Source organism: Streptomyces sp. NPDC018031, assembly GCF_044327625.1.
Taxonomy (GTDB): Bacteria; Actinomycetota; Actinomycetes; order Streptomycetales; family Streptomycetaceae; genus Streptomyces.
Map to the genome: position 1 here is coordinate 1 of NZ_JBIRFT010000027.1, position 56,190 is coordinate 56,190.

Annotated in this window: 48 protein-coding genes and 2 pseudogenes (1 of these 50 only partly in view); 33 read left to right on the top strand and 17 right to left on the bottom strand. The window is 75.3% G+C overall.

The features are described 5' to 3' along the window. Positions 1 to 291: 291 nt before the first annotated feature. From ACH4B3_RS32350 to ACH4B3_RS32360, 3 genes and pseudogenes are all read right to left on the bottom strand, one after another. A pseudogene (locus ACH4B3_RS32350) lies at positions 292 to 1,116 on the bottom strand (DNA-binding protein); the annotation flags it as partial. 225 nt (positions 1,117 to 1,341) lie between these two features. Then, the gene (locus ACH4B3_RS32355) at positions 1,342 to 2,649 is read right to left on the bottom strand and encodes an MFS transporter (RefSeq protein ID WP_398469013.1); all 1,308 of its coding nucleotides are present in this window, start codon (positions 2,647 to 2,649) and stop codon (positions 1,342 to 1,344) included. Positions 2,650 to 2,818: 169 nt separating this feature from the next. Continuing rightward, positions 2,819 to 3,466, bottom strand: coding sequence for a TetR/AcrR family transcriptional regulator (locus ACH4B3_RS32360; protein WP_398469015.1), 648 nt, complete (start codon positions 3,464 to 3,466; stop codon positions 2,819 to 2,821). 53 nt (positions 3,467 to 3,519) lie between these two features. Between ACH4B3_RS32360 and ACH4B3_RS32365 the strand changes: the two genes are divergently transcribed. Then, positions 3,520 to 4,497 carry a GNAT family N-acetyltransferase gene (locus ACH4B3_RS32365; RefSeq protein WP_398469106.1) on the top strand — a complete coding sequence of 326 codons (978 nt, stop codon included), beginning with the start codon at positions 3,520 to 3,522 and terminating at the stop codon, positions 4,495 to 4,497. A gap of 31 nt (positions 4,498 to 4,528) precedes the next feature. On the opposite strand, the gene ACH4B3_RS32370 is transcribed toward ACH4B3_RS32365, so the two are convergent. The 3 genes from ACH4B3_RS32370 to ACH4B3_RS32380 are packed head-to-tail and all read right to left on the bottom strand — an operon-like array spanning position 4,529 to position 5,616. Further along, positions 4,529 to 4,837, bottom strand: a complete 309-nt coding sequence (locus ACH4B3_RS32370) for a hypothetical protein (protein WP_398469017.1) — start codon at positions 4,835 to 4,837, stop codon at positions 4,529 to 4,531. Then, positions 4,834 to 5,412: an AzlC family ABC transporter permease gene (locus ACH4B3_RS32375; protein WP_398469019.1), complete on the bottom strand. Its 579-nt coding sequence runs from the start codon at positions 5,410 to 5,412 to the stop codon at positions 4,834 to 4,836. Before ACH4B3_RS32375 ends, ACH4B3_RS32370 begins: the two co-directional genes overlap by 4 nt. A gap of 9 nt (positions 5,413 to 5,421) precedes the next feature. Continuing rightward, the gene (locus tag ACH4B3_RS32380) at positions 5,422 to 5,616 is read right to left on the bottom strand and encodes a hypothetical protein (protein WP_398469021.1); all 195 of its coding nucleotides are present in this window, start codon (positions 5,614 to 5,616) and stop codon (positions 5,422 to 5,424) included. A gap of 68 nt (positions 5,617 to 5,684) precedes the next feature. On the opposite strand from ACH4B3_RS32380, the gene ACH4B3_RS32385 reads away from it, so the two are divergent. Continuing rightward, positions 5,685 to 6,329 (top strand): CGNR zinc finger domain-containing protein, encoded by a 645-nt coding sequence (locus ACH4B3_RS32385; RefSeq protein ID WP_398469023.1) that lies wholly within the window; start codon positions 5,685 to 5,687, stop codon positions 6,327 to 6,329. A 120-nt stretch (positions 6,330 to 6,449) separates the two neighbouring features. Here ACH4B3_RS32385 and ACH4B3_RS32390 read toward each other — a convergent pair whose 3' ends face one another. Then, positions 6,450 to 7,001, bottom strand: a complete 552-nt coding sequence (locus ACH4B3_RS32390) for a hypothetical protein (protein WP_398469024.1) — start codon at positions 6,999 to 7,001, stop codon at positions 6,450 to 6,452. 22 nt (positions 7,002 to 7,023) lie between these two features. After that, positions 7,024 to 8,103 carry a serine/threonine-protein kinase gene (locus ACH4B3_RS32395; RefSeq protein ID WP_398469026.1) on the bottom strand — a complete coding sequence of 360 codons (1,080 nt, stop codon included), beginning with the start codon at positions 8,101 to 8,103 and terminating at the stop codon, positions 7,024 to 7,026. Between the two features lie 287 nt (positions 8,104 to 8,390). On the opposite strand from ACH4B3_RS32395, the gene ACH4B3_RS32400 reads away from it, so the two are divergent. After that, on the top strand, positions 8,391 to 8,870 hold the full coding sequence (locus ACH4B3_RS32400) for a GNAT family N-acetyltransferase (protein WP_398469028.1): 480 nt from the start codon (positions 8,391 to 8,393) through the stop codon (positions 8,868 to 8,870). A gap of 61 nt (positions 8,871 to 8,931) precedes the next feature. Here ACH4B3_RS32400 and ACH4B3_RS32405 read toward each other — a convergent pair whose 3' ends face one another. After that, positions 8,932 to 10,305, bottom strand: coding sequence for an NAD(P)/FAD-dependent oxidoreductase (locus tag ACH4B3_RS32405; RefSeq protein ID WP_398469030.1), 1,374 nt, complete (start codon positions 10,303 to 10,305; stop codon positions 8,932 to 8,934). 338 nt (positions 10,306 to 10,643) lie between these two features. On the opposite strand from ACH4B3_RS32405, the gene ACH4B3_RS32410 reads away from it, so the two are divergent. The 3 genes from ACH4B3_RS32410 to ACH4B3_RS32420 all read left to right on the top strand — a co-directional run bounded on the left by ACH4B3_RS32410 (position 10,644) and on the right by ACH4B3_RS32420 (position 14,025). Further along, on the top strand, positions 10,644 to 10,940 hold the full coding sequence (locus tag ACH4B3_RS32410; protein ID WP_398469032.1) for a hypothetical protein: 297 nt from the start codon (positions 10,644 to 10,646) through the stop codon (positions 10,938 to 10,940). A 452-nt stretch (positions 10,941 to 11,392) separates the two neighbouring features. Next, positions 11,393 to 12,163, top strand: a complete 771-nt coding sequence (locus ACH4B3_RS32415; protein WP_398469034.1) for an SDR family oxidoreductase — start codon at positions 11,393 to 11,395, stop codon at positions 12,161 to 12,163. 65 nt (positions 12,164 to 12,228) lie between these two features. Continuing rightward, positions 12,229 to 14,025, top strand: a complete 1,797-nt coding sequence (locus ACH4B3_RS32420) for an acyl-CoA dehydrogenase (protein ID WP_398469036.1) — start codon at positions 12,229 to 12,231, stop codon at positions 14,023 to 14,025. A 208-nt stretch (positions 14,026 to 14,233) separates the two neighbouring features. Here ACH4B3_RS32420 and ACH4B3_RS32425 read toward each other — a convergent pair whose 3' ends face one another. Continuing rightward, positions 14,234 to 14,656 (bottom strand): DUF6223 family protein, encoded by a 423-nt coding sequence (locus tag ACH4B3_RS32425; protein ID WP_398469038.1) that lies wholly within the window; start codon positions 14,654 to 14,656, stop codon positions 14,234 to 14,236. 220 nt (positions 14,657 to 14,876) lie between these two features. Between ACH4B3_RS32425 and ACH4B3_RS32430 the strand changes: the two genes are divergently transcribed. From ACH4B3_RS32430 to ACH4B3_RS32445, 4 genes are all read left to right on the top strand, one after another. Beyond that, positions 14,877 to 16,004, top strand: a complete 1,128-nt coding sequence (locus ACH4B3_RS32430) for a sensor histidine kinase (RefSeq protein WP_398469040.1) — start codon at positions 14,877 to 14,879, stop codon at positions 16,002 to 16,004. Next, positions 16,001 to 16,663, top strand: a complete 663-nt coding sequence (locus ACH4B3_RS32435; protein WP_398469042.1) for a response regulator — start codon at positions 16,001 to 16,003, stop codon at positions 16,661 to 16,663. The genes ACH4B3_RS32430 and ACH4B3_RS32435 overlap by 4 nt, the downstream gene beginning before the upstream one ends. Positions 16,664 to 16,851: 188 nt before the next feature. Further along, positions 16,852 to 17,145: a hypothetical protein gene (locus ACH4B3_RS32440; RefSeq protein ID WP_398469043.1), complete on the top strand. Its 294-nt coding sequence runs from the start codon at positions 16,852 to 16,854 to the stop codon at positions 17,143 to 17,145. A gap of 270 nt (positions 17,146 to 17,415) precedes the next feature. Continuing rightward, the gene (locus ACH4B3_RS32445; protein ID WP_398469045.1) at positions 17,416 to 18,042 is read left to right on the top strand and encodes a histidine phosphatase family protein; all 627 of its coding nucleotides are present in this window, start codon (positions 17,416 to 17,418) and stop codon (positions 18,040 to 18,042) included. Between the two features lie 133 nt (positions 18,043 to 18,175). On the opposite strand, the gene ACH4B3_RS32450 is transcribed toward ACH4B3_RS32445, so the two are convergent. Continuing rightward, a complete protein-coding gene (locus ACH4B3_RS32450) occupies positions 18,176 to 19,165 on the bottom strand; it encodes a BtrH N-terminal domain-containing protein (protein ID WP_398469047.1) in 990 nt (329 codons plus the stop codon). A gap of 61 nt (positions 19,166 to 19,226) precedes the next feature. Next, on the bottom strand, positions 19,227 to 20,009 hold the full coding sequence (locus tag ACH4B3_RS32455) for a class I SAM-dependent methyltransferase (RefSeq protein ID WP_398469049.1): 783 nt from the start codon (positions 20,007 to 20,009) through the stop codon (positions 19,227 to 19,229). A gap of 268 nt (positions 20,010 to 20,277) precedes the next feature. Here ACH4B3_RS32455 and ACH4B3_RS32460 point away from each other — a divergent pair, with 268 nt between their 5' ends. Further along, a complete protein-coding gene (locus ACH4B3_RS32460) occupies positions 20,278 to 21,333 on the top strand; it encodes an ABC transporter substrate-binding protein (RefSeq protein WP_398469051.1) in 1,056 nt (351 codons plus the stop codon). A 336-nt stretch (positions 21,334 to 21,669) separates the two neighbouring features. Here the strand turns inward: ACH4B3_RS32460 and ACH4B3_RS32465 are convergent, their stop codons facing one another. After that, the gene (locus ACH4B3_RS32465) at positions 21,670 to 21,879 is read right to left on the bottom strand and encodes a hypothetical protein (protein WP_398469053.1); all 210 of its coding nucleotides are present in this window, start codon (positions 21,877 to 21,879) and stop codon (positions 21,670 to 21,672) included. Positions 21,880 to 22,288: 409 nt separating this feature from the next. Between ACH4B3_RS32465 and ACH4B3_RS32470 the strand changes: the two genes are divergently transcribed. From ACH4B3_RS32470 to ACH4B3_RS32480, 3 genes are read left to right on the top strand one after another with little or no spacing between them, the layout of a single operon-like run. Then, positions 22,289 to 23,944, top strand: coding sequence for a PP2C family protein-serine/threonine phosphatase (locus ACH4B3_RS32470; RefSeq protein WP_398469055.1), 1,656 nt, complete (start codon positions 22,289 to 22,291; stop codon positions 23,942 to 23,944). Beyond that, a complete protein-coding gene (locus tag ACH4B3_RS32475; RefSeq protein ID WP_398469057.1) occupies positions 23,941 to 25,038 on the top strand; it encodes a B12-binding domain-containing protein in 1,098 nt (365 codons plus the stop codon). The genes ACH4B3_RS32470 and ACH4B3_RS32475 overlap by 4 nt, the downstream gene beginning before the upstream one ends. Next, positions 25,035 to 25,460 carry an STAS domain-containing protein gene (locus ACH4B3_RS32480; RefSeq protein WP_398469059.1) on the top strand — a complete coding sequence of 142 codons (426 nt, stop codon included), beginning with the start codon at positions 25,035 to 25,037 and terminating at the stop codon, positions 25,458 to 25,460. Before ACH4B3_RS32475 ends, ACH4B3_RS32480 begins: the two co-directional genes overlap by 4 nt. 92 nt (positions 25,461 to 25,552) lie before the next feature. Here ACH4B3_RS32480 and ACH4B3_RS32485 read toward each other — a convergent pair whose 3' ends face one another. Further along, the gene (locus tag ACH4B3_RS32485; RefSeq protein WP_398469108.1) at positions 25,553 to 26,776 is read right to left on the bottom strand and encodes a hypothetical protein; all 1,224 of its coding nucleotides are present in this window, start codon (positions 26,774 to 26,776) and stop codon (positions 25,553 to 25,555) included. A gap of 153 nt (positions 26,777 to 26,929) precedes the next feature. Between ACH4B3_RS32485 and ACH4B3_RS32490 the strand changes: the two genes are divergently transcribed. From ACH4B3_RS32490 to ACH4B3_RS32550, 13 genes and pseudogenes are all read left to right on the top strand, one after another. Next, positions 26,930 to 27,895: an ABC transporter substrate-binding protein gene (locus ACH4B3_RS32490; protein ID WP_398469061.1), complete on the top strand. Its 966-nt coding sequence runs from the start codon at positions 26,930 to 26,932 to the stop codon at positions 27,893 to 27,895. Further along, on the top strand, positions 27,892 to 28,857 hold the full coding sequence (locus ACH4B3_RS32495; protein WP_398469063.1) for a FecCD family ABC transporter permease: 966 nt from the start codon (positions 27,892 to 27,894) through the stop codon (positions 28,855 to 28,857). Before ACH4B3_RS32490 ends, ACH4B3_RS32495 begins: the two co-directional genes overlap by 4 nt. Then, positions 28,854 to 29,867, top strand: coding sequence for a FecCD family ABC transporter permease (locus tag ACH4B3_RS32500; protein WP_398469065.1), 1,014 nt, complete (start codon positions 28,854 to 28,856; stop codon positions 29,865 to 29,867). Before ACH4B3_RS32495 ends, ACH4B3_RS32500 begins: the two co-directional genes overlap by 4 nt. A gap of 35 nt (positions 29,868 to 29,902) precedes the next feature. Then, positions 29,903 to 30,719 (top strand): annotated as a pseudogene (locus ACH4B3_RS32505) (ABC transporter ATP-binding protein). Between the two features lie 60 nt (positions 30,720 to 30,779). Continuing rightward, positions 30,780 to 30,917 (top strand): streptamidine family RiPP, encoded by a 138-nt coding sequence (gene amiA / locus ACH4B3_RS32510; protein ID WP_398469067.1) that lies wholly within the window; start codon positions 30,780 to 30,782, stop codon positions 30,915 to 30,917. Positions 30,918 to 31,010: 93 nt separating this feature from the next. Then, a complete protein-coding gene (locus ACH4B3_RS32515; protein ID WP_398469069.1) occupies positions 31,011 to 31,823 on the top strand; it encodes a hypothetical protein in 813 nt (270 codons plus the stop codon). After that, a complete protein-coding gene (locus tag ACH4B3_RS32520; RefSeq protein WP_398469071.1) occupies positions 31,820 to 33,232 on the top strand; it encodes a CocE/NonD family hydrolase in 1,413 nt (470 codons plus the stop codon). Before ACH4B3_RS32515 ends, ACH4B3_RS32520 begins: the two co-directional genes overlap by 4 nt. Further along, on the top strand, positions 33,229 to 34,584 hold the full coding sequence (locus ACH4B3_RS32525) for a YcaO-like family protein (protein ID WP_398469073.1): 1,356 nt from the start codon (positions 33,229 to 33,231) through the stop codon (positions 34,582 to 34,584). Before ACH4B3_RS32520 ends, ACH4B3_RS32525 begins: the two co-directional genes overlap by 4 nt. Before the next feature lie 5 nt (positions 34,585 to 34,589). After that, a complete protein-coding gene (locus ACH4B3_RS32530; RefSeq protein ID WP_398469075.1) occupies positions 34,590 to 35,768 on the top strand; it encodes a hypothetical protein in 1,179 nt (392 codons plus the stop codon). Further along, complete coding sequence (locus ACH4B3_RS32535; RefSeq protein WP_398469077.1) at positions 35,765 to 37,495, top strand: ABC transporter ATP-binding protein/permease; 1,731 nt, start codon at positions 35,765 to 35,767, stop codon at positions 37,493 to 37,495. Before ACH4B3_RS32530 ends, ACH4B3_RS32535 begins: the two co-directional genes overlap by 4 nt. Continuing rightward, positions 37,492 to 39,303 carry an ABC transporter ATP-binding protein gene (locus ACH4B3_RS32540; RefSeq protein WP_398469079.1) on the top strand — a complete coding sequence of 604 codons (1,812 nt, stop codon included), beginning with the start codon at positions 37,492 to 37,494 and terminating at the stop codon, positions 39,301 to 39,303. Before ACH4B3_RS32535 ends, ACH4B3_RS32540 begins: the two co-directional genes overlap by 4 nt. Before the next feature lie 507 nt (positions 39,304 to 39,810). Then, entirely contained in the window at positions 39,811 to 41,247 is a 1,437-nt protein-coding gene (gene rox / locus ACH4B3_RS32545; protein ID WP_398469081.1) for a rifampin monooxygenase, read from the top strand. Positions 41,248 to 41,633: 386 nt separating this feature from the next. Continuing rightward, the gene (locus ACH4B3_RS32550; protein WP_398469083.1) at positions 41,634 to 43,055 is read left to right on the top strand and encodes an FAD-dependent oxidoreductase; all 1,422 of its coding nucleotides are present in this window, start codon (positions 41,634 to 41,636) and stop codon (positions 43,053 to 43,055) included. Between the two features lie 246 nt (positions 43,056 to 43,301). Here the strand turns inward: ACH4B3_RS32550 and ACH4B3_RS32555 are convergent, their stop codons facing one another. After that, the gene (locus tag ACH4B3_RS32555) at positions 43,302 to 44,186 is read right to left on the bottom strand and encodes an NAD(P)-dependent oxidoreductase (protein ID WP_398469085.1); all 885 of its coding nucleotides are present in this window, start codon (positions 44,184 to 44,186) and stop codon (positions 43,302 to 43,304) included. A 48-nt stretch (positions 44,187 to 44,234) separates the two neighbouring features. Here ACH4B3_RS32555 and ACH4B3_RS32560 point away from each other — a divergent pair, with 48 nt between their 5' ends. The 6 genes from ACH4B3_RS32560 (at position 44,235) to ACH4B3_RS32585 (ending at position 52,475) form a co-directional block, all read left to right on the top strand. Then, entirely contained in the window at positions 44,235 to 44,642 is a 408-nt protein-coding gene (locus tag ACH4B3_RS32560; RefSeq protein WP_398469110.1) for a MerR family transcriptional regulator, read from the top strand. A gap of 245 nt (positions 44,643 to 44,887) precedes the next feature. Further along, positions 44,888 to 45,775 (top strand): Gfo/Idh/MocA family protein, encoded by an 888-nt coding sequence (locus ACH4B3_RS32565; RefSeq protein WP_398469087.1) that lies wholly within the window; start codon positions 44,888 to 44,890, stop codon positions 45,773 to 45,775. A 73-nt stretch (positions 45,776 to 45,848) separates the two neighbouring features. Continuing rightward, positions 45,849 to 47,315: a flavin-containing monooxygenase gene (locus ACH4B3_RS32570; protein WP_398469089.1), complete on the top strand. Its 1,467-nt coding sequence runs from the start codon at positions 45,849 to 45,851 to the stop codon at positions 47,313 to 47,315. A 559-nt stretch (positions 47,316 to 47,874) separates the two neighbouring features. Further along, positions 47,875 to 48,582: a L,D-transpeptidase gene (locus ACH4B3_RS32575; protein ID WP_398469091.1), complete on the top strand. Its 708-nt coding sequence runs from the start codon at positions 47,875 to 47,877 to the stop codon at positions 48,580 to 48,582. A 254-nt stretch (positions 48,583 to 48,836) separates the two neighbouring features. Then, complete coding sequence (locus tag ACH4B3_RS32580) at positions 48,837 to 50,903, top strand: DUF4139 domain-containing protein (RefSeq protein WP_398469093.1); 2,067 nt, start codon at positions 48,837 to 48,839, stop codon at positions 50,901 to 50,903. Between the two features lie 9 nt (positions 50,904 to 50,912). Next, on the top strand, positions 50,913 to 52,475 hold the full coding sequence (locus ACH4B3_RS32585) for a mucoidy inhibitor MuiA family protein (RefSeq protein ID WP_398469095.1): 1,563 nt from the start codon (positions 50,913 to 50,915) through the stop codon (positions 52,473 to 52,475). Between the two features lie 112 nt (positions 52,476 to 52,587). On the opposite strand, the gene ACH4B3_RS32590 is transcribed toward ACH4B3_RS32585, so the two are convergent. After that, entirely contained in the window at positions 52,588 to 55,530 is a 2,943-nt protein-coding gene (locus ACH4B3_RS32590) for an FG-GAP-like repeat-containing protein (RefSeq protein ID WP_398469097.1), read from the bottom strand. 602 nt (positions 55,531 to 56,132) lie between these two features. Continuing rightward, positions 56,133 to 56,190: the 3' end of a DUF885 family protein gene (locus ACH4B3_RS32595; RefSeq protein WP_398469099.1), read on the bottom strand. Its footprint extends 1,493 nt past the window's final position; only the last 58 of its 1,551 coding nucleotides appear in the window; its start codon lies beyond the right edge, outside the window; the stop codon is at positions 56,133 to 56,135.

Below are 56,190 nucleotides of genomic sequence, written 5' to 3' on the forward strand. Positions count from 1 at the left end.
GCGAGGTCGCGGACCGCCGCGTAGGAGCCCGCGAAGCCGATGGCGGCGATCACCACCGCACCGGCGACCACCACCCCGATGAGTATTCGGTGCGTGCGGGTGAGCGTCACGCCGGCTGTGCGCGCGGCCACTTGGTGTCCCCCTGTTGTCGTGCCTGCCGAGCCTGTCCGGAACAGTGTGACGTGGCGCCCGGCCGCGGCCGACGCCGGGTGGACCGGTGCCCGGGCACGTCATCCGGTGGGCCGCGGGGGCGGTACGCGAGGGCATGACCGGCCGGAAGGTGCCGTGCCGTCACGCCGGCCGGCTGCCCTGCCCGGTGTCCCGTCGTCCCCGGCCCGGCTCCCCCTTGCGTACCGAACCGGGCGCGCGGGCCGCCGGGCGGTCGGCCCTGGCGGAGGAGGACAGCCGCCAGGGCACGCTCGTCACCACGACGCCCGGTGTGAAGAGCAGCCGGGTCTTGAGCCACAGGGCGGACTGGTTGTGGAGCAGTTGCTCCCACCAGTGGCCCACGACGTACTCGGGGATGAACACACCCACCACGTCCCGGGGGCTCTCCCGCCGGATACGGCGGATGTAGTCCACGACCGGCCGGGTGATCTCCCGGTACGGCGACTCGACGACCGTCAGCGGCACGTCGATGCCGTACGCCTGCCACTGCCGCTCCAGCTCCGCGGTGCCCTCTTCCTCGACCGCGACGGTGAGCGCTTCCAGCCGGTCGGGGCGGAAGGCGCGGGCGCAGGCCACGGCGCGCAGGGTGGGCTTGTGGATCCGGGACACCAGCACGATCGAGATGGCCCGGGGCGGCGGGGCGAGCTCGGCTTCCGGATCGGTGACCGCCAGTTCCGCCGCGGTCGCGTCGTAATGGCTCCGGATGCCGCGCGTCATCACCCACAGGACGCACCCGGCGAGCACGGCCAGCCACGCGCCCTGGGTGAGCTTGGTCGCCAGGACGACCACCAGCACCAGCCCGGTCACACAGGCGCCCAGCCCGTTGACGGCGCGAGCGGTCCGGTGACGGCGGCGCACGGCCGGATCGCGCTCGGTGCGCAGTTCACGGTTCCGGTGCCGGACCATTCCGGCCTGGGAGAGCGTGAAGGACGTGAAGACGCCCAGAAGCCCCACAGCGGCCGGCACGCCCCCGGAGGGTTCGCAACGCCGAAGCTCGCGAGTGCCCCGCTTGGCGTACCTCCCGCGGGCGTGCCGGTCGCGCGCGGCGCGAACCCGCCGCGCCGCTCGCGGGCCGCGTCCGGGCAGGGGCCCTCGCGGTCTCGGTGGCTGTCACGTGAGCGCCCGGACGTCCCCGCCTCTCGGCAGTCGCCTCGGGCCGGCCGGAGCGGGATGTCAGCTCCGCCCTTCGACGGCGGCGGGTCTCGGCTCCGTCCTCGGTGCGTGCCGCGAGCGACCCAGGGCCACCGCAGCCGAGACGGCGAGGGGCAGCGCCGCCGCGGCGAAGCATGCGGACAGGGGCAGGTGGCCGGCCAGCAGCCCCACCGAGGCGGTGCCGGCCGAGGTGCCGACGGTGAAGGCGGTGTTCACCCAGGTGCCCGCCCGGACGCGGTTGTGCGGAGCCGCCGCCTCATCGGCTGCCAGATACGCGGTGGTCAGCGCCGGGGCCACGCAGATCCCGACGGTGCCGATGCCGACGGCCAGCAGGAGCAGGCCCGGTGCGAGGCCGGTGACGGCCAGGGCCAGCGCGAGGGCCAGTCCGAGGAGGGCCAGGCGCGGGCCGGTGGGCCCCTTGAGGACGCGGGTTCCGTAGGCCAGCCCGCCCGCGGCGCCGCCGGCGGACAGGCATGCCTGGAGCCAGGAGACGGCGGCGACCTGATGGTGTCGTTCCGCGCTGACGACGATCAGCAGCTCCGCCGCGCCCAGGGCGAGTCCCATGCCGCCGGTCACCAGGACCGGCCCCGACAGGGGATGTCGCCCGGGGCGCCGACGCCGCGGCCGGTCTCCGGGAGCCGGCGCCGCGTCACCACCGCGCGGGAGGTCCTCGGTGCCCGTCGAGGTGCTCTCGCCCGGGGTGCCCGGGTGGCGGCGCAGGGCGGGAGAGGAGGTCATCAGGAGCGTCCCGGCCAGCACGAGTACGGCACTGGCGGCCACCCCCGCGGCGGGCCTGCCGAGGGAGATCGCGACACCCGCGAGGACCGGCCCGATGACGTAGAGCAGCTCTTCGCAGACGGTGTCGAGGGAGAAGGCGCGCTGTCTGAGCGCCGCGTCGGGCAGGAGTTCGCTCCACACCGCCCGCATGACCGGGCCGAGTGGCGGGGCGGCGGCGCCGGCCAGGCAGGTGAGGGGCAGCAGGATCCACGCGGCGGCGCCGGGCGTCCAGGTGGCGGCGGCCAGCGCGGCCAGCAGAGCCGCGTGGACGGTGGCCAGGGGCCGCAGCACCCGTCGGGGTCCGTGCCGGTCGATCAGACCGGCGCGGACGGGAGCGAGCAGGGAGGTGCTCAGCCCGAACAGCGCGATGGCCACGCCGGCCCAGGCGTAGGAGTCCAGGGCCTGGGTGAGGGCTACGGTCAGCGCGAGGAAGACGATGCCGTACGAGATGCGGCCGAGCAGTGCCGCTCCGAACGTGCGCGGCACGTCCGGGGCGCGCAGAACCGCGGCATAGCTGGGTTTCGGCGCGGGGGAAAGCGCGGGGGAAAGCATGGAAAAGGAGTCCCTCGGAAGGCGATGCGGAGCATCGGTGCGTGTGCGGAGGCACGACGGGGAACCGCACCGGCTCGGCGGTGCGGTTCCTGCGGCCTCTAGGCACGAGGGACGGACATGGCGGCCAGTGTAGTGGCCGGCCGGTCTCCCGGCGGGACGGCCGCCGCGGTCAGTGGGACCGCACGCCGGTGCCGGGGGCCGGCCGGTGGCCGCCGCCGTCGGGCCGGGGCGGCGCGGTCGAGGTGAGGAAGTCGTCGAGCATGGTGATCTGTACGTCCTCGGGGAACCGGCCGGGGTCGAAGAGGGCCTGGACGACGAGTCCGTGGGTGAAGGCGACGGCAGCGGCCGCGAGGTGTTCCGGGTCGGCGTCCGCGGGGAGCTGACCCAGGTCGCGTGCGGCTTCCAGGTGCGGGCGGATCGTCGCGCGCAGCCGCGTGTACCGGTCGGCCTGTGCCGAGGTCAGCTCGTCGTCGGCGAGGGAGAGGTCCCAGGAGCTCACCCAGATCCGGTTGCGGGCGGTGTCGCCCGGGGTCAGCGGCAGGATGTCCAGGAGCATGGCGCGCACGGTGGGCAGGCCGGCGGCCGGACGCGCGCGGCGGGGCCGTTCCGCGGTCCGTTTCTCCAGCAGGTCCAGGGCGTGGGTGAGCAGGGCCCGTTTGGTCGGGAAGTAGTGCATGAGCATCCCCGTCGAGACCCCCATCGCGGCGGCGACGGCGCGCAGGGTCAGTCCGCCGAACCCCTTGTCGGCGAGTACCTGCCACACCGCCTCGGACACGTCCTTGCGGCGGGCTTCACGGTCTCCGGGTGCGGGCGGCATGCTGCTAGCTTACGTACCGAACGCTTGTTATGCACCCAGAGAGCGAGGCGCCCATGTTCACCCTGCCGCTCGGCGGCCAAGCCCGACTCCGTCCCCTGGAGCCGTGGCAGGCGCGGGAGTTCCTCACCCATGTCGACCGCGCCCGGGACACCGTCGACCCGTGGATCCCCTGGGCGACGCTCAGCACCGACCTGGCCTCGGCCACCGCCACCCTCCAGCGCTATGCCGACCGCCTGGCCGAGGACGCCGGCCGGATCTACGGGATCTGGCTCGACGGCACGCTGGTCGGCGGCGTCATGTTCACCCGCTTCGACAGCGAGTCCGGGGTGTGCGAGATCGGCTGCTGGCTGGAACCGGCCGGCGAGGGACGGGGGTTGGTCACCCGGGCCTGCCGGGCGCTGATCGACTGGGCCTTCCGGGAACGCGGGATGAGCCGCGTCGAGTGGTGGGCCGCGGCCGGCAACGCCCGGAGCATCGCCGTCGCGCGCCGGCTGGGCATGACCCGCGACGGCGTGCTGCGGCGGCGTTCCCCGTACCGGGGAGTGCGGCACGACAGCGAGGTCTGGTCGGTCCTCGCCGAGGAATGGCCGCCGGCCGGGGAGGGGCCGGGATCCGGCGTCCAGGCCGAGCTCGACCGGCTGATGGCCGCGTTCGTCGGCGCCTTCACCAACACCGGCGGCAGACAGCCCGACCTCGGGGTCATCCGCGATCTCTTCATTCCGCAGGGCAGGATCATCGCGAACGTCGGAGCGGAGCCGGTGATCTACGATCTCGACGGGTTCATAGCACCCCGGCAGCGGATGCTCACCGACGGGACGCTGACGGAGTTCTCCGAATGGGAGGTCACCGCGCGGACCGAGGTCTTCGGGTCGATCGCCCACCGGTTCAGCGGGTACCGCAAGTCCGGCTTCCACCACGGCGCCTGGTTCGAGGGCTCCGGCCACAAGACCACACAGTTCGTCCGGACTCCGGCAGGGTGGCGGATGTCCTCACTGGCCTGGGACGACGAACCGGCAACCGGCGCGGGATGACAGCGCGGACCACCGTCGCGCCGGAGCCCGGTCATCCGGCGAGGCGGCGGACCAGTGCCGTCACCGCCGCGGCGCCCACGAGGACGACCGGCATGGGCAGCCGGCAGAGCCGCAGCACCGGGACCGAGGCGAGCCCGGCCAGGACGGCGTGGTCCACGGCGCTCCACCTGGCCTCCGCCACGTCGACCACGACGAAGCCGGCCAGCAGCGCGGGGGCCATGAGGCCGATCACCGCACGGGCCCGCCCGGACAGCTCCCGTCCAGCCAGCGCCACCGGACCGGCCGCCTTGATGGCGAAACTCAGGGCGGCGACGGCCGCTATCGCAGGCCATGGGGTCATGACGCGGACTCCGTGGTCGAGGTGGTGGTGTCCGTGCCGCCGCGGCAGGCGCCCCGGTGCGCCCCGCCGCGGTGCGCCGATCCGGGCAGCGGGCGGACCAACGCCACCAGGGCGGCGCAGGCCGCGCCGACCAACGCCGGCCCGGGTGGCAGCAGAAACGACAGGCCCGCGGCGATGGCCGCCCCCAGCAGGGCGGGTGGCCGGTTGCCGCGGTCGGCGGCGAGGGAGTCCAGCAGCAGCAACAGGAACATGGCCGGCGCCACGACGTCCAGCCCGAGGTCGCCGAGCAGCTTCGGGTCGGGCGCCAGGACGACACCGAGCGCCGTCCCGGCGACCCACAGGACCCACTGGATCGCACTGGCGCCGAACAGGACATGCCGGTCGAAGCGGCCGCCGCCCCGGTGCGCCGCGACCCACGACCCGTCGACCACCGCCTGCGCCTGGAGCGCGCGGCGCGCCCGCCCGCCCCGCAGGTCCCCGGCCACGGCCACACCCATGGGCAGGAAGCGCATGTTGACCAGCGCCGCAGCGGTGACGGCGGCGAAGACCCCACCGCCCGCGCCCATCGTGGACACCAGGGCGAACTACGCCGAGCCGGAGAACACCGCCATGGAGCACAGGACGGAGCCCGCGACGGCCCAGCCCTGGGCGTGGGTGATCGCGCCGAAGCTCACGGCGAGCAGGAAGGACGCGGCCGCGAGCCCGGAACCGATACGGAGGCCGGCGCGGAAGCGTTCGAACGGCGACGCTTCCGGGCCGAGCGAGAGCACGGAAACCATGAGGGCAGACTAACAGTCAAAAAGACTTTCACCCATTAGATGTTCCACTCCGCGGCTAGGATGCGACGGTGAACAGGTCAGGAGACACGGCCGGCACCGGGCCGGCTCACGCGCCGCGGGCCGGCGCGGCGCTCATCGGCGGGCACCCCGTACTGGACTTCACCAACACCGTCGCCTGGCGCACCGACCCCTCGCGCCGGGTGGACCGCGTCGGTGGGATCGCGGACTGGACCCGGTGGGCGGACGCCGCCGGGGTGCTGGACGCCGAACGGGCCGAGGCGCTGCGCGACCGCGCGGCACGGCAGGACGCGGCCGAGATCCTTTCCCAGCTCCGGTCCCTGACGGCGCTGCGGACCACCGTGAGCGCGGTCCTGGACGCCCTGGTGGACGGCGCGCCGCCGCCTGCCGGACCGTGGCAGGACCTGAGGCGGGACCTGGTCGCGGCACGCCAGGAGGCCGACCTGCCGCCGTCCCTGCCGATCCGCTGGCAGGCCCGCACCGACCGGTTCGCCGACCTCACCCACGCCCTCGCGCTCCGGACCGACGAACTGCTCTCCAGCCCGCTGGTCGAGCGCGTCCGGCGCTGCCAGGGGCCGGGGTGCGGCTGGTTCTTCCTCGACCGCAGCCGCAACGCCACACGCCGTTGGTGCAGTTCCGGTGACTGCGGAAACCGCGAACGGGCCCGCCGCCACTACCGGCGCTCCCAGGGCTGACGTCTCTACGGGGTGACGGCAGGTGGACCGCCGCGGGCGGACTGTCGACCACGCATGGAACAGCCTGCCGGGTCCGCTCTCCGGCCGCCGCATCCCTCACCCGGCCCGTCCGTACGTACGCTACGGGTGCCTGAGGTGCTCGGGCAGGAGCGGCCATGCCCAGGACCCTCCCATGGATCCCCCCATACGAGTGCCCAGTGAAGCGCCCCGCACATAGCGAAGGATGAACTTCTCGGCGACGCCGCCTTTGCCGGCGCGGGTGTGGAACTTCTCGAATGTCCTGTGGCGGGATGTGCCGGGGTCCTCCGAGTCCTGACACGAACGGCCAAGAAACTTCCACTGTGCCCGCGTGCCGAAGATCCCCGCCTCGTCATATTTCACGTACCAGATGTTCGGCAGAGCCCGACTCTCCACCATGGCCCGATGCCGTGGTTCATCGCTCCGGTACGCGCTTCCGGCACGCGGCAGGGGGCCACGGGGCCAGATGGCGATCGAATAGCACGCCCCCGTCACCAGTCCGCGGCTTTCGAGTACTCCCGGTTCGGTCCTCGCTTGCAGCAGCAGGGGGGTCGGCGCGATGTCGTGCGAGCTCAGACGCCAGCCGTCCTCCGTCTCGTGGTCAAGAGCGGATACGTCCTGGATGAAGTCCGATTCGACTTCCCTGTCCTTCACGAGCGAGATTCTCCTAGCCGGCTCACCCGCCGGTCGGCCGGCGGTTTCGGAACCGATGCTTTCGTTGCCAGTCGAGATACGTGTCATGACTCAGCGTCGGCGAGGCCCATGCGGGTGGGTCGGAGTCGAGACGATCGGGAGCATAGGAGAACTCGGCACCGATCTCGACGGAACCCTTGGCGGGGACCCGCTCGGATCCGAGATCGTCGGCGATCCGGATCGGAGCAAGGGGCATGCTCTCGCCGGTCTCGGCTCGTCGGCAACTGCCGGCGACCGCTGCCAGGCCCTTGGCAGCCGAGGTGCCGTCGCGAAACGGTGGACGCCCCGATCCGACTCTCCTGAGCAGGGAGTCCAGCACTGCCCCCAGGCCCCATGGACCTCCGGTCAAGGACGGCGGGTGCGCGGTACAGACGGTTGCGAGGTAGCTTGCCCAGCCGTCCGGTACCCGGGGCGGCGCTTGATGCTGGAAGGGAAGCTCACCGGTGAGCAGTTCGAAGAGCATCACCCCGACCGAGTACAGGTCACTCAAACCGGTGAGCGGCATGTTTGACGCCTGCTCAGGAGACATGTAGGGCGGGGTGCCGATGAGGTGGCCAGTCGAAGAAGACCGGTCACCTTCGGTCCTGGCGATGCCGAAATCGATCAGCCATGCATGACCATCAGAGATCATGACATTGGACGGTTTCACATCACGGTGGATCACTCCCCGTTCGTGGGCGACGGCCAGTGCCTCGCAGACTTGAGCGCACCAGGCGAGCAGTGCACTGGCAGGCGGCGGCTCCGGGTCGTCCACCAGGTCGGCCAAGGAGCGACCGTCGATGAAGCCCATGACGAGGCACAGTCTGAGTCTGCCGTCCCACCAGACCTCATCTGCCGCGTGGACCGGCACTATCCCGCGCTCGGGCGGCAGTTTCGCCAGCATGCGCCCCTCCCGGCGGAACAGCTCGGCGTTGATGCCACCCTGCTCCGCACCCTGCAGGAGTTTGACGGCCACCTGCCGGTCGAGAGTGAGATCGCGGGCCTTCAGCACGATCCCCATCCCTCCCCTGCCGATCTCTCCTTCGATGACGTACTCGGATCCGCCGATCGCGATGCTGCGCAACTTCGCTCCTCGGGACGTGTCTCCACCACTCAGACACCCACCCCCCGCGGCCGGTTCCCGCCGACAGTGTGTTCGGTGGAGTACAGGCGTGCCGCGGCCTCCGCTGAGGACCCACCGGGCGGACGACCGGCCCCGGTGCGGTGGGCCCGTGGGCGGTCCGGGCGGTCCGGGCGGTCCGGGCGGTCCGGGCGGTCCGGGCGGTCCGGGCGGTCCGGGACCGGGTGCGCCACCGGGCCGCCGGTGATGCGCCCGCGGGGGACGAGGAGCCCTGTGAGAGACTCGCGATCATGCTGATCAGGGATGCGAGAGTCGAGGACTGGGCACGCGTCTGGCCTTTCTGGCACCAGATCGTGTCCGCCGGCGAGACGTACGCGTGGGACCCAGAGACCTCCGAGCCGGACGCCCGGGCCCTGTGGACGGGCCCGGGGAAGCGGGTGTTCGTCGCCGAGGACGCGGGTGAGATCGTGGGGTCCGCCTCCGTGCGGCCCAACTACGGCGGGCCGGCCGCCACGACGGCGAACGGCGCCTTCATGATCGATCCCGGGCACGCCGGCCGCGGCATCGGGCGCCGTCTCGCCGAACACGTGCTGCGCGAGGCCAAGGCGGACGGCTACCGCGCCATGGTGTTCAACGCCGTCGTCGAGACCAACCCGGCCGTCGGGCTGTGGAGTTCGCTGGGCTTCACGATTCTCGGGACCGTGCCCGAGGCGTTCGAGCACCCGCGGCACGGGTGGGTCGGGCTGCACATCATGCATCGCACGCTGTAGGGCACGGCCGGGCGCCCCGGGGCCGGGCCGCCCGGGGTCGGGGAACGTGGACGGCGGCGCCTCACCGCCCCGGTGCGCCCGACCCTTCCACCCGTGCTCGCACCTGTTCCGGTGTCAGATACGCGTCGGTGTACTCGAAGTCCTTGAGCTTCGCGGGTTTGCGCGCCTGGAAGCCGGTACGCACGAAGTCGTCGCCCGCGAGGGCGTTCAGTGTCCAGTTGGTCAGCACCCGGGCCTTGGCGACGCCGGTGCGCAGTGCCGACCAGTGGTAGCCGCGTGCCACGACCTGCGCGGGCAGGCCCTTCAGTTCCACGCCGAGCGGCTTGGACACCGCGTCCTTGCCGCCCAGGTCGACGACGAGGCCGAGGTCCTTGTGGCGGTACGGCCGCATCGCCTGGCCGCGGAGGGCGGCGATGACGTTGTCGGCGACGACCCTGCCCTGCCGCATCGCATGCTGCGCGGTCGGCGGGCAGATCGCGTCGCCGCCCTTGGCGAGGTCGGGAACGGCCGCCGAGTCGCCGAGCGCGAACACCCCGTCGTGGCCGGGGAGGTTCAGCTCGGGGCGGACCACCAGCCGACCCCGGACGGTCTCCGCGCCGAGCGTGGCCATGAGCGGACTCGCCACCACTCCGGCCGTCCAGATCAGGGTGCGCGTGGGCACCACCCGGCCGTCGGTGAAGGTGACCTCGGTCTCGCCCGCCTTGTCGATGGAGACGCCGAGTGAGATCTCGATGCCGCGCCGGCGCAGGATCTCCTGGGCGCTGCGGCCGAGCTTGTCGCCCAGTTCGGGCATCAGCTTCGGCGCGATGTCGATGAGGTGCCAGCGGATCAGCGTGGGGTCCAGGCGCGGGTAGCGCCTGACCGCGTTGCAGGTCAGGCGTTGCAGGCAGGCGGCGGTCTCGGTGCCCGCGTAGCCGCCGCCGACGACCACGAACTGCAGGCGCGCCGCCCGCTCGGCCGGGTCGTTGCTGGCGTCGGCGAGGTCGAGCTGGGAGATGAGGTGGTCGCGGACGTAGGCGGCTTCGGCGAGGGTCTTCATCCCGAACGCGTGGTCCGTCAGGCCCGGGATGTCGAAGGTGCGGGTGACGCTGCCCGGGGCCAGCACGATGTGGTCGTAGCGTTCGTGCACGATCTCGTCCGTGACCATGCGGATGACGCACACCTTGGCCTTCGGGTCGACGCCGATCGCGCCGCCCGGGATGATCCGGGTGCGGTACCTGCGGCTGCGGCGCAGCGACAGTGCGATCGACTGCGGGGTCAGCACTCCGGAGGCGACCTGGGGCAGCAGCGGCAGATAGAGCTGATAGGAGAACGGTGTCACCAGGGTGAGGTCGGCCTCGCCGGGGACGAGGCTGCGCTCCAGGCGCCGTACGCACTCCACCCCCGCGAAGCCCGCGCCCACCACCAGGATCCTGGGTCGTGTCACGTTGGTCATCCCTTCTGCGGCTCCGGGCGGTCCGGCTCGACGCCTCTGCGTGTGCCCGCCGGTCGCGGCTTCAACCTCGTCCGCAACTCGCGGAACGCACCGGGTGCGCGGCCATCGCACGGGCCGGGTGCGCGGCCGTCGCACCGGCCGGGCGCGGCGGGCGGAGCGAGGCGCGACCGCCCCTTCCGCGTCCGGCGACGGCCCTGGGCGCCCTGGCCGCTCCTTCGCTTGCGCGCGCCCCTCCGCGGGGCGAGCCTGGTCATAGCTGCGATCAGGTATCGGCCGGCCCTGGTGGCCACCCCTTCGAACCGGTCCCGTCAGGGACATCGATCAGCCGGGAGGCAGCGATGGCGCAGGACCCGGTGCAAGCGGCACCGAACGTCTATCGGGTGCTGTTCGAGAACGACCGAGTGCGCCTGCTGGAGGCGCGGATGAGTCCGGGCACCGACGCGGCGATGCACCGGCATCCGGACTACCTCATGTACAGCCTCAGCGACGGCAGGGTGACGTTCAGCTCGCCCTCCGGGGAGCGCGCCGAGGTCGAGTTGCGGACCGGTGAGGTGACGTGGCGGGACACGGAGGAGCATGCCACGGAGAACACCGGAGGGACCGCCGTCGCCGCTCTCCTCTTCGAGTTCAAGTAGTCCCGCGCGGCCGCGGCGGCGCTCGCCGCGCCACACCGCCGGACGCTCTGCGCCGGGCGGCGGCCGCGCACCGGCCGCCGCCGGTACCCGGGCGGGTCCCTCCGACGGGTGGTCCTCCGGACCAGGACGATGACGCGCCGCCGCGCGTCCCCGGCGGCACCAGGACCGTCGGCGCCCCGGCACGTCCGCGGCGGCGACGGTCTTCGTGCCGTCGGCGACATATGCCTGCCGCTGCGGGCGACGGCAACGTTGTCCGGCCGCCCATGCCGCCTCCACCCGCCCATGAGCCCGGTCGCACGGCCGCGCCTGCCCGGGGCGGGAAGCCGTCGACGGGGGGCGGGGCGCCGGAGGCACTGAGCCGGTGGTCACACGGGCACCCTCTGGATGATACGTAAGCAACTGCTTAGTATGCTGAGTCCAGCCGTCCGCCCGACCCTCCCCGGGAGTCCACCGTGAGCTCACTGTTCTCCGTCGCCGGCAAGACCGCCCTCGTCACCGGCGGCTCCCGCGGCATCGGCCTGATGATCGCCCGGGGCCTGGTCGAGGCGGGGGCCAGAGTGTACGTCAGCTCCCGGAAGGCCGCGGCCTGCGAGGAAGCGGTACGTGAACTCTCCCGGTCCGGCGAGGCCCTCGCGCTGCCCGCGGACCTCTCCCGCGCGGAGGAGTGCCACCGGCTCGCCGCGGAGTTCGGCGACCGGGAGGAACGGCTGCACATCCTGGTCAACAACGCCGGTGCCACCTGGGGAGCGCCGCTGGACGAGTTCCCGCTCGGCGGCTGGGACAAGGTCATGGACCTCAACCTGCGCGGCCCGTTCCTGCTCACCCAGGCCCTGCTGCCACGGCTGCGCGCCGCCGGGTCACTGGAGGATCCGGCCCGCGTCATCAACGTCGGATCGATCGACGGCCTGCATGTGAGCCCGCTGCCGGCCTACTCGTACGCGGCCAGCAAGGCGGGCCTGCACCACCTGACCCGGGTGCTCGCCAAGGAGCTGGGGCCGCAGGGCATCACGGTGAACGCCATCGCGCCGGGCCCCTTCGAATCGAAGATGATGGCGGCCACCCTGGACACCTTCGGCGAGGCCATCGCGCAGTCGGCGCCGCTGCGGCGGATCGGGCGGCCGGACGACATGGCCGGTGTCGCGGTGTACCTGGCCAGCCGGGCCGGCGCCTATGTCACCGGGGCCGTCCTGCCCGTCGACGGTGGCCTCGGCACCACCGTGTGAACCGGCCGCCACTCCCCTCCGGGCCACCGGCCGCAACGCGTCCCCGACACTCCGAGAAGAGAACCATGGCCTCCCTTCTGCTCTCCCGTCGCGATCTCGACTTCCTGCTGTACGAGTGGCTCGACGTGGAATCCCTCACCGCCCGCCCGCGGTTCGCCGACCACTCGCGGGAGACCTTCGACGCGGTGCTGGATCTCAGCGAGACGATCGCCACCCGGCACTTCGCGCCGCACAACAAGAAGAACGACGCCGAGGAGCCGCGTTTCGACGGCACCCGGGTGCACATCATCCCCGAGGTCGGCCAGGCGCTGCGGGTTTTCGCCGAGGCCGGACTGATCGGCGGTGCCATGGACGGCGAGGTGGGCGGCATGCAGCTGCCCGGGGTGGTGGCCGACGCCTGCTTCGCCTGGTTCCAGGCGGCCAACGTGGGCACGGCCGCCTACCCCTTCCTCACCGTCGGCAACGCCAACCTGCTGCTGGCCCACGGCAGTGCCGAGCAGATCGACACCTATGTGCGCCCGATGGTGGAAGGCCGCTTCACCGGCACCATGTGCCTGTCGGAGCCGCAGGCCGGGTCCTCGCTGGCCGATGTGCGCACCCGTGCCGAACCGGCCGGCGACGGCAGCTACCGCCTGTTCGGCAACAAGATGTGGATCTCTGCCGGGGACCACGAACTGGCCGAGAACATCGTCCACCTGGTCCTGGCCAGGATCCCCGGCGGACCACCCGGTGTGAAGGGCCTGTCCCTGTTCGTCGTGCCCAAGCACCTGGTGGGCGCCGACGGGACGCTCGGGGAGCGCAACGACGTCGTCCTGGCCGGCCTCAACCACAAGATGGGATACCGGGGGACGACGAACACATTGCTCAACTTCGGTGAAGGCGGCTTCCGTCCCGGCGGCGCCCCCGGGGCCGTCGGCTACCTGGTCGGAGAGCCGCACCGCGGATTGTCCTACATGTTCCACATGATGAACGAGGCCCGTATCGGAGTCGGCCTCGGCGCCACGGCCCTCGGCTACACCGGCTACCTGCACGCCCTGGACTACGCGCGCAGCCGCCCCCAGGGCCGGCCGGTGGCCGCCGGGGACGCCACCACCGCCCAGGTGCCGATCATCGAGCACGCGGACGTGCGACGCATGCTGCTCGCCCAGAAGTCCTACGTGGAGGGTGCCCTGGCCCTGATCCTCTACTGCGGCCGGCTGCTCGACGAGCAGCGGACGGCCCCGGCGGCCGAGGAACGCGACCGGGCCCGGCTCCTCCTCGACGTCCTCACCCCGGTCGCCAAGAGCTGGCCCGCCCAGTGGTGCCTGGAAGCCAACAGCCTGGCCATCCAGGTGCACGGCGGCTACGGCTACACCCGCGAGTACGACGTCGAGCAGTTCTACCGCGACAACCGCCTCAACCCCATCCACGAGGGCACGCACGGCATCCACGGCCTCGATCTGCTCGGCCGCAAGGTCGTCCTGGACGGCGGTGCCGGGCTGCGCCTGCTCGCGGCGGCGATCTCCACGACAACGGCCCGGGCCGCGGCCGCCCGGGGCGAACTCGCCGAATTCGGCCGGCGGCTCGACTCCGCGCTCGCCCGGGTCCTGGAGGTGACGGAGCGGCTGTGGTCCTGCGGCGACCCGCGGACCGCCCTCGCCAACGCCTCGATCTACCTCGAGGCCGTGGGTCACACCGTGGTGGCCTGGATGTGGCTGGAGCAGCTGCTCGCGGCGGACGGGCGGAGCGGTGACTTCTACGAGGGCAAGCGGCAGGCCGGACGGTACTTCTTCCGCTACGAACTCCCCCGCACCGAGCCCCAGTTCGCCCTGCTGGAAAGTCTCGACCGGACCACCCTCGACATGCGGCCGGACCAGTTCTGACACGGTGCGCACTCGGCAGCCGACGTTCCGCGCGGCTGCCCCGGTGACGGCCGCGGGCCGGCCGCGCGTGCGGGCGGCCCGCCGTCGGCCCGTCCCCGGTCCGCCGCTCCGCGGTGGGCCGATACCGGCGGCGTCCGGCCCGGGCCGCGGGACGGCGTCCGGCCCGGGCCGCCGCCCGGGCCGGTTGCCGCCACCGGGTCCGCCGCGGTCAGCCGGTACGGCGGGAGCGGGCCAGCGCGAGCCCGCCGAGGGCGGTGCCGACCAGCCCCACCAGCATCGCCACGTAGGCACCGCCCAGCCCGTTGCCGGTGCCCAGGCCGCCGTCGGCGGTGGCCGCGACCAGCCCGCCGAGGGCCAGGCCGGTCAGCCCGGCCGCCATCGCCGCCGCGGCGCCGCGTGGTCCGCGGGCGGAACCGAACCGACCGGTGGGGCGGGCCAGCGCCAGCCCGGCGACGACCAGACCGGCCAGCCCCAGCAGCGCGCCCGCCACCGCCCCGGCCCGCCCGAGGCTGAAGTCCCGGAAGCCTGCCGCGAGCGGCCGCACCGGGGAGTGCGCGGCCGCCGGTTCGGCTAGGACGAGACTCGCGAGCAGGGCGGCCGCGACGGCGGTGATCAGGCGACGGACGGACATCGAGGTGCTCCTTCGGTTCCTGCGATCGGATCTGGGAGGAGCATGTCTGCCGGGCCGGCCCCGGGGCATCCGGCGGACGCAGGCACTTCGCAGTGGTCCGGTGCCGCACCCGGCTACCGCGGGCGCCGCAGGCGGCGCGAGGGGTACCGCGGACGCGGTAGCCGGCCGCTCGTCCGCGAGGGGGACTCACGGGAAGCGGCGGCCCGCTAGGGTGCCGCGCATGAGTGCAGGTGAGTCCGGTGTCCGGGCCCGGGTCGGAGACTGGGCCATCGCCCTCGGTGTGACGGCGGCGCTGCTGGTCACCGGAGTGTCCGGGCAGAGTCCCGGAACGGCCCTCGACCCGCTGGGCTACGCCCTGCTGACGGGCGGCGGGCTGGCGCTGGCCGCGCGCCGCCGGGCCCCGGTCGCCACCCTGGTGGTGGCCGGGCTGTGCGCGGTGGGATACCAGGCGGCCGGCTTCGACGTACCCGCGGTCGGGTACCTGTTCGCGGTGTACGCGGCCGTGCGGGCGGGACACCGCACCGTCACGGTGGCGGCGAGCGTGGTCGTGCTGGCCCTGCTGCCGCCGGCCGCGCTGGCCTCCGGGCTGCACGACACGGGAGAGGCGTTCGCACAGGCCCGGGGCGCCCTGGAACTGGCCTGGCTGATCGCGGCCGGCGCCGCGGGCGAGGCGCTGCGGCAGGCCGAACGACGGGCGGACGAGGCCGAGCGCACCCGGGAGGAGACCGCGCGGCACCGTGCGGACGAGGAGCGGCTGCGCATCGCGCGCGAGTTGCACGACTCGCTCACCCACCAGATCTCGGTCGTCAAGGTGCAGGCCGAGGTCGCCGTCCACGTGGCCCGGAAGCGGGGCCGGCCGGTGCCGGAGGCCCTGCTGGCGATCCAGGAGGCCGGCCGGGAGGCGAGCCGCGAACTGCGCGCGACCCTCGAGGCGCTGCGGGACGACGGCACGGCCCCGGCGCATGGCCTCGACGACGTCCCGGAACTGGTGGCGGGGGCGAGGAGGGCCGGCCTGGAGGCGACGCTGACGATCGAGGGACGGCGGAGCGACGTGCCTGCCGCGGTGGGCCGGACCGTCTACCGGATCGTCCAGGAGTCGCTGACCAACATCGCCCGGCACGCGGGCGGCGGCACGGCGTCGGTCCGGATCGACTGCCGGCCGGGCACCCTGGCGATACGCGTCGACGACGACGGCAAGGCCGCGCCGGCCGCCGCGCCGGCGCCCGGCGTCGGGCTGCTGGGTATGCGCGAGCGGGTCACCGCGCTCGGCGGCCGGCTGCACGCCGGACCGCGCGGCGACGGGGGCTTCACCGTCCAGGCGGAACTCCCCCTGGAGCGGGCGTCGTGATCCGCGTGCTGCTCGTCGACGACCAGCCGCTCATCCGCAGCGGATTCCGCGCGCTCCTCGATCTCGAGGACGACATCGAGGTGGTGGCCGAGGCCGCCGACGGCAGAGAGGGCTTCGGACTGGCCAAGGAGCACCTGCCGGACGTCGCGCTCGTCGACATCCGGATGCCGGTGCTCGACGGCATCGAGACCACCCGGCGCATCGCCGCGGACCCGGCGCTGGCCGGGGTGCACGTCGTCATCCTGACCAACTACGGCCTGGACGAGTACGTCTTCCACGCGCTGCGCGCCGGCGCGGCCGGGTTCCTGGTGAAGGACATCGTGCCGGAGGACTTCCTGCACGCGGTGCGCGTCGCCGCGCGCGGCGACGCGCTGCTCGCCCCCTCGATCACCCGCAAGCTCATCCACCGGTACGTCACCCAGCCGCTGCCCACCGGCACCGGCGCCGTGCTGGAGGTGCTGACCGGCCGCGAACGCGAGGCCGTCACCCTGGTCGCGCAGGGGCTGTCCAACGACGACATCGCGCACCGTCTGGTGATCAGTCCGCTCACCGCGAAGACCCACATCAACCGGGCCATGGCCAAACTCCAGGCCCGCGACCGGGCCCATCTCGTGGTCCTCGCCTACGAGTCCGGCCTGGTGACCCCGCGCACCTCCTGACCTCCCGCACGGCCCGGGGCCCTGCCCGGGCGGCCGGACCGGCGGGGTATACCGTGGGGCCTGGCCGTCCGCGGAGGCACCCGGGCGGCAGGACCCGGATCCGACTCGCCCCAGGGGGTTCAGTGAAGTACCGGGGCGCCCTGGTGGCCTTCTTTCTGGTGCCCACAATCTGGGGAGCGGGGAACCTGGTGAGTTCCCTGACGGCCTCGGCGGAGGTCATGTGCCCCGGAGAGAACGTGGGCGACGACGGGGAGGAGCGGCCGGGCCCCATGAAGCCCGGGGACACCGGGTGTTCGGTGCTGGACGGCTCCCGCCCGGTGGCGACCCGCAGCTACGAGCAGCAGCGGCACCACCAGTCCGCGGAGCGGCGCCGGGACGCCGAGGACGGGGCCCTGTACCTGGCGTACGGCGCGGGTGGCGCCCTCCTGGCGTGGCGCGCCACCCGGCCGGGACCGGACGAGGACCGGCCTCCGCGGGGCTGAGGCGTTCCGCACCGGGCGGGCGGGCCCGGCGGCCGACCGTCCCATGGCCTCGTGCACGGCGGCACCCGGGCGTCCGGACCGGCGCCGGCGCCCGCCGGCCGGCACCCGTCCGACGGTTCGAGGAAGCCACCGCGGCCGGCGGGCCGGTACGCGCAATCCGGCGCGGGCGGGTGTCCGCGCGCGGTGCGGCCGCCGGTCCGGAACCGTCGGGAGGCGGGAGGCGTCTGTCCGCACGACCGCGAGATCGCGCACCTGCCGGAGGACCCGCCCATGGCCGCAGCGGCCGCCCGCTACCTGTACCTCACCCGGCACGGTGAGGCTTCGTCGGATGAGAGCAGGCTCACCGGCAACGGACGCCGTCAGGCCACACTGCTCGGGGAGCGGCTGCGGCGGACCCCGCTGCGGGCCGTGCACCACGGCCCGCTCCCCCGGGCGGAGGAGACCGCCCGGCTGATCCACGGACGGCTGGACGGCGTCGCTCCCCCGCAGTCGGCCGAGCCGGCCGGCGACTACGTTCCCTACCTGCCGCAGCGGGCCGAGCTGCCGCCGGAATCCGCCGACGCCATGCTGGAACGCCTGGCTCGGTTCCCCGGCGAGGAGCGTGAGCGCGGGCCCGAGCTGGCGCGGGCGGCCGTCGCGCGGTTCACCGGGCCCGTCGAGGGTGACGAGCCCCGCCACGAGCTCGTCGTCACCCACAACTTCCTCATCGGCTGGCTCGTCCGGGCCGCCCTCGACGCGCCGAAGTGGCGCTGGATGGGGCTCAACCACGCCCATGCGGCGCTGACCGTCATCCGGTACGCGCCCGGCCGGCCCGCCGCCGTGCTCTGCTACAACGACCTCGGGCACCTTCCCGGGGACCTTCGCTGGACCGGATTCCCGGCCGAACTCCACATCTGACGGCAGCGGTCCGGGGTTTCGCCGGTGCCGCCGGCGGACGCCCGGGTGCCGGCGGACTCCCGGGTGGGGGACGGCGGCGCCGGCCGCGTCGTCCGGGTCCGCGGACGGTCAGGGCCGGAGTGCGCGCGGGGACTCACTCCCCCAGGCGGCTCAGCGCCTGCATGGCCTCGCGCTCCAGGCGTGCGAGGTCGCCCAGAAGGCTGCCTGCCTGGGCGAGGCACCGCGCGTCGCCGGACACGCCGGCCGTGGTGATCAGCGCGGCGACTTCGGTCCACGCGGTGGCCGCCTCGGTGTACAGCCTGTGTCCGGTGCGCAGATGGCCGCTGTCGAGCAGCTGGGCGCATTCGCCGAGGAAGTCGCGGTAGAGGTTGCGGAACAGGGCCCCGCCGGTGCCGGCCCGTTCCATCAGGAGGGCGGCTTGGGGCAGGTCCCGTTGCGGGTCGTCGGCGCGCTGGAGCCAGCCGCGGACCAGCTTGCCCGCCTTCTCGATGCCGCGGTGGCCCAGGTTGGCGATCGGCGGATCGAGGAAGGCGTCGGCGCAGGCGGTGATGGCGGGAACGATCCGGCTCCGCGGGGCGGGCGGATCGCTCGGAGCGGTGAGGGTGAAGGAGCGGTTCCTGGCGGTCATCGGGCCGCGGGCGGCTCTGGCCTGGGCGAGGCTGGCGAGGGTGGTGGTCACCGCTCCGCCCTGCTGTTCGGTGTCCACCAGGTGGGCATCGTGGTCGTCGTAGCCGTACATGGCGACCACATGGCCACCGAAGTGCACCTTCGACCCGAAGTAGTCCAGGTGGTAGCTGTCGAGCTGCAGTCCGACCGGGTGGCCGGCATCGATGGCGGTCGACACCTGGTCCCAGGCCCTGCGGGCGGAGGTGGTCTCCCGGACCGCGAGTTCCAGCCCGAGCGTCGCGGCCAGGTTCCTGGTGAGTTCGAAGGGCTTCACCCGCCCTCCGAGGAAGGGGAAGCCCATGTTCTTGCTGTCCCAGTAGACGAAGGACAGACCGGAGCCGAGGCCGAAGAGCATGGGCTCGGACAGGTCGAGTCCCTGGTGCCGCAACAGCACTCCCAGTGCCGTCGTCTCGCAGTGCTGGGCACCGCGGGTATCGATGTCGTGCACCATCGTCATGCCATGCTCCTGGGCGGGATGATCGGGCGGGTCACCGGCCCTTCACATGGTGCACCATTCCTCAGCGGCGAGTGCGCCGGATACGCAGCACGTGCTGCTCGTGCGGGATGGAGAAGCCCCCGGCGGGGTCGGCGAAGTGGCGGCGCACATAGCTCTCGATCGCGTCGTGCGGGGGCAGCGGCGCGCGGGAGAGGTCGGCGGGCACGCTGAGGAGGAAGGCGGCGACCGCGACGGTTTCGTCCAGGTCGGTGCTGCGGTAGCACGCCGGCAGGGTCTCCAGTGTCATCGCGCCGGCCGTCCCGGTGCCCGCCGCGGCCAGTTCGTCCGCCAGCTCCCGCAGGTCGAAGCGGCTGCCGGTGAAGTGACGCACCATGCGCATACAGGCGTTGTCCGGGCTCTGGAGCAGCATCAGGAGCAGGCCGCCCGGCTCGACCCATTCCATGATGCGCTGCACGGTCGCCGTCCACGTCGGACGGGGGACGTAGTACAGGACGTGGGAGAGCAGCACCAGATCGGCGGCACTGTCCGGTTGCGCCTCCATCACCGGCTCGGCGAGCACCAGGGCGCCGGGGCAGGAGTCCCGCAGGGCGCGGCGCATGGGCGCACTGGGTTCGATGCAGATCGTGCGCTCGAAACCGGGGCTGAGGTGGCGTGTCGTGGTGCCGTCGGCGGGGCCGATGTCGAGGAACACGCGCCGGGCGGGGAGCCGGCGCACCACCTCGTCGAGGTAGGCATGGGCGAAGGTCTTCTCGTCGGTACCGGCCAGGAAGAGGTCGAACGCCTGCCGGTACGCCTCCTCTTCGGGCCGGGGCCCCCAGGCCGGGCCGGTCTCCTCGAGTTCCATCTCCAGCCCCTTTCACCCGGCCGTGGCCGTCCCTCCGTTGCCGCCGGTGGACCGCCGACGGCGTCACGTTGGCACAGCATGACGCCGCCGGTAGCGGCGCGACGCGCCGTCGATGGGCATCAGGAGGGGCGCGCGGAAGCACGGGCGTCCGCCACCGATACCTGCCCCCATAGATCAACTTAGGTTAGGCTCCCCTTATTCTCCTTCGGGAGGTGTCCGGATTCCCTCGGCCCCCGGGTTCACGCCCGTGCACGGAAGTAGCGCCCGCATGCCCTCAGCGTTCTCCCGCTTCTCCGCTCCGTTCGACCCCTCCCGCCGCCGTGCCCTCACCGCGGGCGGCGCCCTCGCGCTCGGCCCGTTGCTCGCCGCCTGCGGCGGCGGTGACAGCAAGGACACCGCCGGTTCCCGGTCCGGCGGACACGGGAGCAGCGGCCCGTGGTCCTTCACCGACGACCGCGGCCGCACGGTGGAGCTGGACGCGAGACCGAAGCGGATCGTCGCCTTCGTCAGTACCGCGGCCGCCCTGTACGACTACGGCATCGAGTGCACCGGGATCTTCGGGCCCAGCCGGCCGGTCGACGGCAGGCCCAACCCGCAGGCCGGCGCCATGGACGTGTCCAAGCTGACCAGCCTGGGCACGCAGTGGGGCCAGTTCAGCATCGAGAAGTACGCCTCCCTCGAGCCCGACCTGCTGGTCAGCAACATGTTCCCGTCGCCGGACCTGTGGTTCGTCCCCGAGGACAGCAGGAAGAAGATCGAGGCGCTCGCACCGACGGTGGGCATCAACGTGGCCCGCACCTCCCTGCTCGACCCGCTCCGGCGCACCGCGGAGCTCGCCGTGTCCCTCGGCGCCGACCCAGCCACTAAGGAGACCACCGACGCCAAGGCCCGCTTCGAGAAGGCAGCCGAGACGCTGCGCGGCGCGGCGAAGGCCAACGGCGGCCTGAAGGTGATGGCGGTGACCGCCGACCCGGGACGCCTGTACGTCGCGGTCCCCGACTCCTACTGCGATCTGAACTACTTCAAGGACCTGGGCGTGGAGTTCGTCGAGGGCAGGAAGAGCGACGAGTGGGGCTTCTGGGAGTTCCTCAGCTGGGAGAACGCCGGCACGTACCACGCCGACCTCATCATGATCGACAACCGCTCCACGGCCCTGCCCCCGGAGCAGCTGGCGGACAAGCCCACCTGGCGGCAGCTGCCCGCCGTCAAGGCCGGCCAGACCACCCCGTGGTCGATGGAGGAGCGCTTCAGCTACGCCGGGTTCGCCCCGGTCCTCGAACGCCTCGCCGCCGCCGTCGAGAAGACGGAGCGGCTCCGGCGATGACCCGCGCGCCACGACGGCGCCCCGGGCGGCAGGCGCCCGCGGGTCGGGGACGACGCGAAGGCTCCCGTCGACGCGTGCCGTTCGGGCGGCGGCCGGGTACCGGGACCCGTGTGGGGGACCGGGGCGCCGCGCCGGCGCATCGACTGCGCGTCGGTGAGCGGCGCACCTCGCGAAGCGCGCCGGATTCCGCGTCACCGGCCATGACCGGCGACGTCCGCGGTCACCGGTGGCCGACGGGCTGACGGGGTGGCACCGGACCTCTCCCCCGGGCCGGTCGGTCGTGGGGCCGCCGGTGTGCCCACCGCGGTTCCGGGCCGGCTCCGGCGGGCCGGACGGTCAGCCCCGGTGGGTCATCGGCCCCGGCTCGTCGTCGGATCGGGACCGCCGGCGTCCGCGCAGCGGTGCCGTCGCCCACACCACCAGTCCGATGACGGACAGGATCACCGCCCCTCCGATGAGCGTGGGAACGGCCGCCGTGAGGAGGAAGCCGAACACCAGCTCCACCCATGTCGGCTCTTCGCCCATCGTGCTTCCGCCTTGCGCCATGCACGCATGGACGCGGACCGGCGTCGCCCGGTTCCGGGCGCGGGTGGCCACCGGGTGCGGAGCGCTGCCTTCTCCAACCGCGAGGCGATGCCCAGGAACTTCAGGACCGCTTCCTCGAGCTCCGCGCGGTCCGGTGGGCGGACTCCCCCGTCCGGCGCGGGGATCGGCCACCGGGCGGGCCGGTGGGCGGCGTTCCGGCGGCGGAGGCGCCCGCGCGGGGCGCCCGGGGCACCGTGGTGGCAGGTGCCGGTGAGTGCGGCTGCCGGTGCCGCGCTCCCGGTCCCTTGTGACCGAAGTGTGAGGGTTGCCGGAGGCGGGTTGATGGACCGGCCGGGTGTGCGAGAGGCTGGGCGGACCGTGTCTTCCAGTGGAAGGTGGTCAGCTCCGCCGGCATGCGGGGCTGGTAATCATGACGAGTGTGGAAGGCTCCTCGCGCGCGGCGCAGGGCCTGTTGTCGTCCGTGGGGGCTTCGTGGATGCGGGCGCCCTATCCGGCGCTGGTCGTCGATGCGGCCGGCGTCGTCGTGGAGGTCAACGCGCGGGCCGCCGCCCTGTTCCCGGGATCGGCGTGCGGCGTGTGGCTGTCGGGGGTGGCCCCCGGTTGGCTGGTGGAGGCGCATCAGCGGGTCGCCGAGAGCGGTGCGGACGCGGCTGCGCCGGTGCACGGCCGGCATGGGCAGTGGTCGCTGGAAGCGCACCCGACGCTCGGTCCGGGCGGGGAGGTGGTGTGGTGGCTGGTCGACGCCACCGACCGGTTGCTGGCCCAGGCGGCGCTCCGGAGCGAGCAGGAGCGCACCGCCTTCCTGGCCGACGCCTCCACGCGGCTGCTGGCCTCGCTGAACACCGAGCGGTGCATGGAGGTGGCGGTGGAGCTGGCCTCCGAGTACCTGGCGGACGCCGCCGTCCTGGTCGCTCCGGCGTCGGGCAGGCGCCATCCGCTGACCATCGGTGCCGGCGGAGTGGTCACCCACCGCTCGGTGCGGATCGACCCGTCGGAGGTGCCCGGGCTGGCGGAGGCGCTGCAGGGCTTCCCGCCGGTGCCCTCGCGGTGGATCGATCCGGCGGCGCTGCCGGACTGGGCGGTGCCGGACGGGTTCGCCGGTCCGGTCGGATCGGTCGTGGTCACTCCCCTGCCGGGGCACGGCGTCCCGGCCGGCGCCCTGATCCTGCTGCGCCGCAGCGACCATGCCGCGTTCGACGCCGCCGAGGACGTCTTCGCCCGGGTGTTCGCCGCTCGTGCGGGTGCTGCGCTGTCCGCGGCGCGCCTGTACCAGGAGCAGAGCGGTATCACCGCCACCCTGATGGCCGAACTGCTGCCTCCCGCGCTGCGGCGGGTGCACGGGGTGGAGTACGTCGGTGGCTACCGCGCGTCGAAGGACACCGAACGCGTCGGCGGGGACTTCTACGACGTGCACCCCGGGGCGGAGGCCGACCAGGAGACCCTGGCGGTGCTGGGGGACGTGTGCGGCAAGGGCCTCGATGCGGCCGTCCTGACCGGAAAGATCCGTAACACCCTGCAGGCGCTGCTGCCGCTCGCCGGCGACCACCAGAATCTGCTGCGTTTGCTGAACGGGGCCCTGCTCAACGGCCGGCACACCCGGTTCGCCACCCTCGTGCTGGCCTCGGTGCGCGAGCGGGGCGGCGCCGCACGCCTGCGGCTGACCAGTGCCGGCCATCCCGCGCCGCTGATCGTGCGGCACGACGGCTCGGTGGAGGAGGCGGCCACCACCGGCACGCTGATCGGCGCACTGCCGGAGGTCCGGTCGACCACCGCCGAGGTGACCCTGGGTCCGGGGGAGACGTGTCTGCTGTTCACCGACGGGGTCACCGAGGCCAGGGGCGGGCCGCTGGGGGACGCGATGTTCGGCGACGAGCGGCTGCGGCGGACGCTGGGGGAATGTGCCGGCATGCCCGCCGAGGCGGTCGTCGAGCGGATCCAGATGCTCGTGGCCGAGTGGATCGACGGCAACCGGCACGACGACATCGCGGTGATGGCGATCACCGCCCCGCGCTCCGCGCATCCGGCAGCCGTAGCCGGACGCATTCCGGGCAGGTGCCCGGAATGACCGACACCATCACCGTCGCCGGCAGCGGCGCCGTGCTGCGGCGGGCCCGCGAGGAGCTGTGGCGGGCCGTGAGCGAGCGCGACGAGCACGCGGCCGGCCGGGCCGTGTTCACCGCCCTGGACGCCGGAGCCGGCGCGGAGGACGTCCTGCTGGAGGTCATCGCCTCCGTGCAGCACAAGGTCGGCACCGAGTGGGCCGCCGACCGCTTCACCGTCGCCCAGGAACACGCGGCCACCGCCATCCACGACCGGATCATCGCCGTCATGGCGCACCGCACTCCGGCGGCCGGTGGCGGCACCGGCACGGTGACCGTCGCCTGCGTGGACGGCGAGTGGCACGCGCTGCCCGCCCGGATCCTCGCCGAAGTCCTGCGCCACCGCGGCTACCGGGTGGACTTCCTCGGCGCCCAGGTCCCCACCCCGCACCTGATCGCCCACCTGCACCAGACCGCGCCCACCGCGCTGGCGCTGTCCTCCTCGATCGCCACCCGCCTGCCGGACGCGCACACGGCCATCACCGCGGCGCAGGCGGTGGGTGTGCCGGTCATCGCCGGCGGCGCCGCCTTCGGCACCGACGGCCGCTACGCCCGGCTGCTGGGCGCCGACGCCTGGGCCCCGGACGCCCGCGCCGCCACCACCGTCCTGGACCGGGGTCTGCCCCGCCCCCGGACCGGCGCCGTCCGGCAGAGCATCGAGGACCTGCCGCACCTGGCGGACCAGGAGTACACCCTCGTCCGGCGCGGCAAACGGCAGTTGGTGAGGAGCACCCTGGCCGGGCTGGAGGAGCGACTGCCGGCGATGCGCTCCTACACCGACGCCCAGCGCGAGCGCACCGCCGAGGACGTCGTCCACATCGTCGACTTCCTCGCCACCGCGCTCTACACCGACGACGCGCGGCTGTTCACCGGCTTCCTGTGCTGGACCGGCGACATCCTGCGGGCTCGCGGGGTGCCCGCCGGGGTGCTCGACCCCGGCCTCGCCCTCCTCCAGGAGGAGCTCAAGGACTTCCCCCGCGCCCTCGACTTCCTCAGCCGGGGCCGCGCCGCCCTGCGCGGCGACGCCTCTCCGGCCCTCCGCCCGCGCCACGGCGCATGACCGGGCCCCCGGACGACGCCCTCGGCCTCGACACGACCGTGAGCGAGGCCGGTGGTGCCCGCATCCGCATCGTCGGCGACCTCGACCGGGATACCGCCGACCAGCTCACCGAGGCGGCGCTGGCCTGTCTGGGCACCGACCCGGCGCCCCGCCGGCTGCGCCTGGACTGCGCCGGGCTGACGTGGTGTGACTCCCTGGGCCTGGCGGCCCTGCTGATGGTCCACCGCACCGCCGTCGAAGCCGGCGTGCTGCTGCGGTTGGAGAACCAGCCGGCGGCCCTCCGGCGACTGCTCGCCACAACCGGCACCGCCCGGGTCTTCGCCGGCGCCGCGGCCGGCGAGGACACCACCGGGGCCCGCGCGAACGGCGGGCCGGAGCGCGCCGCCGGCGCACCCGTCCCGCTGCCGTCCCCGCGGGCCTGAGCCCGCCGTCCGCGCGCCGCCCGTCGGGCGGCGGGCGGCGGGCGCACCGGGCGGCCGGTGGTGTCCGCGACGGCCCGGCTCGGCCGGGGCGGTCAGCGGCCCACCGGGTCGGCCCAGGCGCCGTCGTCCGGGCTGGTCAGCGCGAGGTGGCCGCCGTCGTCGAGCGGAATCGGGAGGGTGAGGGTGGCCAGCGGTTCGGTTCCGTCGAACAGGTGGATCTCGCCGTGGCCGCCGCGGGTCACGGCGGTCAGGTCCGCCCCCGGGGAGGCGGCGACGGCCCGCCGCTGCACCCCGTCCCACGGGGTCCCGCCGGGCCGGGGGGCACCGTCCATGGGGGGCAGCGGCCGGCGCGCGGTCACCCGTGGCGCCGCGGCGTCCAGGACGACCAGTTCGTCGCCGTCGGGGTGCACCCTGGCGAACGCGACGTGGCGCGCGCCGACGGCCAGCCGGAAGACCAGGCCGGGGCCGAGGGGGACGCGGCCGGTGCGGCCCGGGTCGAGGGCGTGGTACCAGGCGTCGTTGGTCCACTCGGGCCACCTCGCCGGGTCGGCGGGCCCGCCGCGCACGCACGACCAGAGCGTCCGGCGCGCCGGGTCCAGGCGCAGGTAGTACCCGCGGCCCGGCCCGGCCCAGGGCAGCGGTTCCTCGACGACGAGCCGGTCGCCGTCGCGCCGGGCGCGGTGCACTCCGGAGCCCGCGGCGGCGAACAGCCGTCCGGTGAGCGGGTCGTGGGCGTCGCCGTGGCCGTCGTGGTCGGGCAGTTCCGTCTCGTGGGCGGGGGTGACGGGCGGGCAGCCGGGCGCGGCGGCCAGCAGATCGGCGTGCCGGTAGGCGGTGAGGGACCCGGGTTCGCGGTGGCGCAGCACGACGAGCGGTCCGCCGGGGCCGGCCGGCAGCGTGACGCCGGGCTCCCCGGCCCGGGTACGGACCCGGACCGACTTCGGGCCGGCGGCGGCGCCGAGGTCGACCACGGTCAGCAGGTCGGTCCACGCCTGCCCGTTGCGGCCCAGCCCGGTGGTCACGGCGAGCCGCCGTCCCGACGGGTCGGCGGCCAGGTGCTCGGCGGGGACGGCCACCGGCGCGGTCGCCGCGACCAGCGGCCGGCCGGCGTCCGGGCCGTAGGGGTCGAGGACGACGAGTTCGCCGGCGAGGTCGTCCACGAAGGCCCAGCGGCCGCCCGGCAGGGCGAGGAATCCGGCGTGTTCGGCGAGGTGCCGGCCTTCCAGGGCGCCCGTCACCCGGCCGCCGGGCAGGTCCAGCACCATCACGGATCCGGCGACCTGATCGGCCACCAGCAGGCGGGGGGCGAGGGGCATGGCGGTCTCCTGGAGGGGTGGTGGGACGGACATATTATTGATAATGATTATCATGTGACTGGCGTGGCGGGGGACGGCCCGGGGCTCCTCCGCCGCATGCCCGCCCCCGCCCCGGGGCCGAGACAGAGAACCGAGAGTCATATGTCACGCAGGATGCTGGGAACCCTCCGCCGCTGGACCGCCGCCGCCGTGCTGGGAACACTGCTGGTGGGCTGTGCGAGCACCGCCGACGACACGGACGACGAGAGCGGCGGGGCCGGACCCAGGACGGACGTCAGGGTCGAGCCCATCAGCGCCGCCCGGTCGATCACCGACGCCAAGGGCGTCACCGTCACCACCGAGGCCGCCCCGCGGCGGGTGGTCTGCCTGGTCGCCCTGTGCGACGACATGCTCGCCGAGCTGGGCATGACGCCGGTCGCCACCAACTCCGAACTCCTCGCCCACCCGGCCTTCCTGGGCCGGGCGAAGGCGGCGAAGATCCCGGTGGTGCCCGGCGGGTTCCTGGCCCCGGAGGCCGAGGCGGTCCTGTCCCATGAGCCGGACCTGGTGATCGGCCTCCAGGACACCCACGGCAAGCTCGCGCCCGCGCTCGAGGGGGCGACCGTCTTCTGGCCGGTCCAGCCGGGCAGTTGGCAGGACAGCGTCGGCTACCTGCGCGACCTCGCCGCACTGACCGGGCGCACCGCCCGCGGCGAGGCCGCCGAGAAGGCGTTCCGCACCAAGCTGGCCGCGGCCGAGAGCACCAGGAGCGGCAAGACCGCACTGATCGTCTTCGGCAGCGACGAGAACTTCGGCGTGGCCACCCCCGGCAACGACGTGGCGGCCGGCCTGATGCCCAAGCTCGGGCGCTACCCCTGGAAGAGCCGCGGGGTCGAAGGCGCCTACAGCATGGAGGAGATCCTCACCCGGGAGGTCGACGTGATCTTCGTGGAGACCCTGTCCTTCGGCGGCTCCGACGGCAAGCTCTCCCGCAAGCTCGCCAAGAACCCGCTGTGGTCCCGGATCCCGGCGGTGCGCGACGGCGCCGTGCACGAGGTCGACTCCGAGGTGTGGGCCAAGGGCCGCGGCACGCGGTCGCTCGGCATCGTGCTCGACGAGGCGACGGCCGCCCTCAGGTGAGCGGCTCGCTGCGTCAGGCCGCCGTGGCGACGGCGGTGCTGCTGGCGGTGGCCGGATGTGCGCTGTGCCTGGGCACCCCGTACGTGCCGCCCACCGCGTTCGGTGACGACGGCATCGCGGGCGTCATCGTGCGGGAGTTGCGGATGCCCAGGCTGGTGCTGGCGCTCGTCGCCGGCGCCTGCCTGGGCGCCGCGGGACTCGTCCTCCAGGAGGCGCTGCGCAACCCGCTGGCCGTGCCGGAGATGCTCGGCGTCTCCAGCGGCGCCGCGCTGGGCGTCGCCGCCCCGCTGGTCCTCGCGCTGAACGTGCCGCTCGCCGTGCAGCCGCTGCTCGCCGTCGGCGGGGCGGCGGCGGGCGGTCTGCTGACCCTGCTGGCCGCCGGGTTCGGGCGCAGCCCCTCCGCGGTGCTGCTCACCGGGGCGGCCGTCGCCGCGGCCCTGCAGGCCGCGCTGCTGGTGCTGATGGTGCTGGCCGACCAGCTCGACCTCCAGCTCATCTACCGCTATCTGCTCGGCAGCCTTTCCGCGCGCACCTGGGACGACGTGACGGGGCTGGGGCCCTGGCTCGTGGTCGCGGTCCCGGCGCTGGTCCTGTGCGCGCCGGTGCTCGGGGTGCTGCGGCTCGGCGACGACGACGCCCGGGCCCTGGGGGTACGGGTGCGGCACGCCCGGCTCGCCGCGCTCGCGGTCTCCGTGGTGCTCATCGCCCCGGTGGTCGCGGTGTGCGGGCCGGTCGCCTGGGTCGGGTTCCTCGCACCGCACCTGGCACGGCTGTTGCGGCCGGGCTCGGACGCGGTCGGGTGGCTGCCGTGGTCGGCGGTGTGGGGCGCGCTGGTCGTGGCGTGCGCGGACCAGCCGGCGCGGCTGGCGCTGGCACCGGTGGAGACACCGGTCGGCGCGTGGACGGCGCTGCTGGGCGTCCCGGCCGGGGTGGTCCTGCTGAAGGTGAGGTCCCGGCGATGACGGCGGTACACCTCAGGCGGGCGGCCTGGCTGGCGGTGCTCGTCGTCGCCGCCGCCGTCGCCGGGCTGGTCGCCGGCCGCGCGGTGCCCCCCGCGGGCGTGTGGGAGGTACTGCGCGGCCACGGCGATCCCATCGCCCGGCACGTCGTGCTCGACCTGCGGCTGCCGCGCACCCTGGTGGCCCTGGCCGCGGGCGCGTCGCTCGGCCTCGCCGGGACGGTGCTGCAGTCGGCGCTGCGCAACCCGCTCGCCGGGCCCGAGGTCACCGGCGTCACGCCGGGCGCCGTGCTCGGCGCCGTCGCCGCGACGGGGCTTGGCCTGGCCGGCTGGGAGTCGCCGGCCGCCGTGGTGACCGCCGCGTGCCTGGGCGGGTTCGCCGGAGCGGGCCTGCTGTGGCTGCTCGCGGGACGGGAGAAGGGCGACCCGGTGCAGATGGCCGTGCACGGGGTGCTGGTCTCCGCGGTGCTTTCGGGGCTGACCGCGATGGTGCTGCTGGTCGCGCCCGGTGAACTCGGCAGCGTGGTGCAGTGGCTGGTGGGGTCCACGGAGGGCCGCGTGTGGCAGCACTGGCACCTGTTGTGGCCGTGGGCGGCGGCGTGGTCGGTCGCGGCCTGCGCGCTGGCCGCGCCGCTGACCCTGCTGCGGTGCGGCGACGACCAGGCGTCGGCCGCCGGACTGGACACCGGGCGGGCCCGCGTCGCGGCACTGGTGTGCGCGGTGGCGCTCACCGCCGGGGCGGTGTCCGCGGTCGGGGCGCTGGGCTTCGTCGGTCTGCTCGTGCCGCACCTGGCGTTCGCGCTGTTCGGGGCGGACCTGCGGGCGGCGCTGCCCGGGGCGGCGCTGCTCGGCGCGGCGGTGGTGGGTGGTGCGGACGCGGCCGCCCAGTGGCTCTCCCGGGTGGCGGCCCGGGCGCTGGACCTGGAGCGGTTGAGCGTCCCGGTCGGGGCCCTGACGACCTGTGTGGGCGCGGCGCTGCTGCTGATCGTGGCGCGCCGCCGGAGTGAGGAGTGAGCGTGGGCGCTTTGCCGGAGACCGCGGCCGGGGGCATGGTGCGGGCCGCGGGACTGCGGTTCGGATATCCGGGCCGCGAGGTGCTGTCGGGGGTCGATCTGGCCGTGCGAACGGGCGAGCTCGTCGCCCTGGTCGGCCTCAACGGCTGCGGCAAGAGCACGTTGCTGCGGTTGTGCGGCGGGCTGCTGCGGCCCGCCGCGGGCCGGGTGCTGCTGGACGGCGACGATCTGGCGGGCCTGTCCCGGCGGGCGGCCGCCCGCCGGGTGGCGCTGCTGCACCAGCAGGCGCCGTCCGTACCGGGTATGACGGTGCGTCAGTTGGTGCGGCAGGGCCGGTACGCCGCACGGGGGCCGCTGGGCATGCTGCGGGACGGCGACGACGCCGTGTGCGCCCGAGCGATGGCGGACGTCGGGGTGGCGGAGTGGGGCGACCGGCCGGTGGAGTCGCTGTCCGGCGGTGAGCGGCAGCGCGTACGGCTGGCCATGGCGCTCGCCCAGGACACCCGGGTGCTGCTGCTGGACGAGCCGACCACCTATCTCGATCTGCGGCACCAGCTGGAGGTGCTGCAGACCGTGGTGCGGCTGCGCGCGGAGCGCGGCCTGACGGTGGTGATGGTGCTGCACGACCTGGGCCACGCGGCGCGCTTCGCGGACCGGATCGTGGCACTGCGGGACGGGCGGGTGGCCGCGGACGGGCCGCCGGCGGAGGTCGTCACCCCCGCCCTGCTCGCCGATGTGCTGGGGGTGGCGGGCCGGGTGGGCCGCGATCCGGTGGGCGGCTGGCCGGTGTGTTACCCGGATCACCCTCTCTCCTTCCCCCGACACCTTGCGAAATGAAAATCATATTCATTAGTGTTCGAGTGCGCCGCTGATCCGGCGGCGCACTCACCCGAAACCGAACGGAGCTCGACTCATGGAGCAGGACAAGGTGTTCACCCCGATCGCCGAGCAGGGCCAGCTCGCCCACCTGTCGGCCACCCACTCCAACGCCCTCGTGGAGAACCCCTTCGACGAGGCCGGCGAGGCCGCCCTGGCCGACGCGGACAAGTAAGCCCCGCGTCCCGTGAAACGGGCCCGCCCGGATGCCTTCCCGGGCGGGCCCGCCCCGTCCCCCACCCGCCCCCTCGCTCTGGGAGAACCCCCCGTGACCACCGCACGGCTCGCGCCCGGCGTCGCCCTCGTCACCGTCCCCGACCGGGGACTGGCCGTCCGCACGCCCGACGGAACATTCCTGCGCGTCGACACGGGACAGGTGTCCGAGGCCGCGCTGGTCGGCCACCTGACGACGGGCGCCCCGGCGGCCGGCCCGGAACTCGCCACCCTCACCGAAGCCTTCGCCGCCGCCGGCTACCTCGGCCGCACCCGGCCCGCGGGCCCGCTCGACGGACGCACCGTGGTCGTCCTCGGCGACACCGGGCTCACCGGCCCGCTCGCCCGGTACGCCGAGGCCGCGGGAGCCGCCGTCCACCACCACACCGCGCTGCCCGAGGTGGCCGGGCCGGAAGCCGCCCGCACCGCGGTCGTCTGGTGCCTGGACCAGCCGGCACCCACCACGGCGTGGCGGCCGGCCGACCGCCTCCCCGCCCACGGCACGGCCTGGCTGCGCTGCCACCGCGAGGGCGCCCACGCCTGGCTGGAACCCCTCGCCTGCGCGGCCGGTGACGTCACCTCGGCGCACGTACGGCTGCGGCGGCTCGCCGCGACCCCGGCCCACCGGGAACTCGCCGCCTACTGGGCCGGCCACCGCACCCCGGACACCGGACCGGGACACACCGAGGCGTCCGCGGCGCTCACCGCCGCGCTCCTCACCGGCGACCTCATCGCCTGGGCGGGCGGCGCCCCGCTCGCCCCGCGGCGCCGGCTGCGCCGGATCGACCTGCGCGACCTCAGCGTCAGCGAGCACCCGGTCCTGCCGGTGCCCGAGGTCGCCCCGCTGCCCCCGAGCGGGCGCCGATGAACCGGACCGTACGCGTCGCCGGGCTGGCGACCGACCTCTGCCTGCCCGCGTCCCCCGGCCGCCACCCGGCGGTGGTCCTCCGCACCCCCTACGACCGCCGCCGGCACCGCGCCGAACTGCGCGGCTGGGCCGCCCGGGGCTTCGCCGCGCTCGCCCAGGACGTCCGCGGCCGGTACGCCTCGCCGGGCGACTGGCACCCGTACGGCGGCCACGAGGCCGAGGACGGCTCCGCCACCCTGCGCTGGGTCCGCGACCAGGGATGGAGTGACGGCAGGGTCGTGGCCGCGGGCGCCTCGTACGGCGCCCACTGCGCGCTGGCCGTCGCCGCCGAGGCCGACGCGGTCATCGCCGCCGTCCCCGCCCTCGGGCTCGCCGAGACCGCACGCGAGGCGACCGGGCCGGAGCGCCTGCTGGCCCGCGCCGGCTGGTGGTGGGAGCACGGCGACCGCCGCGTGCCCGCCACCACCCCGCTGGACCCGTCCGCACTGGAGCGGCTGCCCCTCACCGGCGTGCTCGACCTCCCCGGCTGGCCCGGCCTGTGGCGGGCGCACCGCCGTGACCAGCCGGCCGCCCCGGTGCCCCTGCTCGCCGTCGGCGGCACCCGCGACCCGTTCGCCGAGGACACCGCCCGGCTGTGGCGGCGCTGGCCCGGCCCCGCACGGCTGCTGCTCGGCCCCTGGGGCCACCGGCTGACCGCCGAGCCGGCGCCCGAGGCCCGCCCGGGCCACCGGCTCGACCTGGGCGCCGTGTACGTCGGTTGGGCCCGGGCGGCCCTCGGCGGCGCGCTCACCGGCCGCCACGGGGCCGTGGCGCTGGGCGGCAGCGACCACTGGCACCCGGCCGGCCACCCGGTCCCCGCCACCCCGTACCCCTTCGGGGCGCCCGGCGGCCTGCGCCTGCTGCACGGCGCCGAGTTCGTCGCCGACCCCGAGCGGCCGGTCCGCTCCGACACGCTCGACGTGCCCCGCGACGGGGTGCCCGACCGCTGCCTGCTGGCCACTCCCCCGCTCCCCCGCCCGGTGGACCTGCTGGGGCCCGCCGAGGCGCGGCTGGACGCCGTGGCCGACACCCCGTCCGCCGACTGGGCGGTGCGGGTCGTCGCCCTCGACCCGGCCGGCCGCGCCGAACCCCTGGCCGCCGGCATCGTGCGCCGCACCCGCCCGGGCCCGTTCCGCGTCCCCCTCGGACACCTCGCCCGCCGCCTGCCCGCCGGGACCCGGCTGCGCGTCGAGGTCGCCGGCCACCACTTCCCGGCCCACGCCCGCAACCCGCACACCGGTGAGGATCCGGTGACGGCCACCCGCCTGGCCGCCTCCCGCCGCACCGTCCGCACCCGCGGCAGCGCCCTGGCCCTCCCCGTCGTCCGGGGCGCCCGCCGCATCGACCCCGTCCAGGAGATCCAGACGTGAACCTCGAAGCCCTCGTGGACCCGGTCTGCGGGCTGATACGCGGCGTGGAGCCGGTACCGCACCCCACCGGCGCCCCGCCCCGCTACACCGCGATGACCGCCGACGTCTCCGACGCCCGCCGGTTCGGCGCCTGGCCCGCCGACCGGGTCTCCCTCGGCACCACCTTCGGCGACCCGGCCGGAGCCCGCACCGCGGCCATCGCGGAGGCCGTCGAACGCTACTGCGGAAACCGGCTCCCACCGGCCGGCCACCCCGCCGCGCCGCGCCGCGCCACCGCCGCCGAACTCACCGCGGCGGGGCACACCGTCTACGGCCCGGGCGACCTGCCCGCCTACGCCTCCTGGCAGTACACCCGGCCGGGCTTCCCCTACCGGCCCCTCACCCCCGACACCCCCGCCTTGTGGGCCCGCGGTACCGAGGACGGCGCGGACTGCTGGGCGCCCGTGGCGCTCACCCACCTCAACTGGCGGCAGGGCGCCCTGCGGTCCCTGCCCCGCACCCACCACCTCAACTACGCGGGCATCGCCACCGGCCAGGGGCTGGACGACGCCGTCGACCGGGCCCTGCTGGAGGTCGTCGAGCGCGACGCCCTGGAACTGTGGTGGCACCTGGACGGACCGGCCCGCGGCGTCGACCCGGCCGACGTCCCCGGCCTCACCGCCGACCTGGCCGGCAGCGAGCTGGCGGTGTGGATCGTGGAGATGCCGTCCGAACTGGCACCCTGCATGGCGGCACTGGTCCACGACCCGCGCCGCGGCATCCACGCCGCCGGCTTCGCCTGCCGCTACGACCCGGCCGACGCCGCCCGCAAGGCGGTGCTGGAAGCCGTCCACACCTGGGTCTTCACCCAGGGCGCCGTCGAGGCGGACGGCTGGGTGTTCCGGGCCGTCGAGGCAGGCATGCTGGCCCGCGGCCTCTACCTCGACCACCGCCCCGACCGGCGCTACCTCGACGACTGCGGCGAGGACTTCGCCGCCGTCCGCGACCTCGGCGCCCACGTCCAGGTGTGGCTGGACCCGCGCATGGCCCGGTACGCGCGGCGCTTCACCCACCCCGCGCTGGGCACGGTGCCCCTCGCCGACATCCCGTCCGCCACCCCCGGGGCGCTGCGCGCCCGCCTCGCCGCCGGCGGCCACCGTGTGATCACCTTCGACCTGACCACCGAGGACGTCGCGGAGACCCCGCTGCGGGTGGCCCGAGTGCTCGTCTCCGGGCTCGTGCCCAACCAGCCCGCCGCGTTCGCCTACCTCGGCTGCCCCCGCTTCGCCGAGGCGGCCCTCGACCGCGGCTGGCGCACCGAGGCGCCGGTCCTGCCGGGTGACTTCACCCTCGCACCGCCACCGCACATGTAGGAACCATGACCACGTCCATCCGCCGGGCGCTCGCCCGCGCCCGTTCCGCCGACCCCCCCGGCCCCGACTTCCCGGCCGGGCCCCAGGTCACCCCGTGGCCGGGGACCCCGGTCCCGGTACCGCACGCCCTCGACCGGCTGCTGACCCTCGCGCTCGCGGGCTCCCGGCTGCGCCCCCACGCCTCCGCGGGCGCCCTGCACCCGGTCAACACCCATCTGCTGCTCGGGCCGGGCGGCGGCCCGCCGCCCGGCCGGTACGCCTACGACCCGGTCCGCCACACGCTGATCCCGCGCGGCACCGTGGGTCCCGACGCGCCCCGCGGGGCGGTCGCCGTACTGACCGTCACCGCCCGGCGCACGGCCGCCCACTACGGGCACCGGGCCTGGCCGCTGCTGCTGCTCGACGCCGGCCACGCGGCCGCCGCCCTCGCCCTCGCGGGGGCGCCCGCCTGGTGCCCGGACGCCGGCGGCCCGCTGCTCGCCGCCGCGGCGGGCCTTCCGCCGGACTGGCACGGCGCCGACCCGGAACACCCCCTCACCGCAGTCCGGTTGACCCCCGGCCCGCCCGACGCGCTGGAGCGCTGGTCGGCCTACGCCCCCGCCGGGCCGCCGCCCGCCACGCGCCACCCGGTCCCGCCGGACCTCCACCGGACCTGGCAGGTGCTGACCGCCCTGACCGCTTCGGGGCGCCCCACCTGGCGCCCTTCACGGGCGCCCGCGCTGCCGCGGGCCGTCCTGCGGTCCCGCCGCAGCGCCGGACCGCCGTTCCCCGGGATCCCGGACGCCGCCACCCTGGCGGAGGTGGCGGCGGCCGCCCGTACCGCGCACCCGCCGTCCTGGTCCGTCGTCACCCGCCGGCCCACGGCCGGGGAGCGGCCACCGCCCCTCGCGGCCCTCGCCACCCGCGCCGCCCGGCAGGGATGGCTCACCGGCGTGGGCGCCCTGCTCCTCGCCCACGGCTGTCCCGACGACGCGCCCTGCGCCCGGATCCGCCAGGACCATCTGCTCGCCGGCTACGGAGCCGGACTCGCCCAGGCCGTCGCGACCGCCCTCGGCCTCGCCGCTCGCCCCGTCGGCTCCTGGCAGCACGGCACCGGGCCCGGCGACGGCCCCGCCGACATCGTCCACGCCCTCGCACTCGGCCTGGGCCCGCGACCCCGCACCGGAAGGACCGACGGGTCATGATGCTCCACCCAGAACTCCTGCGCGCCGCCCGGACAGCGCGCCGCCCCCTGCTCGGGGCCACCGCCCTGCTCGGCGCCGTGGCCGTCACGCACCTCGCGCAGGCCGTGCTGCTGGCGCTGGCGCTCGCCCGGACCGCCCGCGGCGACACCTCGCAGCTGCCCGTCCTGCTGGCCGGCGTCCTCGCCGCCGTCGCCGTGCGCGCCGTCCTCGGCCACCGGCAGCGCACGCTCGCGGTGCGCGCCGGGGCCCGTGCGCGGACCGGCCTGCGCGACGCGCTGCTGGCCCGGCTCGGCGACCTCGGCCCGGCGCGCGGCGCGGACAGCCGCGCCGGGGCCGTGCGGGCCACGCTCGTCGACGGGGTCGAGGGCGTCGACGCGTACGTCTCCCGCTACCTGCCGCAGCTGCTGGTCACCTGTGCCGTGCCGCCGCTGCTGCTGGCCGCGGTCGGTGCCGTCGAGCCGTACGCGCTCCTCGTCCTCGCCCCCGCGCTGGTCCTCGCCCTCTTCGCCCCCCGCTGGTGGGACCGGCTGCTCGCCCGCCGCGGCCAGGAGCACTGGGGCTCCTACGAAGCCCTGTCCGCGGACTACCTGGAGGCGCTCCAGGGCATGCCCGCGCTGCGCGCCGCGGGCGCGGTCGCCCACACCCGGGCCCGGCTGACCGAGCGCTCCACGGCGCTGCACCGCGCCACCGTGGCCAAACTGCGGGTGTCGCTCGTGGACACCGGGATCACCGACCTGGCCGTCCAGGGCGGCACGGTGGCCGCCGCGCTCGTCGCCTGCGCGTCCGCCGCCTCCGGCGGTACCACCGCCACCGGCACCTACCTGCTGCTGATGCTGGCGTCGGAGTGCTTCCGCCCGCTGCGGGACCTGTCCCGCGAATGGCACGCCGGGTACCTGGGCGTGTCGGCCGCGGACGGCATCGCCGCACTGCGCGCCGCGCGACCGGCCGTCGCCGACACCGGGACGGCCGAGTTGCCGCACCGGCCGCCGGAGATCCGCTTCGAGGAGGTGCGCTTCACCCACCCGGGCGCCACCCGCCCGGCGCTGCGCGGCGTGTCCTTCACCGCCGAGGCGGGCCGGACCACCGCCGTCGTCGGCCCGTCCGGCGCCGGCAAGTCGACCCTGCTGGCCCTGCTGCTGAGGCAGTGGGACCCGGACGCCGGGCGGGTGGCCGTGGCCGGCGCGGACTGCGCGGACTACCCGCTGGCCTCGCTGCGGCGCGGCATCGCGGTCGTCTCCCAGGAGACGTACCTGTTCGCCGCCTCCGTCGCCGACAACCTCCGGCTCGCCCGCCCGGCGGCGACCGACGAGGAACTGCACGCGGCCGCCCGCGCGGCCGGGGTCCACGACGAGATCGCACGCCTGCCGTACGGCTACCGCACGCTCGTCGGCGAGCGCGGGGCCGCCCTCTCCGGTGGCCAGCGCCAGCGGCTGGCGCTGGCCCGGGCGCTGCTCGCCGACGCGCCGGTCCTGGTGCTCGACGAGGCCACCAGCGCCGTCGACGAGCGGCGCGAGGCGCACATCGGCCGGGCCCTGCCGCACGCCGCGCGGGGCCGCACGTGCCTGGTCGTCGCCCACCGGCTGGCGTCGGTGCGGGACGCGGACCGGATCGTCGTCCTCGACCGCGGCCGGGTCGACGCGATCGGCACACACGACGAACTGGTCGCCCAGCGCGGCCTGTACGCGCGGCTGGTCGCCGCCGGACACACCTACCGGGAGGCGGCATGAGCGGCACCCCGGAACCGGCCCCGCCCCGGGCGTCCGCGGGGGCGGCTGCGGCGCCGGGCGACCCCGGCCCGGCGGACGACCGGGAGGCGGCCGGCGGGCCCGCGCGGGGCGCGCTGCGTGCCCTGCTCCCGGTCCTCGCCGCGCACCGGGCGATGACCGCCCGGACCTTCGCCGCCGCCCTCGTCGACCAGGCGGCGCTCGTCGCGCTGGTGACGCTCGCCGCGCACGCCGTGGGCGCGGCCGTCGCCGAGCGGGCGGCCCCGTCCGCCGCGGTGGTGGCCGGCCTCGTCGTCCTCGTCCTGGTCCGCTCCCTGGCGACCTGGCACGAGATGGACCTGTCGCACGATTTGGCCTACCGGGTGCTGGCCGAACTGCGGATACGGATCTTCGACGGCCTGGCGCGCAGCGCGCCGGCCCGCATCGGCGGGCGGCGCAGCGGGGACCTCGCCGCGGCGGCCCTCGGCGACGTGGAGGCGCTGGAGTTCTTCTACGCGCACGCGGTCGCGCAACTCGCTTCCTCCGCGGTCGTGTTCGGTACCTCCACGGTGGTCCTGGCGACCCTCGACCCGTGGCTGCCGGCGGTGGTACTGCCCGCCGCCGGGCTGCTGGTGCTCGCACCGCTGCTGGAGGGCCGGGGCCGGGCCGCACGCGCGACCCGCACCCGCCGGGCGGCCGCCGAGCTCTCCGCCGAAGCCGTGGAGACCGTCGACGGGCTGCGCGAGCTGCTCGCCTTCGGCGCGCTGGACCGCCGCCGGACCCGGCTGCGGGAGCACGGCGAACGGCTCGGTGAGGCGCAGCGGGCCGAGCACGCATGGGAGGCCGGCGCGGCGGCGGTGCGCGACCTGCTGGTGGTGGCCGCGGTCATCGGGGTCGTCGCGGTCGCCGGGCACACGCTGCGCGGGGCGTGGACCCCGGCCGCGATGGCCCTGGCCCTGGGCGCCCTCGCACCGGTCGCCGACGCGTCGGCGGCGCTCGGCCAGGCGGGCGGCCTGCGGGCGGCGGCCTCCCGGGTCGGAGCGGCGATCGGGGCTCGCGCGGGGGCGCCCGCCCCCGGGGCACCCCGCCCGGCGCCGGTCGGCCCGCTCGGCGTACGGCTGCGGGGCGTCCGGTTCGACTACGGCGCCGGCCCCGTCCTCGACGGCCTGGACCTGACCGTCCGGGCCGGGGAGACCCTCGCCCTGGTCGGGGCGTCCGGCACCGGGAAGTCCACCTGCGCCCACCTGCTGGCCCGGTTCTGGGACCCGGTGGCGGGGGCGGTGGAGCTGGTCGGGGCCTACGGCGATCCGGTGGACCTGCGGGACCTGGCGGACGACGAACTGCGCCGCACCGTCGCGGTCGTGGGCCAGGAAGCACCCCTGTTCCACGGCACCCTCGCCGACAACCTCCGCCTCGCCCGCCGGGACGCCACCGAGCGGGAGCTGCACGCCGCCGCCCGGGTGTGCGGCGTGGACCGGATCGCCGAGGCACTGCCGGAGGGCTACCGCACGCTCGTCGGCGAGCGCGGCGCCACCCTCTCCGGAGGCCAGCGCTCCAGGATCGCGCTGGCCCGGGCGCTGCTCGCCGATCCCAGGATCCTGGTGCTGGACGAGACGACGGCCCATCTGGACACCGCCGGGGAGGCGGAGCTGGCGGCCGGGCTGGCGGCCGCGTCCCGGGGCCGTACCACCATCGTGATCGCGCACCGCCCGGCCACCGTGCGCCGGGCCGACCGCATCGCGGTGCTGGAAGACGGCCGGATCGCGGACATCGGCAGCTGGGAGGAACTGGACGGCCGGCAGGGCGCGTTCAGCAGGGTCCTGCGGCGCTGACCGCCCGGAGCCCCCGGGAGCCGGTCCGTCAATCGGCGGGCGGCCCGGGGAGCCCGGGGGAGCCGGGGGAAGCCGGGGGAAGGACAGCGCGAGGAAGGACGGCCCGGGGAGGCAGGCACAGGGAGGCAGGCACGGGGAGGCAGGCACGGCGCGAGGAGGGACGCGCGAGGAAGGGCGGCCTCATGACAGCGGCCTCATGTCGGCCTCATGACAGCGGCTTCATGACAAAGGCAAGGAGGTCCACCCACTCCTTGCCACTCTCAACTTATAGCGCACCGGGGGGCTTGCGGCAAGGCCCGGGGCGTGCCGCAGAATCTCCGGCCGAGGCCGGAAACCACGGAAGCCAGGGACGCGCGCCGTACCCGCGCGCCCCTTGGGCGCGGGGAACGAACCGCCAGGCGGCTCGCGGGCGGCCGCGGGCACCCGGCGCGGAGATCCGGGTGTGCGTGCCGCCGGACTCCACGGAGCAGCCGGCCCGAATCCAGTTCGTCGAACGGACTTCTTCTGATGATTGACGTGATCGTGGTCGGCAGCGGACCGACCGGCCTGATGCTGGCCGGCGAGTTGCGGCTGCACGGGGTGCGCGTGGTGGTGCTGGAGAAGCTGACCGCGCCGACCGAGCAGTCCCGCGGGCGCGGCCTGCACACCCGCAGCGTCGAGCTGATGGACCAGCGGGGGCTGCTGGAGCGGTTCCTCGCGGTCAGCGAGAAGTTCCAGGTCGGCGGTTTCATCGGCGGCATCCACAAGCCGTGGCCGGACCGGTTGGACACGGCGCACCCGTACGGCCTCGCCACCCCGCAGCCGGTGACCGAGCGGCTGCTCGAGGAGCGTGCCGTCGAACTCGGGACCGAGATCCGGCGCGGCTGCGAGGTGGTCGGGCTGAGCCAGGACGAGGACGGGGTGACCGTCGAGCTGGCCGACGGCACGCGGCTGCGCTCGCGCTACCTCGTCGGCTGCGACGGCGGCCGCAGCGTGGTGCGCAAACGGCTCGGCGTGGGTTTCCCCGGCGAGCCCGCCAGGGTGGAGACGCTGCTGGGGGACATGGAGGTGACCGAGGATCCGGCGACGATCGCCGCCGTCGTCGCCGAAGTACGCACGACGCAACTGCGGTTCGGCGTCGTTCCCGACGTGGACGGGCACCAGGGGCTGTACCGCATCATCGTGCCCGCCTCCGCGGTGGCCGAGGACCGTGCCGCCGCGCCGGCCCTGGAGGAGTTCCGGCAGCGGCTGCGGGCGGTCGCGGGCACCGACTTCGGCGTGCACTCGCCGCGCTGGCTCTCCCGGTTCGGCGACGCCACCCGGCAGGCCGAGCGCTACCGGGTCGGCCGGGTGCTGCTGGCCGGCGACGCGGCGCACATCCACCCGCCGACGGGCGGGCAGGGCCTCAACCTCGGTGTGCAGGACGCGTTCAACCTCGGCTGGAAGCTGGCCGCCGAGATCGGCGGGTGGGCCCCGGAGGGGCTGCTCGACAGCTACCACGCCGAACGGCACCCGGTGGGCGCCGACGTCCTGGAGAACACGCGCGCGCAGATGGCGCTGCTGGGGACCGATCCGGGCGCCGTCGCGCTGCGGGGCCTGCTCTCGCGGCTGCTGGACTTCGAGGAGGCGAACCGGTACGTGACCGGGCTGATCACCGCGGTCGGGGTGCGCTACGACTTCGGTGAGGGCCATGAACTGCTCGGCCGGCGCATGCGGGACGTGCGGCTGAAGCGGGGGCGGCTCTACGAGCTGATGCACGGCGGCCGCGGGCTGCTGCTCGACCAGACCGGCCGGCTCTCGGTGGCGGGCTGGGAGGACCGGGTCGACCATGTGGTCGACGTCAGCGAGGAACTGGACGTGCCCGCGGTGCTGCTGCGGCCGGACGGCCATGTGGCGTGGGTCGGTGAGGACCAGCGGGATCTGCTCGACCGGCTCCCCCGGTGGTTCGGCGCCGCGGCCGGCTGAGCCGTCGGGACGCTCCAGTCTCCCCGTACGGCGCCCCCTTCGGCCGGCGGGCCGCAGGGCCGGGGTGCCCGGGGGGATTCGACGCCCTGGGCCCCCGGCAGTGCCCGGCACCGGTGTCACCGCCGGCGAGGGCGGGGGCGCGGGCACCGGCCACCGGGTCGGCGCGTCACCGCGGATGACGGCGACGTCGTCCCGAGGCCACCGGACGCCGGGCCGCCCCTGCCCGGCGTCCGGCGCTCCCGGGCGGCGGCCGCGGGCACCGTTCCCGGCCGGACACGGGGGCCGTTCCCGCGGCCGGGAGCGGGCGCCGCCGGTGATCCGCCCGCGCGCGCCGGGGATACTGGTACGTCCGAGATCGACTTGCTGACCATGAGGGGTGGAGTCAGATGGTGAGCCACACACAGCCGACGGGCGGACGGAAAGGGGGTGGCGGCGACGGGCGGCATGCCGTCGTCATCGGGGGCAGTGTCGCGGGACTGCTCGCCGCGCATGTACTCGCCGAGCACGCCGAGAGGGTGACGATCGTCGAGCGCGACCGGTTCCCGGAGGGCCCCGAGCCCCGGGCCGGCGTACCGCAGGGCCGGCACGCGCATGTGCTGCTGCACGGCGGCCAGCTCGCCCTGGACTCGCTTCTGCCCGGGTTCATGGCCGACTTGAGGTCGGCGGGCGCCCCCCAGGTCGGCATGCCTTCGGACATGGTGACGTGGAGCGGCAGCTGGTTCCGGCGTACGGCGCCGACGACACACATCTCCACCGGGTCCCGGGCCCAGATCGAGCATCTGATCCGGGAACGGGTGCTGGCCGCCCCCGCGATCACGACGGTCCAGTCGACGGACGTCGTCGGGCTGACCGGTGACGCCACCCGGGTGCGGGGGGTACTGCTGCGCGAACGGGGCGACAAGGCCGCGGAACCGCGCACCCTCGAGGCCGACATGGTGGTGGACGCGTCCGGACGGGGCTCGCACGCCCCGCAGTGGCTGAGCGCGCTCGGCGCCCAGGCCCCGGAAGAGGAGACCATCGACACCGGCCTGGCCTACGCCTGCCGGCTGTACCGCAACAAGAGCGCGCACCTGGGCACCGAAGCGCTCGCCTACTGGTTCTTCCCGAACCGGTCACAGCCGTACGCGGGCGGCGTGCTGCCCCTGGAGAACGGCGACTACATCGTTCTCCTGTCCGGCCTGCGGGACCAGGAACCACCCACGGACGGGGCCGGCTTCACCGATTACGCGGCCCGCTTCCCCCACCCCTACCTGCATGAGTGGCTGCTCGAGGCGGAGCCGCTGTCGGCGCCCTTCGGGTTCCGCAAGACGGCGAACGTCCGGCGCCGGTACGACCTTCCCGGCCGCCGCCCGGCGGGGTTCCTCGCCACCGGCGACGCACTGTGCACCTTCAACCCGATCTACGGGCAGGGCATGTCCGTCGCCGCGTTGAGCGCGGTGGCACTGCGTGACGCGCTGTCGGATCCGCGCCGTACGCCGACGACGCGCAGGGTGCAGCGGGCACTGCTGGACGCGTCGCGCCAGGCCTGGGACGTCTCCGCGGGGGCGGACAAGAACATGCCGGGCGCGGTCGGCAACGCGGTCACGGTCCGGGCCCTGGACCGGCCCGCCGGGTGGTACCTCAAGCGTGTTCAGCAGCGGTACCCGGGCGACCCCGTGGTGGTGGGCCCGGCCTTCCGCTCGGTGCTTTCCCTGAGCGCGCCGCTGACCACGCTGTTCGCGCCGAAGGTGGCCCGGGCGGTGCTCTTCGGGGCCGTCCCCGCGACGCCCGACGGGCCCCCGATGCGGCGGGAGCCCGCGGACGCCTGATCCCGGCGGTCCGCCCGGCCGGCGCCGTCCCGGTGCGAGCCCGAAGGCCCGCGGTGTGACCGGTCGCCCCGCGCTCCGAACGGAGGAACCGGCGGCGCGGGTGAGGTCCGGTCAGATGGTCTCCGGGGCCTGCCCGGCCGGGGCGTCGGCCGGCTCCGAGCCGGCGCCCCGGCCGGGGCTCCGACCGGGGCGGGACACGGTGTTCCCCGACGCCGAGGGGTTCGCGGCTCCCGGCGCGGCGGCCGGTCAGTCGCCGCGGGGCTTGCCGAACTCCTCGATCAGCACCGGGTACTGCTCCCCGCCGTGTCCGGCGGCGATCGCCCGGTCGGCCATCGCCTTGATCAGCCGGGGGAGTTCGGCGTTGACCCCCACCGCCTCGCTCTCCTCGATCAGGTGCGCCATGGCCCGGGCGTCGGTCTCCAGCGCCGACACCTCGGCCGGGAAGGAACCGCTGTCGATCTGCTCGGCGTACCCGGGCAGCCACTGGGCCACTCCGGTGGCGATCTGCTGGGCGAACGGGGCATACGTCGTGGCGTCCACACCGGCCGTCCTGAGCATGGCCGTGCCCTGGAGCCAGGCGTTGAGGACGCTCCACATCATGGCCAGCCCGGCCACGTCGTACAGGGATGCCAGCCCGTGGTCCGCGCCGAGGTGGGTGACGGTGCCCAGCGCGTCGAGGGTCGGTCGGTGTGCCTCGAAGTCCGGCCGCGGTCCGCTGTGCAGGATCACCGCCTCGGCGGTCCCGATCGTGGACGGGATGGCCATGATGGCGCCGTCCAGGTAGCGGGCGCCGCGCCGCTCGGCCCAGCGGGCGGCTTCCCGGGCCTGGGCCGAGTCACCCGAGGTCAGGTTGATCAGCGTCGTACCGTCCAGCTCGATGTCGTCCGCGTCGAGCAGTTCGTGCATGGCCGGGTAGTCGGTGAGGCAGAGGATGGTGAGCGGACTCGCCTTGACGGCGTCACCGACCGTGGGCGCCCGCCATGCGCCCGCGGCCACCAGCTGGTCGGCCTTGGAGGCCGTACGGTTCCACACGGCCGTGGGGTGCCCGGCCGCCAGGAACGCGCCGGCGAGCGACCGGCCCATCAGACCCAGTCCGATGACGGTCACGGATGTTTCGGGGTGGTTGTTCATGGCAGCATCGTCAACGTTGATACCAGTCTGAAGGTCAAGCGAGGTGCGATGCGGATCGGGGAACTGAGTCGCCGGACGGGCGTCAACGCCCATCAGTTGCGCTACTACGAGGCCCAGGGCCTGCTGGCGGCGGACCGCCGTGCGAACGGGTACCGCGAGTACGACGAGAGCGCCGAGCTGCGGGTCAGGCAGATCCGGCATCTGCTCGGTGCCGGTCTGTCCTCCGAGGACATCGCGTATCTGCTGCCCTGTGCGGTCGGGGAGGCCCCGGAACTGCCCGGGTGCCCGGAGTTGCTGGCCGCGATGCGTTCCCGGCTGGGGCAGCTGGACGACCGGATGGCCACGCTCGCCCGGTCCCGCGACGCGCTCGCCGACTACATCGACGCGGCCGAGCGGACGGGCGGCGAGAGCTACCCGCCGCTGGACGGAGCCGGCCTGGATCCGGTCCCCGCCTGAGCGGCCGGCGCGCCCCTGCCGGGAGGACGGTGCCCCTCGCCGGGCGCCGGCTTCCCGGGCGGGGGATGACGTACGAGGAAGGACCTGCGCCGGCAGGTCCTCCGGTCGGCGCGGCTCCGGCCCCGCCCGGGCGTGCGCGCCCGCTCGGCACCGGGCGGCCCGCCCGGTGCGAGGGGTGTCCCGTGGTCCCGGTGGTGTGCGACGCTCGGGCGTGACCTCGCCGGACGACCGTGAAGAGGAGCGGCATGCGCATCGGACTGCTCGGAACCGGCCCCTGGGCGCGGCTGGTGCACGCCCCCGCGCTCGCCGGGCACCCGGACGTGGAGCTGGTGGGGGTGTGGGGGCGCCGGCCGGAGGCGGCGGAGGAGCTGGCCGGGCAGCACGGTACCCGGGCCTACCACGACGTGGACGCCCTGCTCGCCGACGTGGCGGCGGTCGCCGTCGCCCTGCCGCCGGACGTGCAGGCCGATCTCGCGGTGCGGGCCGCGCGGGCGGGCCGGCACCTGCTGCTCGACAAGCCGCTGGCCACGAACCTCGCCCAGGGCCGCGCGGTGGCCGGTGCCGCGCGGGAGGCCCAGGTCGCCTCGGTCGTCTTCTTCACCACCCGCTTCCAGCCCGAGGCGACGGCCTGGATCGCCGAACAGGCGGACCGGGGCGGCTGGTTCACCGCGCGGGCGCAGTGGCTGGGGGCCGCGTTCGCCAACGGCAGTCCGTTCGCGGCCTCGCCGTGGCGCCGTGAACGCGGCGCCCTGTGGGACGTGGGCCCGCACGCGCTGTCGGTGCTGCTCCCGATACTCGGCGACGTGGGGCACGTCGCGGCCGCCGCGCACGGCCCCGGAGACACCGTGCACGTGGTGCTGCGGCACTCCGGCGGCGCGTCGAGCGCGCTGGACCTGAGCCTGACGGCACCGCCCGCCGCGGCCGGCGCGGCCGTCGAACTGCGTGGTGAGTCGGGTGTGGAGGTGCTGCCGGAGAGCGCCGACGGGGCGCTGCCCGCGTTCGGCCGGGCGGTCGACGCGCTGTGCGCCGCGGCGCGGAACGGCCGTACCCACTCCTGTGACGCCGCGTTCGCGTTGCGCGTCACGGAGATCCTCGCCGAGGCGGAGCGACGGCTGGCCGCGTCCGAGGGCTAGCGGTGGCCGAAACGCGGCGGTCGGCGGCTCGGCGGGATGACGGCAGCCCTCCGGGATGGGGAGATTGGTCTCCATGACCAGACTCCGCATCGCCGTCATCGGCGCGGGCTTCGGCGGGCTGTGCGCGGCCATCCGGCTGCGGCAGGCCGGGATCACCGCCTTCACCGTCTTCGAGAAGGCGGCGGACGTCGGCGGAGTGTGGCGCGACAACACCTACCCCGGCGCCGCCTGCGACGTCCCCTCGCACCTGTACGAGTTCTCGTTCGCGCCCAACCCGCGCTGGTCCCGCAGGTTCGCCGGCCGCCGGGAGATCCACGCGTACCAGCGGGACTGCGTCGAACGCTTCGGCCTGCGCGCCCATCTGCGGCTCGGGACGGAGATCGCGGCGGCCGAGTTCGCCGACGGCGGGTGGACGCTCACCACCACCACGGGCGACACGCACCGGGCCGAGGTCCTGATCACCGCGACCGGCCAGCTCTCCCGCCCGGCGATACCGCCCCTTCCCGGCCAGGAGTCCTTCGCCGGCCCGCGGTTCCACTCCGCGGCGTGGCGGCACGAGGTCGCCCTGGCGGACCGGCGGATCGCGGTGCTCGGCACCGGGGCGAGCGCCGTCCAGTTCGTGCCGGAGATCGCCCGCCGCGCCCGCTCGGTGACGGTCTTCCAGCTGGAGCCGCCGCATGTGCTGCCCAAGCCGGACCACGCCTACCCCGCGGCGGTCACCGCACTGTTCACCGCACTGCCCGGGCTGCAGCGGCTCAGCCGGTGGGCCACCTACTGGGCGCTGGAGTCCCGGGCGCTGGCCTTCACCCGGTACCCGCAGCTCACCCGCCCCTTCGCGGCCCGGGTCAGGCGCCACCTCCGGCGGCAGGTGGGCGATGCCGGGCTGCGGGCCCGGATCACCCCGACGAGCCCGCTGGGCTGCGCCCGGGTGCTGCTCTCCAACGACTGGTACCGGGCGCTCGACCAGCCCCATGTGCGGGTCGTGGACGACCGCGTCACCGGGCTCGCACCGGCCGGACCGGTCACCGAGGACGGCACCGTCCACGCCGCCGATGTCGTGATCTACGGGACCGGCTTCCACACCGGCGACTTCCTCGCCCCCATGCGGATCACCGGCCGGGACGGCCGCGACCTCCACACCGTCTGGCGGGACGGCGCCCAGGCGTACCTGGGCCTGACCGTGCACGGGTTTCCCAACCTGTTCATGCTGTACGGGCCGAACACCAACCTCGGCCACAGCTCCATCATCTTCATGATCGAGAGCCAGATGGCCCACGTGATGCAGGCCGTCCGGCTGCTCGGCGCAGGGCGGGTCCGATGGCTGGAGGTGCGCGCCGATGTGCAGGACGCCTTCAACGACGAGGTGCAGCGCCGGGTCCGGGCCACCGTCTGGGACCGCGGCTGTATGAGCTGGTACAAGAACGCCGCGGGGCGGAACACCGCCAACTGGCCCGGTTTCACCTTCGCCTACCGCCGCCGCACCCGGCGGCTCGACCTCGCCCACTACCACCTCGGGCCGCAACCGCCCCGTCGTCCCTGAGCGGCTCCCCCGCCGTCCGGTGGGCCGCGCCACCCGCGCCCCGTCCCGCCCTCGGTCGACAGGCGGCGCATCCGGCGCGCGCCGACCGTTCCGGCGGGGCTCGGCCGGTCTTCGGGAGACGTGGCGTGGAGGCGGTTCGGTCCGGCGGACGCGGCGGTGCGCCCGCCGGGTGCGGCGCGCTCCGCCGGGGTGGCGCGGACGCCTCCGCCCGGGGCCGACGCCGGTACCGTCGCGGGCCACCGGGGACCACGCGGGCGGCCACGGCGGGCGGCTGGGGACGGCGGCGGGCGGCCGCACCCGATCACCGCCGACCGGGGCCGGCCCCGGCCCCGCGGAACCCGGAAGTCCACTCTGTGAGCAATGCCACACCAGGCCGCGAGCGTCGTCTCCGGGCCTGGATTCGGGGCCGGCATGCCGGGGCCGGTCCCGGCAGCCGCGGATGATCATGACATTTCCGGCAACCATCGGTGTGCCCCGCCTGTCTTGTGGACAGGGGATTCATTCCCCCCTGTCGAAGACACCGCGCACCAGCCCGCAGAGGGGCGATGAGAGGTACACCATGAGAGCACGACCGGCCGCGAGACGCCGTTTCCGCGCAGCCGCCGCGGCGGCGCTGGGCCTGGCGGGCGCCGCCGCAACCCTCGGCCTGGCCGCCGCGCCGGCCCAGGCCGCCCCCGCGAAGGCGGCCCCGAGCTGCACCGCCGGGACCGGCCCGTACCAGAAGCAGGTCGAGAAGTTCCTCGGGCTGCCGGTGGACGGCAGGCAGTCCGCCAAGGACTGCACCAGGATCCGCACCTTCCAGACCGTGAACGGCATCGCCCCCGCGGCCGGCTACGCCGGGCCGGTCACCTGGGGCGTGATGAAGCGGCAGCAGAGCACGGGCGACCGCACCAGCTGCCCGACGAACAAGGGACGGATAGCCTGCGTCGACCTCACCCGCCAGATCAGCTGGGTGCAGGACGGCGGCAAGCGGATCCACGAGCCCGTCCCGGTGCGGACCGGCCGCAACGGCTACGAGACGCGCACCGGCATGCACAAGATCTACTGGCGGCACAAGGACCACGTGTCGTCGATCTACAACGTGCCCATGCCCTACAGCCAGTTCTTCGACGGCGGCCAGGCCTTCCACTCCATCGCGGGCAACATCTCCTCCCCGCCCGGCTCCCACGGCTGCGTCAACATGCGCCGCGCGGACGCCGCCGCCTACTGGAAGCTGCTCCGCACGGGCGACGAGGTCCTGGTGTACGGCCGCAAGCCGGGCACCTGAGCCACCGGCGCGCCCGGCGGTACGGCCCGGTCGGGCCGGTACCGCCGGGCACCCCCGCGGCCGGCGCCGTGCACGGCCGGTCGGGCGCGTCCCCCGGCCGGCTCCGGCCGGCCGGAGCGGGGCCCACGGCCCCCGCCGGGCGGGACCGTCCGGGGCCGTGGGCCAGGCGGGACACCGGTACCGGGACTCGGCACCGGCACGCGGACGGCCCGGCGTAGGCTGCACCCGACACAGCGGCGGCGGGGGTGGGGCACATGACGGCTGATCCGGCACGGAGATGGGATTCCACCCTCGATTCGGTCGTGGTGTACGCCCAGGGCGCGCTCTGCCACCGTCTGGCGCGCGGCAGCGTGCCGGAGGACGGCCGGGTGCGGGTGACCGGCCTGCCCCGCTCGCTGGACCCGGGCTCGCTGCGGGCCCGCGTCCTCGGCGCCCCCGGAGTGCGCGTCACCGGGGCCCGGGTGGCCGTCGAGGCCGCGCCGCCGCGCACCGGCCCGCCCGGCGGGCTGCGGCGCGAGGTCGAGCGGCTGCGCGACGAACACGCGGCGGCGGAGGGGCGCCGGGACCGGCAGCTGGGCCTCATCGAGGAGGTCAGGGCGCTGCGACCGGTCCCGCCGGCCCGCAGGCGCGAGGACCCGCACCGCCGCGCCCCGGTCGACGCGTGGCTGGAACTCGCCGACTTCGTGGACGAACGGCTGACGCGACTGCACACCCGCCTCGTCGAGCTGGAGGAGGCGCTGCGCCGCGTCGAGCACGATCTCACCGTCGCCATGGACCGGCTCGACCGCGCCTCCACCGATGCGCCGTCAGCGCACATGGAGACCGCGCTCTCCGCACTCCTGACCCTCGACGGCGCCGGGGACGCGGAGGTGGCGCTGGAGGTGGAATACGGGGTGCCCGGCGCCGTCTGGGTGCCCGCCTACCGTCTCACCCACCGTCAGGGCGACGGCAGCGGCCGTCTGGTGCTGCGCGCCGCGGTCGCCCAGCGCACCGGCGAGGACTGGACCGGGGTGCGCGTCGCCCTCGCCACCGCCGACCTGCGGCGCCGCACCGACCTGCCGAGGCTCCGCTCGGTGCGGATAGGACGCCGTCAGCCGGCCCCCGCGCCGGCCGGCTGGCGCGAGCCTCCGGCGGGCCTCGCCGACCTGTTCACCGGGTACGACGCGGCGGGCCCGCGCCCTGCCGCGGCCGCCGTGCCCTCGGCCGTCGGAGCCGGCCCCGCGCCCGGACCCGTCCCGCCACCGCCGCCGGCGCCCCAGGGCGGCTACGGCGCGGCGGCCGGCTCGCTCCCGGCGCCCGGTGGCCCGGCCGGCACCTCCGCCGGGGCGTTCGGCGGCCCGCCGTCCGGTCCCGCGCAGCCGGGCCGGCCGCGACCGGCCGGCAGGCCGCGCACCGGCGCCGGGTCCGTCGCGCCACCGCCCGGCGCCATGTCACCCGCGGCCCCCGGCGCGGCCGCGCCACCCCCGCCGGCGCCGGCCGCCGGGCCGCCGCGGCCGAGCGGCGCCGAGCTGGACTACGCCACCCTCGTGCTGCGCGGCCCCGACGAGCCGGGCGATCGCAGGGGGCGGCTGTTCACCGGCTCCGACTTCGACCCGGTGGCGACCGAGTACCGCCGCCGCGCCGAAGCGGTGGCGGCGCTGCCGCTGCCCGGGCACGCCGTGCGGCCCCGCGAATCGGCCGGCTCCTTCGACCACCGCTTCGACGCCGCCGCCCGCACCGACATTCCCTCCGACGGCACCTGGCACACCATCACCCTCACCGAGGTGCCGGTCGGACTGCGCACCGAGTACCTGTGCGTGCCGTCGGTGGAGCAGACCGTGTACGCGACGCTGGTGCTCTCCAACACCACCGACCAGGCCCTGCTGGCCGGCCCGGTGGAGGTCGTCGTCGACGACGGCTTCCTGCTGACCGCCGCGCTGCCCACACTCGCCCCCGGTGGCGTCCGCCGGGTGGGGCTCGGGCCGGCCGAGGGCATCCGGGTCACCCGCCGCGCGAACCTGCACGAGTCGACCGCGGGCCTGCGCAACAACACCACCGTGCTCGACCACCGGGTCCACGTGGAGCTGGCCAACCGGCTCGCCAGGCCGGTCACCGTCGAGGTCCGCGAGCGGGTGCCGGTCACCTCCGAACCGGAGGTCCGCATCTCGGAACGGGCGGACTGGACGGTGCCCGAGGACGGCGTGGGGCCCGAGCACCACGCCCCGGGGACCCGCCTGTGGCGGGTGGAGCTGCCCGCCGGCGGTACCGCCGCCCTGGACGGCCGCTACGAGATCCGCATCCCGGCCGGCAAGACACTGGCCGGCGGCAACCGCAGGAGCTGAACACACGCCATGTCCACGGCCCCGGAGCCGATCGCGCTCCCCGTCACCGCCGTCACCTGCCTGGAGGACCGCGCCCACGTCGAGCGCTCCGCCGTGCTCCGGCTGGAGGCCGGCGTCCAGCGGCTGCGGCTCGGGCCGGTCAGTGCGCTGGCCGTCGACCGTACCCTCCACGCCGAGCTGGCCGGCGAGCACCCGGCGACCGTGCTCGACGTGCGGATCGTCCGCGGCTGGACGCCCCGCGGGCCGCAGCCGCCCACCGAGGACGACTCCGCGCCGCGCCGCCGCGTGCACGCGCTCGAGGAGGAGCGGCAGGCCCTGGGACAGCGGCGCGACCGGCTGCACGCCCGCCTCGACACGCTCGGCCGCCTCGCCGCCGATCTCCTGCGGGAGATCGGCGAGGGCACCGGCTCCGGGGAGGCCGAAGGGCCGCGCTGGGCCCGGGAACTGGACCGGGTGGACGAGGAGCGCGACGCGCGGGCCGAGCAACTCCGCGCCGTGGAGGCCCGGCTGGCCGCGCTCGCCGTCGAACTCGACGAGGTCCGGCGGGTGATGGATCTCGCCGAGGAGCGGCCCGCCGAGCTGGTCGGCCATGTCGAGATGACCGTGGAGGCCGCGGCCGCCGGGCCGGTACGGCTGCGGCTGAGCCATCTCACCCCGTGCGCGCTGTGGCGGCCCGCCTACCGGGCCGTACTCGACGGGGACTCCCTGACGCTGGAGACCGAGGCGATGGTCTGGCAGCACACCGGCGAGGACTGGTCGGACGTGCGGCTGACGCTGTCGACGGCCCGGTCGGCGCTGGCCACCGAGGTGCCACGGCTGGCCGAGGACCGGCTGACCCTCGAGGACCGCTCCGCCGCGGAGCGCCGCACCGTCGACGTGGATGTGCGCGAGGAGGAGACGGCGGCCCTGGGGCCGGTCCCCGTGCTCGGTCTCCCGGGGGTCGACGACGGGGGCGAGACGCGTGTGCTGCACTCCCCCGCGCCGGTCTCGGTGCCCGCCGACGGCCGCCCCCACCGGGTGCCGCTCTCCGTCTTCAGCACCGCCGCGAGCAGCGAGTACGCCTGTTCACCCGAGCTGTCCCCGCTGGTCACCCAGGTGGTGCGGTTCGACAACCGGTCCGGCCACGCGCTGCTCGCCGGGCCCGTCGACCTGGTCCGCGGCAGCGGGTTCAGCGGCCGCGGCCGGATGGACTTCACCGCCCCCGGCGCCCCCGTGGAGCTGGCCTTCGGCAGTCGCGACGACTTCCGGGTGGTCCGGCACGCCGAGGAGTCCCGCGACGCGTCGGCGCTCGGCCAGCGGACCGTGGTCAGCCACTCGGTCAGGCTGCACCTGTCCCGGTTCTCCGCCCCCGGGGAGCACGGTGAGCGGGTGGTCGTCCTCCGGGAACGGATCCCGGTCTCGGAGGTGTCGGCGGTGGAGGTGCGCCTGCGCGCGGAAGCCTGCTCCCCGGCGCCCGACGCGGTCGACGCCGAGGGCATCGCCCGCTGGGACGTCGCGCTGCCGCCCGGCGGCCGCCGCACGGTCACCCTGGTCTACGAGCTGTCCGCGAAGGGCCGGGTCGTCGGGCTCTGACCTCCGGGCGCCGCGGCCGCAGGACGCGTCCCGCGGCCGGCGCGGGTGTCACGGCGGGTGCGGCGGGGCCGGGCGCACCGCGGCGGTGCGCCCGGCCCCGTCGGACGGTGGCTCAGAACACGCCCTTGTACGTCTGCCACCCGGTGGCGATCTTCACGCGTCCGCCGAACCTGCCCTTGCCGTCACCGTTGTGGCGGTACAGGGTGCCGGAGGTGTCGCGGGCGACCAGGTCGGCCTTCCCGTCCCCGGTGATGTCCCCGGTCCCGACCACCACCTGGTAGGACGCGCCCCAGTCGTCGGCGACCTTCACCTTGGCCGACAGGGTGCCGGAGGCCGTCCCGTGGTAGCGCCACAGTTCGTTGGACTTGTCCTGGGCCAGCAGGTCTCCGCGGCCGTCCCCGTTCAGGTCGCCGGCTCCCACGATCTTCCGGTAGCCGGTCCAGCGGGAACCTACCTTGCGCTTCGCGGCGAGCTTCCCGTCGGCGGTCCCCTGGTACAGGTACACGTCGCCGGTGGTCTTCTCCCGCGCGACCAGGTCCGGCCTGCCGTCCCCGTTCAGGTCGCCCGGCGAGGTCAGCACGTCGTAGCGGTTCCAGCCGGAGGTGGCCAGGGTGGTGTGGGCCGATGCGGGCGTCAGCGGCTTCCCGCAGGCGGGCCGGTGGACACGCAGCGCGCCGGAGGTCGGTCGTATCAGGGTGTCGTTGCAGCGGTCTCCGCTGAGGTCCCCGAACGGCACCGCCGTCACGCCGGTGCCCCATCCGCTGCCGGAGGTCTTCGCCGCGTAGGTGCCGGACCCGGTGCCCTGGTGGTAGGTCAGGGTGCCGGAGGAGTTCAGGGTGAGCAGGTCGCCGAAGCCGCTGCTGCCGGCGTGGTCCCGGTACACGGCCGCGCCCCCGGTGACCCGGACCGTGCCGGTCCGCTTGATCGCGGCACCGTGGCCGTCGGCGGGGGTGCCGGTCAGGTCCCAGGTGTAGGTGCCGTTGGCGACGAGCCGGCCGGCGGTGTCCTTGCCGTTCCACACCGCGTCGACGGTGGCCCGGGCGCGGTCGCCGGTCAGCGTGCGGACCGTGGCGCCGGACGCCTTGTTCCGCAACGTCACCGTCCACCGCACCGGCTTGCTGAGCCGCCAGCGCGCCTCCCACGCCGGGGTGCCGCCCGCCAGGTCCACCTCGGCGTCGGCCCGTGCGTCCAGGACGGTGGCCGGGGAGGTGGTCACCCCGGTCGGCACGATGTGCACGTCGTACCGCTCGTCGAGGTAGGCGGCGTGTCCGCCGAACCGGTCGACGGTCCAGGCCGTCCGCCGCCCGGATCCCTCGGCGAACGACGGGAGCGGCGCGACCACCCGGTCGGTGGCGGTGCCGCCGTCGAACGCGGTGATCACCAGCTTGCCCGCCCCGGTGTCGTACCGCATGAGGTAGCCGTCGCCGAGCAGCGCCTCACCGGTGCCGACCCGGACCGACACCTTGCGGTCGCGGTCGAAGACCCCGGCCGGCCCGTTCGCCCCGCAGGTCCAGTAGAGCCAGCGGCCCACCGCCTGCAGTTCGGCGGGGCGGCACGGGGCGCCGATGGCGACGGTGCCGGTGGTCCTGTCGGTCCGCAGGTCGTAGGTGGTGACGCTGCCGGCCGTGGAGCCGGGCGAGAAGAGCGTGCCGCCCCACACCGCGGCGGCGCCGTTGGGCCGGGTCAGCTCGGTGCCGTGGTCGTCGCCGAGACCGACGACGTGCTGGGTGGCCGGGCTGCCTCCGTCGTAGACGGCGTAGTCGCCGGAGGCGTCGAGGACGCGTCCCCCGGTCGACCCGGTGGCCACGTGCCGGTAGCTGGTGGGGGTGCGCATCCCGGTCACCGAGTCCCTGCCTCCCTCCTGGCGCACCATGACCAGCGGCCCGCCCGGCGAGTCGTGGAACGGGACGCAGGTGGTGCCGCAGTCCGGCAGGAACGGATCGGCGGCGCGGAGGTAGAGGCCGCCCAGCGGCTCCGGGGCCCCCGTCGTGGCGAGGTCCCGGCCGTACAGGCCGAAGGGCCCGTCAGGGGCGGTCTTCCTGGTCGCCGTGGTCAGCGTGCCGCCCGCCAGGGACAGCGCCCTGACCGGCGTGGGCACCGAGGGCACCGGCACCACCGGCCGTACCACGGGCAGACCGTCCGGGCCGGCGCCGATCCGGTGCACCGCCCAGTCCTCGGCCGAACCGCCGCCGGCCACCAGCAGCGCGCCGTCCACCGTCACGGCGTTGGCCGCGCTGCCCTTGAGGAGTTCCACCGGCTGCCCGCCGCCCGATACCGGCACCGCGACCAGCCGCTGCCCGGTGACCGCGGCGGCGGTGGTCCTGACCACCAGATGCTCGCCGAGGAGGCCGACGACCTGTGCCACCGGGGCGCCCGGCACCTCGACGGTGCGTACCGGCGCCGGCTGCTCCCCGTCGCCCGGTGCCGTCGAACGGTCCAGGATCCGGACCGTGTTGGGTGCGGTGCGCCACAGCACGGCGTCCGGGGTCACCACCGCACCTCGCGGCGCGCCGTCGGGCAGGGCTTCCGGCAGTTCGGTGGTGCGGCCGGTGACGAGGTCGACCAGACCCAGGTGCCGGGTGGCTCCGACGGTGTACGGCACCACGGCGGACCTGGCGTCACCGGCCACCGGGTGGTCCAGCAGCGCGCCGTCCGGGAAGCCGTGCACGGCGGTCTTGGTCACCGTGCCGTCGAATCCGGCCCGCCACAGCTGCATCTCGGTGCTCGTGCGGCAGGTGCGGTCCGCGCACACCCGCTGCACCAGCGTCGGCCCGTAGAGGGTCACGCCCATCAGCCGGGAGCCCAGCGGAGCCTTGACGGTGGTTCCGGAGGCGGTGTCGAACAGGTCGATGCTGTCGTCGGAGGTGTTGTACGCGGCCACCACCTCGGTTCCGGACGGGCCGGTCAGCACCGACCACGCGATACCGGTGACCGGGGTGCCGGGCCCGCCGGACGAAGGGGTCCACACGTGCTCGCCGCCGGGCTCCGAGCGGTACAGCATGCCGGTCGGGCCGCCGCCCAGGACGCCGACCTGCCGCGGCGTGGCGTCCCGCACGGCGGGGACCACCACTTCGGCTGCGGCATCGCGTTGTTCGGCCGCGGCCACCGGCGGGCCCGCCGCGCCGGGAAGGACTAATCCCGCGAGTGCCAGAGCGGCGACCGCGGCGACGGAGCCCCGGATGAGGGCACGACTGCCCACCCGTTCCACCTCAATCTCACAACGTACGGATACGGATACCGAAGGAGCGTTGGAGCATGGCGGGGCCGGGTCGGCACGGCGCGCGGTGTGCGCCGCCGAGCGCGGACCGGTGCCGTCGTGAACCGTCGACCGGACCGCCGGGGCGTCGAAGCGGCGCGCGAAGTCCCCTCCCCCGCGCTCCCCACGCCTCCCGCCGTCCGCATCCCCCACACCTGCGTGGCGTGAGCATAACAGCGGGTGACGTCACCGTCGCCACGCCATGGTCACGCCGCGTCCACGGGAGCTTCACGACCGTGCCGCGGCTGCCCGACTCCCCGCCGGTGCCCTGCCCTTCGCCGGCCCGGCGCGGCGGCCGGGACCCCGGGCAGGCGGTGGCCCTGGCCGGGGGCGGGTAGGGCCGCGGAGACGGCCGGGCCCCGGCCCGGCGACCGGCCCGCGGGGGCGCCGCGGAGAACCCGTCACACCGGCGCCGCGCCGGCCCGGTCCAGCGTGGTGCGCAGCAGGCCCAGCGGCGGC

Coding starts and splice junctions, on each gene's coding strand:
- ACH4B3_RS32355 (WP_398469013.1), bottom strand. CDS start 2,649: ATGCTTTCCCCCGCGCTTTCCCCCGCGCCGAAACCCAGCTATGCCGCG.
- ACH4B3_RS32360 (WP_398469015.1), bottom strand. CDS start 3,466: ATGCCGCCCGCACCCGGAGACCGTGAAGCCCGCCGCAAGGACGTGTCC.
- ACH4B3_RS32365 (WP_398469106.1), top strand. CDS start 3,520: ATGTTCACCCTGCCGCTCGGCGGCCAAGCCCGACTCCGTCCCCTGGAG.
- ACH4B3_RS32370 (WP_398469017.1), bottom strand. CDS start 4,837: ATGACCCCATGGCCTGCGATAGCGGCCGTCGCCGCCCTGAGTTTCGCC.
- ACH4B3_RS32380 (WP_398469021.1), bottom strand. CDS start 5,616: ATGGTTTCCGTGCTCTCGCTCGGCCCGGAAGCGTCGCCGTTCGAACGC.
- ACH4B3_RS32400 (WP_398469028.1), top strand. CDS start 8,391: ATGCTGATCAGGGATGCGAGAGTCGAGGACTGGGCACGCGTCTGGCCT.
- ACH4B3_RS32405 (WP_398469030.1), bottom strand. CDS start 10,305: ATGACCAACGTGACACGACCCAGGATCCTGGTGGTGGGCGCGGGCTTC.
- ACH4B3_RS32410 (WP_398469032.1), top strand. CDS start 10,644: ATGGCGCAGGACCCGGTGCAAGCGGCACCGAACGTCTATCGGGTGCTG.
- ACH4B3_RS32420 (WP_398469036.1), top strand. CDS start 12,229: ATGGCCTCCCTTCTGCTCTCCCGTCGCGATCTCGACTTCCTGCTGTAC.
- ACH4B3_RS32425 (WP_398469038.1), bottom strand. CDS start 14,656: ATGTCCGTCCGTCGCCTGATCACCGCCGTCGCGGCCGCCCTGCTCGCG.
- ACH4B3_RS32430 (WP_398469040.1), top strand. CDS start 14,877: ATGAGTGCAGGTGAGTCCGGTGTCCGGGCCCGGGTCGGAGACTGGGCC.
- ACH4B3_RS32445 (WP_398469045.1), top strand. CDS start 17,416: ATGGCCGCAGCGGCCGCCCGCTACCTGTACCTCACCCGGCACGGTGAG.
- ACH4B3_RS32450 (WP_398469047.1), bottom strand. CDS start 19,165: ATGACGATGGTGCACGACATCGATACCCGCGGTGCCCAGCACTGCGAG.
- ACH4B3_RS32455 (WP_398469049.1), bottom strand. CDS start 20,009: ATGGAACTCGAGGAGACCGGCCCGGCCTGGGGGCCCCGGCCCGAAGAG.
- ACH4B3_RS32460 (WP_398469051.1), top strand. CDS start 20,278: ATGCCCTCAGCGTTCTCCCGCTTCTCCGCTCCGTTCGACCCCTCCCGC.
- ACH4B3_RS32465 (WP_398469053.1), bottom strand. CDS start 21,879: ATGGCGCAAGGCGGAAGCACGATGGGCGAAGAGCCGACATGGGTGGAG.
- ACH4B3_RS32470 (WP_398469055.1), top strand. CDS start 22,289: ATGACGAGTGTGGAAGGCTCCTCGCGCGCGGCGCAGGGCCTGTTGTCG.
- ACH4B3_RS32475 (WP_398469057.1), top strand. CDS start 23,941: ATGACCGACACCATCACCGTCGCCGGCAGCGGCGCCGTGCTGCGGCGG.
- ACH4B3_RS32480 (WP_398469059.1), top strand. CDS start 25,035: ATGACCGGGCCCCCGGACGACGCCCTCGGCCTCGACACGACCGTGAGC.
- ACH4B3_RS32485 (WP_398469108.1), bottom strand. CDS start 26,776: ATGCCCCTCGCCCCCCGCCTGCTGGTGGCCGATCAGGTCGCCGGATCC.
- ACH4B3_RS32490 (WP_398469061.1), top strand. CDS start 26,930: ATGCTGGGAACCCTCCGCCGCTGGACCGCCGCCGCCGTGCTGGGAACA.
- ACH4B3_RS32500 (WP_398469065.1), top strand. CDS start 28,854: ATGACGGCGGTACACCTCAGGCGGGCGGCCTGGCTGGCGGTGCTCGTC.
- amiA (WP_398469067.1), top strand. CDS start 30,780: ATGGAGCAGGACAAGGTGTTCACCCCGATCGCCGAGCAGGGCCAGCTC.
- ACH4B3_RS32520 (WP_398469071.1), top strand. CDS start 31,820: ATGAACCGGACCGTACGCGTCGCCGGGCTGGCGACCGACCTCTGCCTG.
- ACH4B3_RS32530 (WP_398469075.1), top strand. CDS start 34,590: ATGACCACGTCCATCCGCCGGGCGCTCGCCCGCGCCCGTTCCGCCGAC.
- ACH4B3_RS32535 (WP_398469077.1), top strand. CDS start 35,765: ATGATGCTCCACCCAGAACTCCTGCGCGCCGCCCGGACAGCGCGCCGC.
- ACH4B3_RS32540 (WP_398469079.1), top strand. CDS start 37,492: ATGAGCGGCACCCCGGAACCGGCCCCGCCCCGGGCGTCCGCGGGGGCG.
- rox (WP_398469081.1), top strand. CDS start 39,811: ATGATTGACGTGATCGTGGTCGGCAGCGGACCGACCGGCCTGATGCTG.
- ACH4B3_RS32550 (WP_398469083.1), top strand. CDS start 41,634: ATGGTGAGCCACACACAGCCGACGGGCGGACGGAAAGGGGGTGGCGGC.
- ACH4B3_RS32555 (WP_398469085.1), bottom strand. CDS start 44,186: ATGAACAACCACCCCGAAACATCCGTGACCGTCATCGGACTGGGTCTG.
- ACH4B3_RS32560 (WP_398469110.1), top strand. CDS start 44,235: ATGCGGATCGGGGAACTGAGTCGCCGGACGGGCGTCAACGCCCATCAG.
- ACH4B3_RS32565 (WP_398469087.1), top strand. CDS start 44,888: ATGCGCATCGGACTGCTCGGAACCGGCCCCTGGGCGCGGCTGGTGCAC.
- ACH4B3_RS32570 (WP_398469089.1), top strand. CDS start 45,849: ATGACCAGACTCCGCATCGCCGTCATCGGCGCGGGCTTCGGCGGGCTG.
- ACH4B3_RS32575 (WP_398469091.1), top strand. CDS start 47,875: ATGAGAGCACGACCGGCCGCGAGACGCCGTTTCCGCGCAGCCGCCGCG.
- ACH4B3_RS32580 (WP_398469093.1), top strand. CDS start 48,837: ATGACGGCTGATCCGGCACGGAGATGGGATTCCACCCTCGATTCGGTC.
- ACH4B3_RS32585 (WP_398469095.1), top strand. CDS start 50,913: ATGTCCACGGCCCCGGAGCCGATCGCGCTCCCCGTCACCGCCGTCACC.